Annotated in this window: 53 protein-coding genes and 8 tRNA genes (2 of these 61 cut by a window edge); 20 read left to right on the top strand and 41 right to left on the bottom strand. The window is 51.8% G+C overall.

Annotated features, from left to right (window positions below; all coding sequences use genetic code 11):
* The 7 genes from K2184_RS00580 to uvrY form a co-directional block, all read right to left on the bottom strand.
* Positions 1–475: the 5' portion of a dihydrodipicolinate synthase family protein gene (locus K2184_RS00580; RefSeq protein WP_163524830.1), read on the bottom strand. It extends 413 nt beyond the left edge of the window; the window shows 475 of its 888 coding nt (coding positions 1–475); it begins with the start codon at positions 473–475; the stop codon falls past the left edge of the window.
* Positions 476–674: 199 nt separating this feature from the next.
* A tRNA-Leu gene (locus K2184_RS00575) sits at positions 675–761 on the bottom strand.
* A gap of 13 nt (positions 762–774) precedes the next feature.
* Positions 775–848 (bottom strand) — tRNA-Cys (locus K2184_RS00570).
* 38 nt (positions 849–886) lie between these two features.
* Positions 887–962, bottom strand: a tRNA-Gly gene (locus K2184_RS00565).
* Between the two features lie 151 nt (positions 963–1113).
* On the bottom strand, positions 1114–1662 hold the full coding sequence (gene pgsA / locus K2184_RS00560) for a CDP-diacylglycerol--glycerol-3-phosphate 3-phosphatidyltransferase (RefSeq protein WP_004113831.1): 549 nt from the start codon (positions 1660–1662) through the stop codon (positions 1114–1116).
* A gap of 57 nt (positions 1663–1719) precedes the next feature.
* Complete coding sequence (gene uvrC, locus K2184_RS00555) at positions 1720–3552, bottom strand: excinuclease ABC subunit UvrC (protein ID WP_004103453.1); 1833 nt, start codon at positions 3550–3552, stop codon at positions 1720–1722.
* A complete protein-coding gene (gene uvrY, locus K2184_RS00550; protein WP_004122102.1) occupies positions 3549–4205 on the bottom strand; it encodes a UvrY/SirA/GacA family response regulator transcription factor in 657 nt (218 codons plus the stop codon). The genes uvrC and uvrY overlap by 4 nt, the downstream gene beginning before the upstream one ends.
* A 463-nt stretch (positions 4206–4668) precedes the next feature.
* On the opposite strand from uvrY, the gene K2184_RS00545 reads away from it, so the two are divergent.
* Positions 4669–4893 (top strand): DUF2594 family protein, encoded by a 225-nt coding sequence (locus K2184_RS00545; RefSeq protein ID WP_004103455.1) that lies wholly within the window; start codon positions 4669–4671, stop codon positions 4891–4893.
* A 67-nt stretch (positions 4894–4960) separates the two neighbouring features.
* Here K2184_RS00545 and sdiA read toward each other — a convergent pair whose 3' ends face one another.
* From sdiA to tcyJ, 5 genes are all read right to left on the bottom strand, one after another.
* Positions 4961–5683 (bottom strand): transcriptional regulator SdiA, encoded by a 723-nt coding sequence (gene sdiA / locus K2184_RS00540; protein ID WP_163524892.1) that lies wholly within the window; start codon positions 5681–5683, stop codon positions 4961–4963.
* Between the two features lie 292 nt (positions 5684–5975).
* Entirely contained in the window at positions 5976–6728 is a 753-nt protein-coding gene (tcyN, locus tag K2184_RS00535; protein ID WP_004113836.1) for an L-cystine ABC transporter ATP-binding protein TcyN, read from the bottom strand.
* Positions 6725–7393 carry a cystine ABC transporter permease gene (tcyL, locus tag K2184_RS00530; RefSeq protein ID WP_004103458.1) on the bottom strand — a complete coding sequence of 223 codons (669 nt, stop codon included), beginning with the start codon at positions 7391–7393 and terminating at the stop codon, positions 6725–6727. The genes tcyN and tcyL overlap by 4 nt, the downstream gene beginning before the upstream one ends.
* A 15-nt stretch (positions 7394–7408) precedes the next feature.
* Positions 7409–8395: a D-cysteine desulfhydrase gene (gene dcyD, locus K2184_RS00525; protein WP_017145623.1), complete on the bottom strand. Its 987-nt coding sequence runs from the start codon at positions 8393–8395 to the stop codon at positions 7409–7411.
* Positions 8396–8490: 95 nt separating this feature from the next.
* Positions 8491–9291: a cystine ABC transporter substrate-binding protein gene (gene tcyJ, locus K2184_RS00520; protein ID WP_017145622.1), complete on the bottom strand. Its 801-nt coding sequence runs from the start codon at positions 9289–9291 to the stop codon at positions 8491–8493.
* Between the two features lie 202 nt (positions 9292–9493).
* On the opposite strand from tcyJ, the gene amyA reads away from it, so the two are divergent.
* Positions 9494–10981: an alpha-amylase gene (amyA, locus tag K2184_RS00515; protein ID WP_004103463.1), complete on the top strand. Its 1488-nt coding sequence runs from the start codon at positions 9494–9496 to the stop codon at positions 10979–10981.
* Between the two features lie 38 nt (positions 10982–11019).
* On the opposite strand, the gene yedD is transcribed toward amyA, so the two are convergent.
* Positions 11020–11436, bottom strand: coding sequence for a lipoprotein YedD (gene yedD / locus K2184_RS00510; RefSeq protein WP_160885925.1), 417 nt, complete (start codon positions 11434–11436; stop codon positions 11020–11022).
* Between the two features lie 456 nt (positions 11437–11892).
* On the opposite strand from yedD, the gene rcsA reads away from it, so the two are divergent.
* The gene (gene rcsA / locus K2184_RS00505) at positions 11893–12516 is read left to right on the top strand and encodes a transcriptional regulator RcsA (protein WP_163524828.1); all 624 of its coding nucleotides are present in this window, start codon (positions 11893–11895) and stop codon (positions 12514–12516) included.
* Positions 12517–12557: 41 nt separating this feature from the next.
* On the opposite strand, the gene dsrB is transcribed toward rcsA, so the two are convergent.
* Positions 12558–12746 (bottom strand): protein DsrB, encoded by a 189-nt coding sequence (gene dsrB / locus K2184_RS00500; RefSeq protein ID WP_004103466.1) that lies wholly within the window; start codon positions 12744–12746, stop codon positions 12558–12560.
* Positions 12747–12878: 132 nt separating this feature from the next.
* Here dsrB and yodD point away from each other — a divergent pair, with 132 nt between their 5' ends.
* The gene (yodD, locus tag K2184_RS00495) at positions 12879–13094 is read left to right on the top strand and encodes a YodD family peroxide/acid resistance protein (RefSeq protein WP_004103467.1); all 216 of its coding nucleotides are present in this window, start codon (positions 12879–12881) and stop codon (positions 13092–13094) included.
* Positions 13095–13423: 329 nt separating this feature from the next.
* Here yodD and dgcQ read toward each other — a convergent pair whose 3' ends face one another.
* From dgcQ to K2184_RS00480, 3 genes are all read right to left on the bottom strand, one after another.
* Positions 13424–15091 (bottom strand): cellulose biosynthesis regulator diguanylate cyclase DgcQ, encoded by a 1668-nt coding sequence (gene dgcQ, locus K2184_RS00490; protein WP_064371987.1) that lies wholly within the window; start codon positions 15089–15091, stop codon positions 13424–13426.
* A 107-nt stretch (positions 15092–15198) separates the two neighbouring features.
* Positions 15199–15378, bottom strand: coding sequence for a YodC family protein (locus K2184_RS00485; RefSeq protein WP_017145619.1), 180 nt, complete (start codon positions 15376–15378; stop codon positions 15199–15201).
* Positions 15379–15453: 75 nt separating this feature from the next.
* Positions 15454–16365 carry a DUF808 domain-containing protein gene (locus tag K2184_RS00480; RefSeq protein WP_017145618.1) on the bottom strand — a complete coding sequence of 304 codons (912 nt, stop codon included), beginning with the start codon at positions 16363–16365 and terminating at the stop codon, positions 15454–15456.
* Positions 16366–16548: 183 nt separating this feature from the next.
* Between K2184_RS00480 and yedA the strand changes: the two genes are divergently transcribed.
* Complete coding sequence (gene yedA, locus K2184_RS00475; protein WP_004103473.1) at positions 16549–17460, top strand: drug/metabolite exporter YedA; 912 nt, start codon at positions 16549–16551, stop codon at positions 17458–17460.
* Here the strand turns inward: yedA and K2184_RS00470 are convergent.
* The 4 genes from K2184_RS00470 to drpB are packed head-to-tail and all read right to left on the bottom strand — an operon-like array spanning position 17435 to position 20419.
* Entirely contained in the window at positions 17435–17929 is a 495-nt protein-coding gene (locus K2184_RS00470) for a very short patch repair endonuclease (RefSeq protein ID WP_023321243.1), read from the bottom strand. The genes yedA and K2184_RS00470 overlap by 26 nt on opposite strands.
* Positions 17910–19343: a DNA cytosine methyltransferase gene (locus tag K2184_RS00465; RefSeq protein ID WP_163524825.1), complete on the bottom strand. Its 1434-nt coding sequence runs from the start codon at positions 19341–19343 to the stop codon at positions 17910–17912. The genes K2184_RS00470 and K2184_RS00465 overlap by 20 nt, the downstream gene beginning before the upstream one ends.
* A 56-nt stretch (positions 19344–19399) precedes the next feature.
* Positions 19400–20095: a phosphohydrolase gene (locus K2184_RS00460; protein ID WP_163524823.1), complete on the bottom strand. Its 696-nt coding sequence runs from the start codon at positions 20093–20095 to the stop codon at positions 19400–19402.
* Between the two features lie 42 nt (positions 20096–20137).
* Positions 20138–20419, bottom strand: coding sequence for a cell division protein DrpB (gene drpB / locus K2184_RS00455; protein ID WP_017145614.1), 282 nt, complete (start codon positions 20417–20419; stop codon positions 20138–20140).
* Between the two features lie 637 nt (positions 20420–21056).
* On the opposite strand from drpB, the gene K2184_RS00450 reads away from it, so the two are divergent.
* Positions 21057–22112 (top strand): porin, encoded by a 1056-nt coding sequence (locus K2184_RS00450; protein ID WP_024274419.1) that lies wholly within the window; start codon positions 21057–21059, stop codon positions 22110–22112.
* 229 nt (positions 22113–22341) lie between these two features.
* Here the strand turns inward: K2184_RS00450 and K2184_RS00445 are convergent.
* A tRNA-Ser gene (locus K2184_RS00445) sits at positions 22342–22431 on the bottom strand.
* A 90-nt stretch (positions 22432–22521) separates the two neighbouring features.
* On the opposite strand from K2184_RS00445, the gene mtfA reads away from it, so the two are divergent.
* Complete coding sequence (gene mtfA, locus K2184_RS00440) at positions 22522–23322, top strand: DgsA anti-repressor MtfA (RefSeq protein WP_160885917.1); 801 nt, start codon at positions 22522–22524, stop codon at positions 23320–23322.
* Between the two features lie 100 nt (positions 23323–23422).
* Positions 23423–23498 (top strand) — tRNA-Asn (locus K2184_RS00435).
* 57 nt (positions 23499–23555) lie between these two features.
* Here the strand turns inward: K2184_RS00435 and K2184_RS00430 are convergent.
* Entirely contained in the window at positions 23556–24482 is a 927-nt protein-coding gene (locus tag K2184_RS00430) for a LysR family transcriptional regulator (RefSeq protein ID WP_026055910.1), read from the bottom strand.
* A 127-nt stretch (positions 24483–24609) separates the two neighbouring features.
* On the opposite strand from K2184_RS00430, the gene K2184_RS00425 reads away from it, so the two are divergent.
* Positions 24610–25017, top strand: coding sequence for a cupin domain-containing protein (locus tag K2184_RS00425; RefSeq protein WP_032728417.1), 408 nt, complete (start codon positions 24610–24612; stop codon positions 25015–25017).
* A gap of 346 nt (positions 25018–25363) precedes the next feature.
* Here the strand turns inward: K2184_RS00425 and K2184_RS00420 are convergent, their stop codons facing one another.
* From K2184_RS00420 to K2184_RS00410, 3 genes are all read right to left on the bottom strand, one after another.
* A complete protein-coding gene (locus tag K2184_RS00420) occupies positions 25364–26326 on the bottom strand; it encodes an alpha/beta hydrolase (RefSeq protein WP_163524821.1) in 963 nt (320 codons plus the stop codon).
* Positions 26327–26566: 240 nt separating this feature from the next.
* Positions 26567–29254, bottom strand: coding sequence for a cation-transporting P-type ATPase (locus K2184_RS00415; protein ID WP_133497449.1), 2688 nt, complete (start codon positions 29252–29254; stop codon positions 26567–26569).
* Between the two features lie 50 nt (positions 29255–29304).
* Positions 29305–29736 carry a universal stress protein gene (locus K2184_RS00410; RefSeq protein ID WP_163470958.1) on the bottom strand — a complete coding sequence of 144 codons (432 nt, stop codon included), beginning with the start codon at positions 29734–29736 and terminating at the stop codon, positions 29305–29307.
* A gap of 538 nt (positions 29737–30274) precedes the next feature.
* On the opposite strand from K2184_RS00410, the gene K2184_RS00405 reads away from it, so the two are divergent.
* The 3 genes from K2184_RS00405 to K2184_RS00395 are packed head-to-tail and all read left to right on the top strand — an operon-like array spanning position 30275 to position 35384.
* Positions 30275–31360 carry an efflux RND transporter periplasmic adaptor subunit gene (locus tag K2184_RS00405; RefSeq protein WP_004113865.1) on the top strand — a complete coding sequence of 362 codons (1086 nt, stop codon included), beginning with the start codon at positions 30275–30277 and terminating at the stop codon, positions 31358–31360.
* Positions 31360–34422, top strand: coding sequence for an efflux RND transporter permease subunit (locus K2184_RS00400; RefSeq protein ID WP_163525800.1), 3063 nt, complete (start codon positions 31360–31362; stop codon positions 34420–34422). The genes K2184_RS00405 and K2184_RS00400 overlap by 1 nt, the downstream gene beginning before the upstream one ends.
* A 38-nt stretch (positions 34423–34460) precedes the next feature.
* On the top strand, positions 34461–35384 hold the full coding sequence (locus tag K2184_RS00395; protein ID WP_163525809.1) for an acyltransferase: 924 nt from the start codon (positions 34461–34463) through the stop codon (positions 35382–35384).
* Positions 35385–35418: 34 nt separating this feature from the next.
* On the opposite strand, the gene pagP is transcribed toward K2184_RS00395, so the two are convergent.
* Positions 35419–35994 carry a lipid IV(A) palmitoyltransferase PagP gene (pagP, locus tag K2184_RS00390; protein ID WP_163525801.1) on the bottom strand — a complete coding sequence of 192 codons (576 nt, stop codon included), beginning with the start codon at positions 35992–35994 and terminating at the stop codon, positions 35419–35421.
* Positions 35995–36220: 226 nt separating this feature from the next.
* Between pagP and K2184_RS00385 the strand changes: the two genes are divergently transcribed.
* Positions 36221–37153, top strand: coding sequence for a nucleoside recognition domain-containing protein (locus K2184_RS00385; RefSeq protein WP_004103538.1), 933 nt, complete (start codon positions 36221–36223; stop codon positions 37151–37153).
* Here the strand turns inward: K2184_RS00385 and K2184_RS00380 are convergent.
* Positions 37145–38680, bottom strand: a complete 1536-nt coding sequence (locus tag K2184_RS00380; protein ID WP_163525802.1) for an alpha/beta hydrolase — start codon at positions 38678–38680, stop codon at positions 37145–37147. The genes K2184_RS00385 and K2184_RS00380 overlap by 9 nt on opposite strands.
* A gap of 174 nt (positions 38681–38854) precedes the next feature.
* Here K2184_RS00380 and K2184_RS00375 point away from each other — a divergent pair, with 174 nt between their 5' ends.
* On the top strand, positions 38855–39112 hold the full coding sequence (locus K2184_RS00375; RefSeq protein WP_023321252.1) for a hypothetical protein: 258 nt from the start codon (positions 38855–38857) through the stop codon (positions 39110–39112).
* Between the two features lie 132 nt (positions 39113–39244).
* Positions 39245–40699, top strand: coding sequence for an AMP nucleosidase (locus K2184_RS00370; protein ID WP_064356493.1), 1455 nt, complete (start codon positions 39245–39247; stop codon positions 40697–40699).
* Between the two features lie 819 nt (positions 40700–41518).
* Here the strand turns inward: K2184_RS00370 and K2184_RS00365 are convergent.
* The 3 genes from K2184_RS00365 to K2184_RS00355 form a co-directional block, all read right to left on the bottom strand.
* Positions 41519–41594: transfer RNA gene (locus K2184_RS00365), tRNA-Asn, on the bottom strand.
* Between the two features lie 129 nt (positions 41595–41723).
* Positions 41724–43175 (bottom strand): EmmdR/YeeO family multidrug/toxin efflux MATE transporter, encoded by a 1452-nt coding sequence (locus tag K2184_RS00360; RefSeq protein ID WP_142472275.1) that lies wholly within the window; start codon positions 43173–43175, stop codon positions 41724–41726.
* Between the two features lie 8 nt (positions 43176–43183).
* A complete protein-coding gene (locus K2184_RS00355) occupies positions 43184–43363 on the bottom strand; it encodes a DUF5951 family protein (protein ID WP_219620557.1) in 180 nt (59 codons plus the stop codon).
* A gap of 6 nt (positions 43364–43369) precedes the next feature.
* Between K2184_RS00355 and K2184_RS00350 the strand changes: the two genes are divergently transcribed.
* Positions 43370–43445, top strand: a tRNA-Asn gene (locus tag K2184_RS00350).
* A 908-nt stretch (positions 43446–44353) separates the two neighbouring features.
* On the opposite strand, the gene K2184_RS00345 is transcribed toward K2184_RS00350, so the two are convergent.
* The 5 genes from K2184_RS00345 to K2184_RS00325 all read right to left on the bottom strand — a co-directional run bounded on the left by K2184_RS00345 (position 44354) and on the right by K2184_RS00325 (position 50584).
* Positions 44354–44851 (bottom strand): MarR family winged helix-turn-helix transcriptional regulator, encoded by a 498-nt coding sequence (locus K2184_RS00345; protein ID WP_004103545.1) that lies wholly within the window; start codon positions 44849–44851, stop codon positions 44354–44356.
* Between the two features lie 114 nt (positions 44852–44965).
* On the bottom strand, positions 44966–45358 hold the full coding sequence (locus tag K2184_RS00340; protein WP_163525803.1) for a nuclear transport factor 2 family protein: 393 nt from the start codon (positions 45356–45358) through the stop codon (positions 44966–44968).
* Positions 45359–45765: 407 nt separating this feature from the next.
* Complete coding sequence (locus K2184_RS00335) at positions 45766–48027, bottom strand: ATP-binding cassette domain-containing protein (RefSeq protein ID WP_163525804.1); 2262 nt, start codon at positions 48025–48027, stop codon at positions 45766–45768.
* Between the two features lie 4 nt (positions 48028–48031).
* Complete coding sequence (locus K2184_RS00330) at positions 48032–49264, bottom strand: multidrug effflux MFS transporter (protein WP_163525805.1); 1233 nt, start codon at positions 49262–49264, stop codon at positions 48032–48034.
* Between the two features lie 414 nt (positions 49265–49678).
* Positions 49679–50584 (bottom strand): LysR substrate-binding domain-containing protein, encoded by a 906-nt coding sequence (locus tag K2184_RS00325; protein WP_163525806.1) that lies wholly within the window; start codon positions 50582–50584, stop codon positions 49679–49681.
* Between the two features lie 176 nt (positions 50585–50760).
* Here K2184_RS00325 and K2184_RS00320 point away from each other — a divergent pair, with 176 nt between their 5' ends.
* Entirely contained in the window at positions 50761–51369 is a 609-nt protein-coding gene (locus tag K2184_RS00320; protein ID WP_004103565.1) for a glutathione S-transferase family protein, read from the top strand.
* 117 nt (positions 51370–51486) lie between these two features.
* On the opposite strand, the gene ldtA is transcribed toward K2184_RS00320, so the two are convergent.
* The 3 genes from ldtA to nac form a co-directional block, all read right to left on the bottom strand.
* Positions 51487–52410 carry a L,D-transpeptidase gene (gene ldtA / locus K2184_RS00315; protein WP_004103567.1) on the bottom strand — a complete coding sequence of 308 codons (924 nt, stop codon included), beginning with the start codon at positions 52408–52410 and terminating at the stop codon, positions 51487–51489.
* Between the two features lie 78 nt (positions 52411–52488).
* On the bottom strand, positions 52489–53439 hold the full coding sequence (cbl, locus tag K2184_RS00310) for an HTH-type transcriptional regulator Cbl (protein ID WP_016808354.1): 951 nt from the start codon (positions 53437–53439) through the stop codon (positions 52489–52491).
* Between the two features lie 106 nt (positions 53440–53545).
* The gene (gene nac, locus K2184_RS00305; RefSeq protein WP_004113879.1) at positions 53546–54463 is read right to left on the bottom strand and encodes a nitrogen assimilation transcriptional regulator NAC; all 918 of its coding nucleotides are present in this window, start codon (positions 54461–54463) and stop codon (positions 53546–53548) included.
* 330 nt (positions 54464–54793) lie between these two features.
* On the opposite strand from nac, the gene K2184_RS00300 reads away from it, so the two are divergent.
* Positions 54794–54869, top strand: a tRNA-Asn gene (locus K2184_RS00300).
* 156 nt (positions 54870–55025) lie between these two features.
* On the opposite strand, the gene K2184_RS00295 is transcribed toward K2184_RS00300, so the two are convergent.
* Positions 55026–55511 (bottom strand): hypothetical protein, encoded by a 486-nt coding sequence (locus tag K2184_RS00295; RefSeq protein ID WP_004103572.1) that lies wholly within the window; start codon positions 55509–55511, stop codon positions 55026–55028.
* Positions 55495–56316 (bottom strand): winged helix-turn-helix domain-containing protein, encoded by an 822-nt coding sequence (locus tag K2184_RS00290; protein ID WP_049128321.1) that lies wholly within the window; start codon positions 56314–56316, stop codon positions 55495–55497. Before K2184_RS00290 ends, K2184_RS00295 begins: the two co-directional genes overlap by 17 nt.
* Before the next feature lie 800 nt (positions 56317–57116).
* On the opposite strand from K2184_RS00290, the gene K2184_RS00285 reads away from it, so the two are divergent.
* Both K2184_RS00285 and fimA read left to right on the top strand, forming a co-directional pair.
* Positions 57117–57617: a helix-turn-helix transcriptional regulator gene (locus K2184_RS00285; protein ID WP_016808355.1), complete on the top strand. Its 501-nt coding sequence runs from the start codon at positions 57117–57119 to the stop codon at positions 57615–57617.
* Positions 57618–57656: 39 nt separating this feature from the next.
* Positions 57657–57671 carry the start of a type 1 fimbrial major subunit FimA gene (gene fimA / locus K2184_RS00280; protein ID WP_004103576.1) on the top strand. It continues 528 nt past the right edge of the window, so only the first 15 of its 543 coding nucleotides appear in the window; the start codon lies at positions 57657–57659; its stop codon lies beyond the right edge, outside the window.

Genomic DNA, 57671 nt, shown 5'->3' with positions numbered 1-57671 from the left:
TAATTGAGGCGATCCCGGGTAGCGCGGCGATCGCGCCTTTAAGTTCATCCGAAGTCGTCACATGCGTGGTAACGGGATTGTCGTAAACGCAGACGGGGACGGAGACCTGTTGGGTGACGGTCTGGTAAAAAGTCAAAATCTCCACGTCTGTCAGGGGTTGATAAGCCATTACTGGCAGAAGCAGCGCGCTGGCGCCTGCCATCTGCGCGTCTTCAGCCAGACGGAGAACCTGATCGGTCCCCAGCGCCCCTATGCCGACCATCAACGGAATGGGTCCTGCATGCGATTTTGCCTGGCGCACCACCTGCATTCTCTGCTCACGGCTAAGCCAGGCATAGCTTCCGGTGGAGCCGAGTACGCCGAGGGAATCGACCTCAGATTCGACGAGACGAGTGACTATTCGGGCAAATGCCGTTTCATCAACGCCATGTGGATGTAACGGAGTCAGAGGAAAAGCGCAGAGGCCAGTGAACATTTCATCCCCACTTATTGAGATAATGATTGAGTGCTGGCAGATAATAGCAACAGAAAAGTATTTTGTCCTATGACAAAATGTACCCGACGATCGCGAGGTAGCGCTGAAGCGGTTTTTCATAAGGGACAAAAACAAAAAAACCACCCGTAGGTGGTTTCACGACACTGCTTATTGCTTTGATTATTCTGCTTTATCCCAATGGTACCCGGAGCGGGACTTGAACCCGCACAGCGCGAACGCCGAGGGATTTTAAATCCCTTGTGTCTACCGATTCCACCATCCGGGCTCGGGATAGAAATTGGAGGCGCGTTCCGGAGTCGAACCGGACTAGACGGATTTGCAATCCGCTACATAACCGCTTTGCTAACGCGCCTTAATGCTTTAACACCCGCAACTGCCGATGTCTTAAACTGGAGCGGGAAACGAGACTCGAACTCGCGACCCCGACCTTGGCAAGGTCGTGCTCTACCAACTGAGCTATTCCCGCATCATCAAGCTAATTTGCTAATTAGTTGATTTTGTTATCGTCTGCCAGACTGTGCTGCCGTTCGATGCGATGCATTCTACTTACCTGGCGCAATGAGTCAACGATATTTTTCAAAACCTTGTGTTGTTTGCTGAAAATTGCGCCGAAACGATCACTGATCAAGCAAATCCCCGCGCGCGGCGTTCAGATATTGCAGCATCGACCACAGCGTCAGCACCGCCGCCACGAGGAATAGCCCAATCCCCGCCCATTCAACCCAGATATTTGGCCGCCACAGCATCCACACCAGCGCCGCCATCTGGGCCGTGGTTTTTACTTTACCAATCCATGATACCGCTACGCTGCTGCGCTTACCCAGTTCAGCCATCCACTCGCGCAGCGCGGAGATGATGATTTCGCGCGCGATCATCGTAGCGGCCGGTAACGTTACCCACCAGGTATGATAATGCTCGGCCACCAGCACCATCGCAATCGCCACCATGACTTTGTCCGCAACCGGATCAAGGAAAGCGCCGAAACGAGTGCTCTGATTCCAGCGACGCGCCAGGTAGCCATCAAACCAGTCGGTCACCGCCGCGATGAAGAAAATCAGCGCGCAGGCAAAAGGAGCCCAGCTAAACGGGAGATAAAACGCCAGTACAAAGAATGGAATAAGAATGACGCGAAACAGAGTAAGCAACGTAGGGATATTAAATTGCATGGTAACGGGTAACTATCTGTTGTAAGTAAAAATTAGCCCTATGTTGCTACAGAGCCCCTAATGTTTCAACGAGTAGAAGATCTTTTCTGCCAGACCGTGAGATATACCCGGTACTTTCGCAATCTCTTCGACGCTGGCCTTCTGCAGTCCCTGCAGACCACCCATATATTTCAGCAGCATCTGTCGGCGTTTTGGCCCCACCCCTTCGATGGTTTCCAGCGTGCTGGTGCTTTTTACTTTTGCCCGTTTTTTACGGTGGCCGGTAATGGCGTGATCGTGCGACTCGTCGCGAATATGCTGTATGACATGCAGCGCGGGGGAATCCGGCGGCAGGCTAAAGCCCTCGCCTTCCGGTTCGAAGAACAACGTCTCCAGGCCCGCTTTGCGATCGCTGCCTTTTGCCACGCCTAATAACAGCGGATGACTTTTATCCCACGGCACGTCCAGCTCGGCAAAGACCGTTTTCGCCTGGCCAAGCTGGCCTTTACCGCCGTCGATCAGGATGACATCGGGGATCTTACTCTCTTCTATTGCCTTGCCGTAGCGACGACGAAGCACCTGATTCATTGCCGCATAATCGTCCCCGGGCGTGATGCCAGTGATATTGTAGCGGCGATATTCCGCACGCAGCGGTCCGTTGCTATCGAAAACCACGCACGACGCGACGGTCTGTTCGCCCATCGTATGGCTGATATCAAAACATTCCATCCGATTAACGGCGGGGAGTTTGAGTAGCGTCGCGAGCGCCTGCAGGCGCTGAGTTATCGTTGAATGCTGAGAAAGCCTGGTGGTCAGCGCCGTCGCGGCGTTAGTCCGCGCCAGTTTCAGATAGCGGGCGCGATCGCCGCGAGGTTTGGTCTGTACGTTAACCCGGCGTCCGGCCAGTTCTGAGAGCGAATCCGCCAGCAGGGTTTTGTCGCCGAGGTTGAAATCCAGCAGGATCTCGCTCGGCAGCGTCCGCATCTGGCTGCCCTGTAAATAGAACTGCCCGACAAACGTTTCCACCACTTCACCCAGTTCGGTACCATTCGGCACTTTGGGGAAATAGCTGCGGCTGCCAAGGACTTTCCCCTGGCGTATAAACAGCACGTGGACGCAAGCCATTCCGGCATCAAACGACACGCCGATAACATCGAGATCGTCCCCGGTATTGGAGACAAACTGCTTCTCCGTTACCCGACGGACGGCTTGAATCTGGTCGCGGATCCGCGCAGCCTCTTCAAACTCCAGCGCCTGGCTGGCTTTTTCCATGCGGGTAATCAGCTGAGTCAGTACCTGATCGTCTTTACCCGCCAGGAACAGGCGTACGTAGTCGACCTGTTGGGCATACTCTTCCTCACTCACCAGCCCGGCAACGCATGGCCCGAGACAACGGCCAATTTGGTACTGCAGGCACGGCCGCGAGCGGTTGCGATAAACGCTGTTTTCGCACTGGCGGACAGGAAAGATCTTTTGCAGCAGCGCTAACGTCTCGCGAACGGCGTAGCCGTTGGGGAACGGACCGAAATATTCGCCTTTCGCATGCTTGGCTCCGCGATGCGTCGCCAGGCGGGGATGCGTATCGCCGCTAAGAAAAATAAAGGGGTAGGATTTATCATCGCGCAGCAGCACGTTGTAGCGCGGCTGATAAAGCTTAATATAGTTATGCTCAAGCAGCAGCGCTTCCGTTTCGGTGTGGGTCACGGTAACGTCAATCTGGGCAATAAGCGCCACCAGCGCTTCGGTTTTACGCGAAGCCAGGTTGCTGCGAAAATAGCTGCTAAGCCGCTTTTTCAGATCTTTTGCTTTGCCTACATAGATAACAGTACCGCCAGCATCATACATACGATAGACGCCCGGCTGGCTGGTTACGGTTTTCAGGAAAGCTTTTGCATCAAAAACATCACTCACTGACTTGCTAACGACTCCGCATTGCAAAGGCCATGGCGAATTGCCAGGTGCGTCAGCTCCACATCGCCGTGAATGTTCAATTTACTGAACATGCGATAGCGGTAGCTGTTCACGGTCTTGGGACTCAGATTTAACTGCTCTGAGATCTCGTTGACCTTCTGACCTTTAGTAATCATTAGCATAATCTGCAATTCTCGCTCAGACAAACTGGCAAACGGCGATTCGGCCTTTTCCGGTTCAATCTGGCTGAGCGCCATCTGCTGAGCGATATCGGATGCGATATAACGCTGACCCGAAGCCACGCAGCGAATCGCATTGACTACCTCTTGCGGCGCAGCGCCTTTACTGAGGTAGCCAGCGGCGCCGGCCTGCATGACTTTCGCCGGCAGCGGATTTTCCGTATGCACGGTCAGCATAATCACTTTGGCATCAGCAACGGAACGGGCAATTTTTCGCGTAGCCTCAAGGCCGCCGATTCCCGGCATGTTCATATCCATCAGGACTACATCAACGGGATTTGCGCGGCACCATTTCACGGCATCCTCACCGCAGCAGGCCTCGCCGGCAACTTTAATCCCTTTTATATCTTCCAGAATGCGTCGTATCCCTGCGCGCACTAGTTCGTGGTCATCAACAAGAAGGACGTTGATCAAAGGAATATTCTCCAGAATTAGGGATAACGCCACTGATAGCTTATCTCCTACATATTACCGGGTTTTAGCGTAACTTTAAAAGTCAAAAAATGTCCTGGAAAAGATTTCTTAGGCAATTATGGAAATCTGCCTGCACACCTGCTGGAAAGCCATACTTAACATAGAGTTGCGAAACGGTTGTTTTTTAACATTCATCACACAGATTACGTAAAAACACAACACTCTGCGTAGATGAGAAATACGCGCCTGAATATGTAACAAATATTAACAGTGAAACGGCGTCATGGAAAAAATTAAGCTGCTTACATCTCATGATTACGTATTATTCAGCCAATTAAAACATTCACCATTCAAATGAGAGAACGAAAACCAAGCACTCCTTTTTTTTCCTTTGCTTGTGGTATACTGCGCCGCCTTCACTTTTAGACATGCGCATTTGCGCAGAAAGCAAACGAGGATATCGATGAGCACACCAGATTTTTCCACTGCGGAAAATAATCAAGAACTGGCACAGGAAGTTTCGTGCCTGAAAGCGATGATGACGCTGATGCTGCAGGCCATGGGTCAGGCGGATGCAGGCCGAGTGATTATTAAAATGGAAAAGCAAATTGCGCAGATGGAAGATGTGGCTCAGGCTGCCGTATTCTCCAGCACCGTTAAGCAAATTAAGCAGGCATATCGTCAGTAATGATTCACCGGCTGAAGGTATGACTAACAGCCGGTCTTACGTCTGGCACGCAGAACAACCTATAAGATCAAATTAATCCCGTCGCTACCGCGTAGCAGGCAATTTGCGTTTTGTTTGGCGCATTGAATTTTCGCTGCATATTCTTCTGATGAAAATTGACGGTATTTTCTGAGATAGACAGAATCATTGCGACCTCAGCCGAGGTTTTGCCTTCCGCTGTCCATTTCAAAATCTCCAGTTCACGTCGACTAAATTTCATTTCCGGCGGCATAACCATTTCGTCCTCCAGCCGCAAGAGCGTCAGCAGACTCAGTTCGGTCAGGGTTCTTAAGCGCATCTCCAGTTCATCTTCCTCAAAGGGCCCCTGGCTGTGGCTGGTTCCTGAGACGGATAAGAATCCGTGTGCATGGTTAGGCAGCGTCAGGCACTGCGTTACCCCCTTGCGTAAGCCATGATCGCGCGCACCGTCCCATAATTCAGGGGTGTCGTGGAATAGCTTATCGTTCCAGGGTAGATGCCCGCGAAGGAAATTCTCCTTGCGCAGTACAGGGTCAATCGCGAAATAATTCTCGGCTTGATAATGCGACATCCAGGCCGGAGGATAGGTCGATTGCAGGGTTACCCTGGGGCGAGTGAAAGGCACGGGATGCCGTACGCAGAGCGCGAAGTAGTCATATTCCAGCGCTTGTGCCTGCTGCTGGAGTAGATGAAAAACTCCTTCGCCTGCAGAAGCTGACTGAAATTGTTGCAGCATTTCCCGCCGCCAGCTGAAAAAATCACTGTCCCTCATAACTGACCAAATAACTCCTGAGTGATAATCATTATTATAAATACATAAAACTAACACATAAATCCTGCTTATATGTATAAAATATGGTAGCCATCGCATTTATTAGATGGCGACTGGCAACAGCGCCTGATGCGTGAAAAGTATGCCCGCAGTTGTGGCACAAAACCTTGACAGATATATCGGCGTTGATTATGTCCTGAGGCTGGACTTTTAACTTTTACCGAAACTCGGTTAAGCGTCGTTTAGCAGGCCGCTCCCCTCAGCCTTAGCGGAAGCGGCCTGGGCACTAAGATTATTGCATCAGAAATTTTTCGAGGAACTGGCGGGTACGCGCCTGCTGAGGATTGGCAAAAAGAGATTTCGCGTCTCCCTGTTCAACGATACGCCCTTGATCCATAAAAATAGCGCGGTCCGCTACGTCGCGGGCAAAGCTCATCTCATGGGTAACGATAACCATCGTACGCTTCTCCTGCGCCAGCTGACGTATGGTGTTCAGCACCTCCCCCACCAGCTCGGGATCCAATGCCGAGGTTGGTTCATCAAACAGGATGACATCGGGGCGCATCGCCAGCGCGCGAGCAATTGCCACGCGCTGCTGCTGCCCGCCGGACAAACGACGCGGGTAGCTGTTTTCTTTACCGGTAAGCCCCACCTTGGCCAGCAGCTCACGCGCCCGGGCGATGGATTCATTTTTATCCTCCCCTTTGACGATCACCGGCCCTTCAATGATGTTCTCCATCACCGTACGGTGGGGAAAAAGATTAAAGTTCTGAAACACGAAGCCCACATGCTGACGCAGACGGCGGATGTCCGCTTTTTGCTGACCGAGGCTGCGCGCGGTATCGATGGTCACGTCGCCGACGCGAATGGTACCGTTTTCCGGCTGTTCCAGCAGATTAATACTGCGCAGCAGCGTGGTTTTCCCTGAACCACTGGGTCCGATAATCGCCACCACTTCGCCCTGTTGAACCTCAAGGTCGATACCGTGAAGCACCGTTTGGCCATGGAATTTTTTCACCAGGTTTTTTACTTCAATCGCACTCATTTTGGATCACGCTCCTGGCGGTTCAGCTGATTTTCAAAATAGTTTTGCAGCGTGGAAAGCACCGTCGCCATTACCCAGTAAATCAGCGAAGCAGCCAGGTACATGGTGAAAACTTCCAGCGTGCGCGAGGTGATTAGCTGAGCCTGGCGGAACAGCTCCGGCACCTGGATAGTCGCGGCCAAAGAGGTATCTTTGACCAGGCTGATAAAGCTGTTGGAAAGCGGCGGCAGCGCCACCCGCGCGGCCTGCGGAAGAATCGCGCGGCGCATCGCCTGCCAGCGCGTCATACCAATACTCGCCGCCGCCTCCCACTGCCCTTTATCAATGGAGGCGATCGCCGCGCGCAGCGTTTCTGCCGCGTAGGCCGCGGTATTTAAAGACAGGCCAATCATCGCTGCGGGAATAGGATCCAACTCAATACCGAACTGCGGCAAGCCGTAATAGATCATAAACAGCTGCGCAATCAGCGGCGTTCCGCGAAAGATGGAGATATACATCCGCGCCAGCCATTTAATCGGCCAGACGGGTGACATGCGCATCAGCGCCAGAATAAACCCCAGCACCAGGCCAAAAAACATGCCGCCGATGCTGAGCTGTAGCGTAAATACCGCGCCCTTCAGTAGAAAAGGCGCGGAATCGATAACCAGTTGGATACTCTCTTGCATTCTATGTGTTCTGCATCAGATATGAGGATGATAGGCGAACAGCGCAGGCGCGCCGCCGGTATGAACAAACAGGATTGGGCCTTCATCCTTAAAGCGCTTCTGGCTGATACCGTCAATCAGTCCGGCCATTGCCTTTCCGGTATAGACCGGATCCAGCAGGATACCTTCCAGCTGCGCCAGCAGCTTGACCGCCGCCATTCCTTCGTCGTTCGGTATCCCGTAACCCGGCGCAAAGTAATCATCCCATAGCTGGATACCGGCCTTTGCTTCCAGCTCCAGGCTATTTGCCACCGCCTGCTGCAGCGCGGCGACTTTTGGCAGCTGGTCGGCTACTTTGCGCGATACCGTTACGCCGATAAGCTCGACATTTGGCATCAGCTGTTCAAGTCCCACCGCAAGACCGGCATGCGTACCGGCGCTGCCGGATGCGACGACCACGGAGGAAAGCTCAACCGCCCCTTCGCACTGCTGAGCAATTTCCAGCGCGCTCTCCACATAGCCCAGCGCGCCCAGCGCGTTCGAACCGCCCACCGGAATCACGTAGGGACGATAGCCCTGAGCTTCAATGCGGGTCGCCAGCTCTTCCAGCTGAGCATCAGGATCGGTCAGCGCGTCGCACATTTCGACCTGGGTATTGAACAGATCAAGCAGCAATCGGTTACCGTTAGTCAGATAGTTCTCAGCCCGGGTACCCATTGGGTTTTCCAGCAGCGCCACGCAGTGCAGGCCAAGTTTTGCCGCCACCGCTGCCGTCTGACGGACATGGTTCGACTGGATGGCTCCGGCGGTAATCAGCGTATCCGCACCTTCCCGCAGCGCATCAGCCGCGAGAAACTCAAGCTTGCGCAGCTTATTACCACCCATTGCAAGCGGGGTGACGTCATCACGCTTGATGAAGATTTCACGACCGAGATAATCGGAAAGGCGCGGCAGATATTCAAGCGGCGTCGGCGCGCCGATCAGCTCCAGACGCGGGAAAAGGGTTAAATTTTGCAGTGACATAAAACCTCCTGACTGAATTATCCTTAATTATGCACGCTGTGAGGCGCGAAATAAAAAAAGGCGCTATCAGGAGCGCCTTTTTTCACCGCCGACCGTTACTTCGTGACGTCAGCGCCAAACCATTTTTCCGATAGCGCCTTCAGGCTGCCATCTTTTTGCATCTCTGCAATGGCGCCATCAACCGCTTTCAGCAGGTCTTCGTTACCTTTACGCAGCGCGACGCCGGATTCCTGGCGGGAGAAGGCTTCACCAGTGACGGCAAGGGTATTGCCGGTTTTCTTCACCAGATCCAGCGCCGCCAGGCGGTCAACCAGGATGGCGTCGATACGGCCCACGCGCAGATCCTGATATTTCGTCGGATCATCATCATAAGTACGAATGTCGACGCCCTGGACGTTCTGACGCAGCCACTCTTCATAGTTGGTGCCCAGACCCACGCCGACTTTCTTACCTTTCAGGTCAGCGGCGGTTTTAATCACGCCCTCGTTCCCTTTTTTCACCAGCGCCTGAATCCCTGAAACAGTATAGGGCGTCGAGAAATCATATTTTTTCTTACGTTGATCGGAAATGGTGACCTGGTTTATCACGACATCGATACGTTTAGAATCCAGCGAAGCCAGCATGCCGTCCCACTTGGTGGGCTTAAGGTCAGCCTTTACGCCCAGATGTTTCGCCAGTTCGTTGGCAAAATCCACCTCGAAACCGGTCAGCTTACCGTCATCTCCCTGATAGCTGAACGGCGGGTAAGTCCCTTCCAGACCCACGCGTAAAGTGCCACGCTCTTTGACCTGATTAAGCAGGTTTTCAGCCGCAAAGGTTTTTGCGCTGACGCCAGCCATTAAAACGACGGCCATTGCGCCCATCAGCGCCTGACGACCCAGAAGTGCTAATTTCATTAGATACCCCTAACAGAGTGATATTTTGCTGCAGTGTAAGGCGTTTAGCCTCAGTCACCAACATCGATATGCTACATCTTATTCCGAATTATTATATATGGTGCCGTTTAGGGCATAGCGAAAACGTATCGAAAACATCTCCGTTTTGCTGGATATCTCTCATACTGCAATGGTCAGCTTGATGACGTCTGGAGCAAGGAAGATGAAAAACCCCACGTTACTGCAGTGCTTTCACTGGTACTACCCAACCGGCGGCGAATTATGGCGTGAAGTCGAAGCCCTCGCGCCAAACCTTAACGAAATCGGCATCAACATGGTTTGGTTGCCTCCTGCCTACAAGGGCGCCTCCGGCGGCTACTCTGTCGGCTATGATTGCTACGACCTGTTTGACCTCGGCGAGTTTGACCAAAAAGGTTCAGTCGCCACCAAATATGGCGATAAAGACCAGCTCCTTGCCGCAATCTCCGCGCTGCGCCAGCACGATATCGCCGTGCTGCTTGACGTTGTGGTTAACCACAAAATGGGGGCCGATGAAAAAGAGCCGGTACGCATTCAGCGCGTTGATCAAAACGATCGTACGCAAATCTCTGATGAGATTATTGAGTGCGAGGCCTGGACGCGTTACACCTTCCCCGCCCGCGCCGGTAAATACTCTGAATTCATCTGGGACTATAAGTGCTTCAGCGGGATCGATCATATAGAGAATCCTGATGAAGATGGCGTGTTTAAACTCGTCAATGACTACACCGGCGACGGATGGAACGATCAGGTCGATGATGAAATGGGCAACTTCGACTATCTGATGGGCGAAAATATCGATTTTCGCAATCGGGCGGTTACCGAGGAGATTAAATACTGGGCGCGCTGGGTAATGGAGCAGACCGGGTGCGATGGCTTCCGCCTTGATGCGGTTAAACATATCCCCGCCTGGTTTTATAAAGAGTGGATCGAACACGTCCAGGAGGTGGCGACAAAACCGCTGTTTATCGTCGCGGAATACTGGTCGCACGAAGTTGATAAGCTTCAGCAGTATATCGCCATGGTTGACGGCAAGACGATGCTGTTCGACGCCCCTCTGCAGATGAAATTTCATGAAGCTTCGCGGCAGGGTCGCGATTACGACATGAGCCAGATTTTCAGCGGCACGCTGGTTGAAGCCGACCCATTCCACGCCGTCACCCTGGTGACCAACCATGATACTCAGCCGCTGCAGGCGCTCGAGGCGCCGGTTGAGGCCTGGTTCAAGCCGCTGGCGTATGCGCTGATTCTGCTGCGTGAAAACGGCGTTCCCTCGGTCTTTTATGCCGATCTCTTCGGCGCCAGCTATGAAGATACCGGTGGCGATGGCGAGAGCTACGCTATTGAGATGCCGGTAATCGAACAACTACACGAACTGATCGACGCCCGCCAGCGTTTTGCCCACGGTGTACAAACGCTCTGGTTCGATCATCCGAACTGTATTGCCTTCAGCCGGAGCGGCACCGAGGATGATCCGGGCTGCGTGGTCGTACTCTCCAACGGCGACGATGGGGAAAAAACGCTCCCTCTGGGCGAAAATTACCGCAATAAACGCTGGCGAGATTTTCTCGGCAACCGCGATGAGGTTATTGAAACCGACGATGAAGGAAACGGGACTTTCACCTGTAGTGGCGGCAGCGTAAGCGTGTGGGTGATTGAGGAAGCACTATAAAACTTCGCGGGCTGAGAAGGATTCAGCCCGCATCAAGCTTACCGTCCGCTTTTATCAGCCGACGCTTTTTTCCACGCCAGTTCACACTCCGGAGTAAGGCGATCCACCCGTTTAAGCGTCATACGATCGTAGCGCAGCGTATTGCCTTCACGCTCAAGCGGATAGACATCTAACGCGGAGGTAACGTTATAGATCACATCATCACGCTTCATTAATTTCCCCGGCAGGACGATCACCCGTTGCCACTGTCGACAGTCAAGCGTATCACCCTCTTTGGTCACGATAAGGCTCGCTATCGCGTCAGGACTCATCATTTCACTCTGCGGGCCTGCCGATTGCCAGTATCCCTCCAGCCCTGCAGGCGCCGGCGCTTTAACAACATCGCTGTAGCTATCAACCTGCACGCACCCGGTCAGGGCTAGCAGCGCGCCAGCCAGTACCATCTTTTTCATCATTCATCCCACAAACCGATAAAAAAAGCATTGTGGCATTAAAGCGGTAAGCCCGCCACTCTTCCGGGATCGAGTACAGGCTAAGCAGAGCGCCCGCCTGCACCGCGTTATATGGCAAAAAATAGCCATGGAATGTTAAGTTATTCTCATCCATCCCATTAATGCCATTAATTCGAAGACGTTATTTTAACCACTCAATATAAGGATAATCCTATTTTAAAAAAGCGTAAAAATGGCAAACTTATATATGACGGGTATTTAATGTTTTTATTTCCTCCACATAGCCTTTTGTAGTCTTTACTTTGAGAATATTCCTGGCAAATTAGGGGCATATTAAGGAATAGTTCAGGCTGCCTAATGGTTCCACGGCAGCGGTCGTTTTAATTGCTAACAAAATGGACTTCATCGCGCTTGTCGGCGAGGGATAAATTATCGTTACGTGTTGATTGAGGATGGGTCATGTCAACGATTATCATGGATTTATGCAGCTTCACCCGGCTGGGATTAACCGGGTACCTGACAAGCAGGGGGGTAATGAAGCGTGAGATCGCAGAAGTACAGAGTGCGTCAAACCTGAAGGCAATGTGTGAGGCCAGCCGCCCTGCCGTAGTATTTATCAATGAAGATTGTTTTATTCATCATGAAGAGAGCAACCAGCTTGTCCGACAAATCATCAGCCAGTATCCCGCCACGCTATTCATTATCTTTATGTCGCTGGCCAATATTCATTTCGACCATTACCTGCTGGTGCGCAAAAACTTACTCGTGTGCTCGAAATCGCTGACCGAAAAAGACCTTGATGACATTCTCGCCAACCGTCTTAAATATGAGAACTATCGTGCTGCCCGGATTAATATTCCCACGCTGACCTTAAGCCAGACCGAATCAAATATGCTTCAGATGTGGATGGCCGGACACGGAACCTCGCACATATCAGCGCAGATGAACATTAAGGCCAAGACCGTGTCCTCGCACAAGGGCAATATTAAAAAGAAGATTCAAACCCACAATAAACAGGTGATTTATCACATCGTCCGCCTGACCGAAAACATCACATCCGGAATTCACGTCAACCTGCGTTGAAAAACGCTGGCGGCCGCTGCCGCCAGTTCACTCGCGGCGAATCACTCTTCCCGCTCAACGAATATACCGTCAGGATGGCCGTGCTCGTTAAAAAACCAGATCCCCAGCGGATAATCCTCCAGCGAAACCAGATACATGACCCCTTCGCTAAACGACTCTATTGCCAGCACAACGCCCGACCGACGTGGGCCACCATCGGTCTTCACCGTGACACGATCGTTTACCTGCATAACTCATCTCCTCTATTTTTGAGCCAGTGTAGAACAAAACTGCCGATCGCGCAGTGTCCGGCCGGGCAACTGCTGTTTTTGTAGACCGTCTATACTTAAGGAGCCCTGTCTGAGTTAAGCGAGGTAGCCGAAATGAAAATCGCCAAAGAGCACAAAGGCACGGGAAGCGTTGATGTTGACGCCCTGCTGGCGGCGATTAATGAAATCAGCGAAAGTGAAGTCCAGCGAACGCAAGACGATCCTCATCACGTCAGCATTGATGGCCGGGGTTACCATACCTGGCGCGAGCTGGCCGAGGCCTTTGAACTCGATATCCATGACTTTAGCGTTACCGAAGCTAATCGCTGATCGTTGCGCGAAAAAAATCCCGACTCGCAGGAGTCGGGATGAAACTTGCTAATGCAAGAAGCACTTGAAAATTCGTTACACCAGGATATCCGATGCGCTACAAACATTACCCTCAATTATTTTGCATGACAACAAACATTCATGGAGTAAATTATTGAAAAATGGGGTCAAGAAAGCCGCCTGCGCTGGCAACGCTCGCCAGGCAAGGACTCTCGCTATTTATTCTTCCACGAACGTTTGCGCATCGCTCAATGTTTTTAAGAATAATCTCACTAAAATAGCCAAAACGGATGATTTAAATTCATTTTATTCACACGATAAATGATACATCACCCGTCCGCACATACCTGATTGCGCCCGTTTTGCTTGGCAAGATACAAACGATGATCGGCAACCGACTGCAGGTTCTCAAAGCTGTAGTCGCTGGAATCCTCACTGCAGCTCACTCCAAACGACGCGGTGATACGTAAAGAGGCGCTGTTGCCGAGTAAAATTTCACGACTATTGACCCGTATACGGATCCGTTCTGCAATGGCCGTCGCCTCTTTTAGTCTGGTATCAGGCAGGACGATGCAGAATTCTTCTCCGCCAACCCTCCCTGCAAAATCGCCTTCGCGAATATGGCTGGCGATAGTACTGGCCACCAGCGTCAGCACGCGATCCCCCGCATGATGCCCGTACCGATCGTTAACGCTTTTAAAGTAATCAAGATCGAGTTGAATCACCGCCACTGGACGCTTCAGGCGTTCGCTCTGGCGAGCAGCTGCCGTGGCGCGTTCAAATAACGCCCCCCGATTTAACAGGCGGGTCAACGCATCATGCCAGGCCTGCCATTCGAGGGAGGTCTGCAGCATACTCATATTGCGCACCATTCGCCGAATAACGAACCACGAGATCATCAACATCAGGGTGAACATTAACCACATCAGCATCAGGGCAATAGTGATGCTGCCAAAGTCGCCGCGTACCCCCTCCTGAATAGTGTGAATACGGATTAGCACCCCATCAAAATTGCGGATCTTCTCCCAGCTGATATAACGGGTAACCAGGCGAATCCCCCCCTGATTCTCACCAGCAAAAGCGCGCTTCAGCATCTCCTGTTCATGCGCAGACAGCAGCGTCAGCACGTTGCCCGGCGCAGAAGAAGCTATCAAATTAAGTTGATTATCATAAAGCTGATACTCGCCTTCCTCACCCGTCTTTATCGCATTGACCAGAAACGCCTTCATCTCCTGTACCGAGAAGTCCATCGCCAGGACACCGAGCCAGAAACGCTGGAAATCAAGCGGAATAGACGCCGTTATCACCGGTATTTCACGCGGCGATTCATCGCCGGGAACCGTTTGCCATACGATACCGCGAGCAGGGTTATTACGCTGCGTTTGGCGGGTAAACCAGGCATCGCTCGTAGCCTGAGAATAGAGCGCCAGCGCCTGCGTCGAATTTTTCAGCGGCTCAGTGGTGATAAAAAAGCCGCTGCGCGACACGTACAGCATACGCTTAGCGAAACCCCGGTTGTTATTGGCCAGGCGCAGCATATAACCGAGTTCAAGGGTAGCCATCAGCTCGTTCCCGGAAAAGGGAGTGTCGCGGGAAAGAAGTTCGTTGCCGTCGATAAAGGCATCGGCAACACCGTAGACCGGCAGCGTTCGTCGATTGTGAATCTCAACTGACCAGATCGGATCGTGTCGCTTCGCTAAATAACTCTCTTCGGCCTTGCGCAGCACGGCAAAATCTAACGGCGTCTCCAGCGCGGAATGCATGCCGTTACGAAAAAAAATCATTCTGTCGATATTAAATTGCAGCAGGCTGTCAAATTCATGTGCCACGTTTTCAAGGTTGTTGCGCTGGTTAGCGACGTAGGCTTCTTCCAGAACCTTGATCTCACGCCATATCAACAGCGTAGAGAAGCAGAAGACGATAAAAAAACAGAGGTTAACCACATATCCGGGGCTTAAAATCTGGCGCAGCTTTTTCACCCACATCAGCTTATCCATCGTTTTCTCGCAGCACGGTTAAAGAAGCAAACTTCATCCACGCTCCCTGTTGGTAAAATAATTCACAATATGAAAACGCCCGACGGATGCCGGGCGCTGATGGAGGGTCAGGTGCGGCTCAGCTTCCCTCCTCCTCCACGGATAAGTTCATCCTCACGAAATGCCTCGCGCTTTACGCCGTAACCGTCATACCAACGACATTCCACCATGCCGCTGGCGAATCCGGTAACGACCATGCGGGGGCCGCCGTTTTTGCGTCTCACTTCATCACTGACCAACAAGACCATTTTTGCCTCCGGTATCAGGAAGAAACAGATTTACCTTAGACGAAGGTGAACCACTTTGCATGATAGATAGCACATTTACTTCGTAGAACCGCGAAGAGCGGCTATCGCTTTCACCACGGCCAGCACGATGGCGCCAATAATGAATCCCAGCACCAGATTTGCAGCCGTTGGCAGCAGCGAGGCAATGACGCCATTCTGCCCCTGAGCCAGATTTTCAATGGCATGGTGCAGCGGCGTGAGACCGTGGACCACAATGCCGCCGCCGACCAGGAACATCGCCAGGGTGCCGACGATGGACAGCACCTTCATCAGACGAGGCGCAATCGCCAGTAAAGCTTTCCCCGTCCACTGCGCCAGCGCACTGCTTTTCTCCGCCAGCCAGTAGCCCATATCATCAAGCTTGACGATAATCCCCACCAGACCGTACACCCCCACCGTCACCAGCAGCGCAATGCCGGACAAAATCAGAATCTGATTTAATAACGGCGCTTCAGCTACAATCCCGAGGGTAATCGCGACAATTTCCGCAGACAGAATAAAATCTGTGCGCACCGCGCCTTTTACCTTATCTCGTTCAAACGCCATCGGGTCCTGATTGGCCAGGGCTTCAAGCCGCTGCTGGCGAACCTGCGGATCCTCTTTATGTTTACGCGCCTGCAGAGTGTGCACCACCTTCTCGACGCCTTCAAAGCACAAGAAGGCGCCACCCAGCATCAGCAGTGGCGTAATCGCCCACGGGATAAAAGCGCTAATCAACAGCGCCAGCGGCACCAGAATCACTTTATTGATCAATGAGCCTTTAGCTACGCCCCATACCACCGGCAATTCACGGTTGGCCCGCACGCCGGTTACCTGCTGAGCATTAAGCGATAAATCATCACCCAATACGCCTGCCGTTTTTTTTGCCGCCAGTTTCCCCATGACCGAAATATCATCGAGTAAAGTGGCAATATCATCCAATAAGGTTAATAGACTACTTCCCGCCAAAATTGCATTCCTTCATTTATGATTGTTCCTCATGAAGTATGAAGCAAAAGCGCTTTTTCGCCCACTGGCGTCCTTAGTCAACATAAATTTAACCGCGGCAGGCTAACTAAAGCGCTCGCCAGCACGATAGTTTTCACGTTTACTATACGTCTCCTTTCTATCTCTGCACCGTCGTGAGGAAGTATGTCTACCCGTCAGCTGTTGCCGCTCATCGGGGCGTTGTTTGCGCTGTATATCATCTGGGGTTCCACCTATTTCGCTATCGCCGTTGGCGTCGCCAGTTGGCCTCCGCTGATGATGGCTGGCGTGCGCTTTCTTTCCGCTGGCGCGGTGCTGCTCGCCTGGCTGCTGGCCACGGGCCATAAGCTCCCTTCGCGCAAACCACTGCTCAACGCGGCGCTGATCGGCGTTTTGCTGCTGGCCGTAGGCAATGGTTTTGTGACGCTTGCCGAACACCAGCACGTCCCCTCAGGTATTGCGGCAGTCATGGTCGCGACGGTACCGTTGTTTACCCTATGTTTTAGCCGTTTTTTTGGTATTGCGACCCGCAAGCTTGAGTGGTTAGGGATCGCGATAGGTCTGGCAGGTATTGTTCTGCTTAATAGCGGCGGCAACCTGAACGGTAACCCCTGGGGAGCGCTGCTGATTCTGATCGGCTCGATGAGCTGGGCCTTTGGTTCGGTCTACGGTTCGCGGATTGAGCTCCCCACCGGTATGATGGCGGGCGCGGTTGAAATGCTGGCGGCAGGGATTGTGCTGATGATTGCCTCCGCGCTGAGCGGTGAAAAGTTAACTCAGATACCCTCATGGTCCGGCATTTTTGCCGTCGCCTATCTGGCTATCTTCGGATCGCTTATCGCCATCAACGCCTATATGTATTTAATTCGTAACGTGACGCCAGCCGTGGCGACCAGCTATGCCTACGTCAACCCGGTAGTCGCCGTCCTGCTGGGCACCGGTTTTGCCGGGGAAAGCTTATCTCCCGTAGAGTGGCTGGCGCTCGGCATCATAATTTTTGCGGTCATTCTGGTGACGCTCGGCAAATACCTGTTCCCGGTTCGTCGCGAGATTACGTCCTGTAAGGCGCAGAAGTAACGTCTAACAGACCTATGCCTTGAGTATCGATCTGCGCGCACCGATCGCCGCCGCAGATCCACTCTTCCAGTCGTTCGCCCAGCGCTTCGTCGTTAAGCTTCTTTCGCCCGCGCAGCGCGCATTCCCAGACCACCAGCACCCGCCATCCCTGCTCCACCAGTCGCCCGATATCCCGGCGATCGCGCACCACGTTTTTGGCTATCTTGTCGAGCCAGAATTCGGTTCTCGTCGCGGGCACCTTAAACAGATAGCAGTCGTGATGGTGCCAAAAGCAGCCGTGAGTAAAGATTACGCACTGATAGTCTGATACCACAAAATCCGGGCGGCCGGGGAGCGCAGCGTCCTGTACGGTAAAGGAAAAACCGGCACGCGCCAGCAGCCCCGCCAGCCGTTTCTCAATTGCCGTATCGCGGGTGCCGATCGCGCGCATGTTTTTACTACGGGTGGCTTTATCGTGGACGTCGGCCATGGTTAATCTCTTGCTCACGCATGGCTACCGCTTTTTCGATTCGCGGTGCCAGCAGCTTCGCTACCGCAGCAAATACCGGCACCACGACCGAGTTGCCGAACTGGCGATAGGCCTGAGTGTCCGAGACCGGGATACGAAAACGATACCTCTGCGGCGTCTCAAAACCCATCAGACGCGCGCACTCCCGCGGCGTCAGCCTGCGCGGACGACGCAACTGATTCTCCGGGTCATCAAAATATTTTTCGCCTAATGGCCGATCCCAGCCGCGATCGATGAGGATTTCCGCGCCATCTTTGTAATAGCGGGCAGAGAGCGTGCGCGCCACGCTGTGCGGATTCGTTGGATCAACCAGCCCGTAGCCAAAACCGTTCCCTCGCTCCTGATGCTTACGCGCATAGCGATAGAGATACTTCCACAGCACCCTGGTGAGGATAAACTTGTCGTCAACCGTGGGTTCCAGCAGCTCGCCAAAAGTAGGTCTGCTGGCAGGATAGAGGTGGGCAATATCGCGCAGGGTAAAACCCTCATGGAGCTGGAGGTCGCGCCGGAAACCCACCAGCACAATCCGTTCCCGATGCTGAGGTAAAAAATGGCGTCCATCAATCACCTTAGGATCGTCCGCTCCGGTATGCGCCGCATCGGCAACCTCGTAACCCAGCTCATCGAGCGTTTGCATAATGATACGAAAGGTCCGCCCCTTGTCGTGGCTCTTCAGGTTTTTGACGTTCTCCAGCACAAAAATTGGCGGCTGGCGGGCGGTGATGATCCTTACCACGTCAAAGAACAGCGTTCCCTGGGTTTCACAGGCAAAACCATGAGCGCGTCCAAGGGCATTTTTCTTTGAGACGCCGGCCAGTGAAAAAGGCTGGCAGGGGAAGCCGGCCAGCAGTACGTCATGCTGCGGGATTGCCTGGCGTATATGCTGCGCGGCTTCTTCATCGCTCACCTCAGGGAGATGGCTCAGCGTGACGTCGCGGATATCTTCATTAAAGCGATGCTGCTCAGGATCGCAGTACCAGTTAGCTTTATAGGTGCGCACCGCATGTTTATTCCATTCGCTGGTAAACACGCATTGCCCGCCAATCGCCTCAAAACCGTGACGAATACCACCGATGCCGGCGAACAGGTCGACGAAGCGGAATCCATAGTGGGGATGATGCGCTGGAGGCTGCGGCAGGAGCGAACGAAGATGTGCCTGCTCCTGCGCGCTTATGCGCCCTGCCGCGCGCGATACCGTCGCAACGCGCTTGAGGATAGCCGGGCTCCAGTGCTGCTCACCGACGGCAACCAGTTGCGCCACCAGCGTTTTAACGTCATAAATTGCCATTAGCTGGCGCAATAACGTCTGCGCGTCTTCTTCGGTATGCTCAACCTTAAAAGACGGGGGATTTTCCTTGGATAAATTTTGCGCCATAACCTCAACCAGCCCGACTATTTTTGCAGAGGTTACCATAAATAGCGCGGGCAGTTTTATGCTAGTGGATCAAAGCGCTGCAAAACCTTGTCATCAAGGGACATCGGGTCTCCGCGAAGTTCGGCGCTGAGCTTAGCCATATACTGAACCAGAAAGCGCGCATTGTGCAGCGCCATCGCCCTACCCTTTTCTGTCTGCATCGTTTCCGGTAAACGCAGCAGCTTGCACTGGAAGTGATCCAGCGCGTATTTTTTATCATCCAGTTCACGCCGATCGGCAAAGGGATCGTCGGCATCAAACAAGATATTGTTCAGCGCACCGGATACCGCGAATACGCGCGCCAGGCCAATCGCCCCCAAAGCCTCCAGCCGATCGGCATCCTGGACAATTTTCGCTTCTTCACTGCGGGGAGCCATCCCCGCGCTAAAACTATGCGCTTCAATGGCGTGCAGAACCGCCGCATAGCGCTCCGGCGGAAAATCGGGAAAATCTGACTGCAGGATAGTCAGCGTTTGTTCCGCAGCCATCGCCGAAGAGCGGCTACGCTCAGGATGGTTCTTCGCCAGGCTGACAATATCGTGAAAATAGCAGGCGGTGAGGATCACCAGCCGGTCAGCATCACTCTCTTCGGCCAGCCGCTGCGCGGTGGCCCATACCCGGCGGAAGTGTGAAATATCGTGAGCGGCATCCCCTTGCGAGTGATGTCCACTTAGCCAGGCTTCAAATCGTTGCTGCCATTGATAAAGATCCATGCGCGCTCCTTTGAGATCAGGTCAGCAACGAGCATAGCAACTTTATTCGTGATGTTCATACATCTGCGGGTCAGGACGCGTATACCAGGCAATTGCGCCGAGAATAGCGCCGACAATGCCCAATACCAGAAATCCCAGCAGCGCGCCGATCCATTTCCCTGTCGTTGAACCGAGCTCACCGTCAATCGTCGCGCCGGGTACGCTTTGGATCTGCCCGACAACCCACCAGTAACGCGCCATCGCCCACAGGAAATAGCCGCAAAAAGCGTAAAACGCCCATAGTGCCAGCTTCCCGCCAGGGCTTCTTTTCGCTTTCTCTTCCATTAATCTGTTCTCCATATATTCAACAACCAACATCACGGACTCAGTGAAAAATAGTGACATTCATCACATTATATAATAAAAATTCTTGCAAGGTAGCAGATCTTGCTGACCGGGACGCTCGAGTGCGCGAGTTCTATTCAATATCAGGGGGCCGCTATATATACTTAATCAATTTGTTGCCTGTTGAAATAATACAAAATAATGATAAAAAATATATTCTCACGGCCATTTTTGCCGGCATCTGCATTGCATTTACCATATTTAATTTTATTAAACCGCGCACATGAAAACGCCTTCTCGTTGCACGAAATTGCTCCTTGCGAGTCATTTAAATAATACATTAAATATATAAATACAAAAAAAACAATCATAGCCCTCATGAAACCTATTTGTAACAAGAATAACCCAGATTAAACACATAACCTATTGTTATTGATAAGCATAAAAACAAAATATAAGTCATCACAAAATGATAGAATTTAAATATAATGAATATAACAGAAACATTTTGTAATATTAGATATAATTTACTTACATATTTCACTTAAAGAAAAATGAACTTAATCGCTAGTATCAAATAGTCAACCCGGAGGGAGTGACACAATTCATATTAATTATGATTAAAAGGGAATATATAATGAAAAGAAAAGTACTGGCAATTCTGGTTCCAGCTTTATTAGTCGCTGGCGCGGCTAATGCAGCAGAAATCTATAATAAGAACGGCAACAAACTCGATTTCTACGGCAAAATGGTTGGCGAGCACATCATGACCCATGATGGCGACAACAACAACTCCGACGATACCTCCTATGCGCGTTTCGGCATTAAAGGCGAAACTCAGATCAGCAGCGAACTGACCGGTTACGGCCAGTTTGAATACAATATCAAAGCAGACAAACCAGAAGGCCAGCAGGCTGATGATACCCGTCTGGCGTTTGCTGGTCTGAAATTCAGCGACTACGGCTCATTTGACTATGGTCGTAACTACGGCGTGGTTTATGACGCGGCAGGTTACACCGACATGCTGGTTGAATGGGGTGGCGATGGTCTGGTTTATACCGACAACTTTATGACCGGTCGTACCAACGGCGTAGCAACCTACCGCAACACCGATTTCTTCGGCATGGTAGATGGCCTGAACTTTGCTCTGCAGTATCAGGGTAAAAACAACGACACTGACCGCGCTAAAGCCAACGGCGACGGCTTCGGTTTCTCCGTTAACTATAACATCGACGGCTTCGGTTTCGTTGGCGCATACAGCAACTCTGACCGTACTGATGAACAGGCTGCGGACCGCAGAGGCGAAAACGCTGAAGTCTGGAGCCTCGCCACTAAATATGATGCTAATAACGTCTACGCATCTGTCATGTACGGTGAGTCCCATAACATGACTCACATGGAGTATGGTGGCTTTGCTAACAAGACTCAGAATATTGAAGCCGTTGTTCAGTATCAGTTTGACTTCGGCCTGCGTCCGTCCCTGGGCTACGTCTATGCCAAAGGCAAAGATCTGAACGGTAACCGTGATGCCGATATCATGAACTACGTTGAACTGGGTACCTGGTACTACTTCAACAAGAACTTCAACGTTTACACCGCATACAAATTCAACCTGGTGGATGACGAAGATTCTTATATCACTGGCGCATCAACTGACGATCAGTTCGCTGTAGGTATCACCTACCAGTTCTAAGATTGTTTAGTGCATTTATCTCAAGCCCGCCTCGTGCGGGTTTTTTGTTTTATAACGGCGAACCTCATCTGTAAACCGTTGGCATCGCGACGAGTCAAACACACAATGTTGCGATCTCTAACGATTGCCAGAGCAGTAAACCAGGAAGATGATGATTGTAGCCTTAAAAAGGCACGATACCATTTGTGACGGGAGTCGTTGAAAGGAAATCACGTAAGTGTTTGAATAGTGGCGGAGAGAGGGGGATTTGAACCCCCGGTAGAGTTGCCCCTACTCCGGTTTTCGAGACCGGTCCGTTCAGCCGCTCCGGCATCTCTCCGCTGTTGAGGTTGCTATAATGCCAGGTTCTTTGGCATTTTAATAGTTCCTGTCTCTTTAAATCAGTTCAAGTGACGACTTTGCGAGCAATATGATGTTTAAATGGCCCTGGAAAGTAGATGAAGAGTCCGGCAACGCGGAAATCCCCTGGGAAAAGGCGCTTGCCATCCCTGTGTTAGCCAACCTCTCCGACCATGAGCAGCAGCAGCTGGTGCAAATGGCTTCCCGCTTTTTGCAGCAAAAGCGTCTGGTTGCATTACAGGGGCTTGAGCTCACTCACCTGCAGAGCGCGCGTATTGCGCTACTGTTTTGCCTGCCGGTTCTCGAACTGGGGATCGAGTGGTTAGATGGTTTTCACGAGGTGCTCATCTACCCTGCTCCGTTCGTTGTCGACGACGAATGGGAAGATGATATCGGCCTGGTGCATAGCCAGCGAATCGTACAATCAGGGCAAAGCTGGCAACAAGGGCCGATCGTTCTCAACTGGTTGGATATTCAGGACTCCTTCGACGCTTCTGGCTTCAATCTGATTATCCATGAAGTGGCGCATAAGCTGGATACCCGCAATGGCGATCGCGCAAGCGGCGTCCCCTTCATTCCGCTACGCGAAGTCGCTGGCTGGGAACACGATCTCCATGCAGCAATGAACAATATTCAGGATGAGATCGATCTGGTCGGCGAAAGCGCCGCCAGTATTGACGCTTACGCGGCCAGCGACCCTGCCGAATGTTTTGCGGTGCTCTCTGAATACTTCTTCAGCGCCCCTGAGCTGTTTGCCCCACGCTTTCCCGCGCTTTGGCAGCGTTTCTGCCATTTCTATCGCCAGGATCCGCTGGAGAGATTACGCGAGAATAGCCCGCAGGAGGATGGCGATAGCCCGGCAGTACACTAAAACAACGACCTGCATTAAATTTAGCCAATTGAATCAGCAAGTTAAATTTAGTGTTGACACAAAAATACGAGACCAGTAGTATTCGCCTCGTTCACACGATTCCTCTGTAGTTCAGTCGGTAGAACGGCGGACTGTTAATCCGTATGTCACTGGTTCGAGTCCAGTCAGAGGAGCCAAATTCTAAAAAGCCTGCTTTCAAGCAGGCTTTTTGCTTTTCTGGCAATAACCCCGTCTTACTTCACCCTTTTGCTGCGCAATTTACCCTCTGCGTGCCAGCGCAGGGCGTCAACCACCAGCGTAAACGCCGTCGGAAGATGATTCCGGCCAGGATAATAAAGATAGTACCCCGGGAAAACCGGGCACCAGTCGGCCAGCAGCGGCACCAGTTGTCGGTTAGCGATATATTTCGCCGCCAGGTCGTGAGGAACATAGGCAATCCCTGCCCCGTCCAAAGCGGCCTGAATCATCAAAAAAGTATTATTAAAAACGGTTTGCCCTTCGACGCGAACGCTGGTTTTTTGGCTGCCCTTTGCAAACTCCCAGGCGTAAAGCGCGCCGTGGGTGGGCAAACGCAAATTGATGCAGTTGTGTGCCATCAGATCTTCAGGCCTTGCCACCGCCGCTTTGCCGGAAAGATAGCCGGGCGCGGCAACCACCGCCATCTGCACATCGGGCGTAATGCGCACCGCAATCATATCTTTGTCCACCTGATCGCCCATCCGCACGCCGGCATCGAAGCGCCCGGCGGCAATATCGGTCAGCTCATAGCCAACGCTGAACTCAATATGGATATCCGGATATCGATTTAATAATGGATGCAGGCGGGGCCACAGCACGGTGACAATGGCATGATCGTTGGCGGTGATGCGTACCGTGCCGGCGGGTTTATCCCGTGAAGCGCGCAGCGAAGCCAGTTCATTTTCTATTTCATTCAGCCGCGGCGCCAGTACGGCCAGCAGGCGATTTCCGGCATCGGTGGGCGACACGCTACGCGTGGTGCGGATTAACAACCGCACCCCCAGACGCTCTTCCAGACCCAGCAGCGTATGGCTCAATGCCGAGCGGGAAACCCCCAGCATTGCAGCCGCCCGGGTAAAACTTCGCTCCTGAGCTACGGTGACAAAGGCCTGCAGATCGTTGAGTTTTTCTTTGCTCATCATTGGTGAATTTTTTGCACCAGTGTATTCATATTTGACCATCTTATCATTTAATCAAACCTTCTCTACACTTTGTTCTGCCAGTCCAGATGGGCTGCTTAAACGCCCGAAACTGAAATGTGGAGACACCATGAACGAACAATTTGACGGTAACGGCATTTTTCCCAAAGGGGAGAAAAATGAGGCCTATGCGCAGTATTTTCAGGGCACCAGCTACCTGAATATGCTCTCCACGGAAGGGGTCAATATCGGTAACGTGGTCTTTGAGCCCGGCTGCCGTAACCACTGGCATATTCACCATAAAGGCGGGCAGATCCTGTTGGTGACGGGCGGACGCGGCTGGTATCAGGAGTGGAATCAACCGGCGCGAGAACTAACCGCGGGCGATGTTGTGAATATTCCCGCAGGCGTCAAGCATTGGCACGGCGCGGCCGCCGACAGCTGGTTTGCCCATATTGCCGTTGCCGTCCCTGCCGAAGGCGCATCTAACGAATGGCTGGAGCCGGTGACCGACGAAGCCTACCGCCAACTGCCTTAAGCAACGAAACTGTAGAGTTTGCCTATTCATGACTAAACTCTGCTGGTTCGCTCGGGTAAATTTCCTCCGCTAATTAAATAAAGCCTCAGCGCTATTCCAGGTTGGCGGCGCTACCACCGGCGTGGTAAGCGCGGCCAATAACAGCAGCAGTGGGATGCGCGCAAAGCTGGCGGCCTATCGTCACAACCCGGTAAGCCTAAAAAATCATAGTTGGCGATGTGAATCGACAGATGTTAGCGAATCTGCAGATTTGTAGGATTGAGCCCATGGTGAAATTGCCGGTTTTCGTAAGCCGGTTAAGTCGCCACCCGGCAGATGTGTGGCTTGAATAGATCAAACAGGTTTATCATCTCTGTTCAACAGCAGGCTGTTTTATCTGCAGTAACGCCTGGTTATTCTCGGTCCCGCTTATCGTCAGCAGCGCGCTTTGCAACGAGGCACTGAACATTGCCCCGTGCGACAGGCCGGGATAAGGCCACCAGCTGACCGCAACGCCATTTTTCCTGAGCCGGGAAACCATCTGCTGAACTTTACTGCGCGTATCCACTGCCCCGGCGGAAGAATCGCGCTGCGTCGCAACCGCGCCCTCCATCAGGAATAAGGCGTTCCGATTAAACGCCTCGCCTTTTGCCCCGGCCATTCTGTCTAACAGCACGGCTTGACCTCTTCCCAGAGAAGGACTGGCAGAGAAATAGAGCTGAAAGCGGGATGACGTCAGCCAGGCATCAATAACAAATAATCCACCGTAGGAGTGCCCCCAGATAGCCCGTCGCTGAGGGTTGATAGCGATCCCACGCTCAACTTTTTCCATAATGGTATCCTCTAAGAGGCGGCGAAACGCCCCGCTACCGCCGCTTTTCCGCCGATCCCAGCGGTTATCGGCGGGATCCTCTTCGACTTTCGGCCGATAGTCATAGGCTCGGGCAGTTTGATCGAAGGGCAAATTCGTTTGATAGCCAATGGCCACAATGACGGGCGGCGCTTTTTGCGTCAGCTTTTCGAGCAGCGTGTCGGACAACCGGTCCATCACCGCGTTGCCGTCCAGGGCGTACACAACCGGATACCCCTGCGCGGGCGGCGCCGTATTCGGTATCGCCGTCCAGACCTTATAATGTCGTTCACCATCGGAGGAATCGAAGGTCGTGACGTTGAAATGATAATACGCGGAACCGCGGTCGGCGATATTCGGCCCCAGCGGGCTCATATCGGGTTTGGCGTAAGCGTTAAGTGCATACAAGGTGGTAACCAGCGCGGCGATAAAAATCCGCCCTTTCGGCGGATAAGCGAAACAAGAGTTGCGAAGCGACATCGGTTGATTTTTCCGGCACATTATCGTTATTGATAATGATTGCTAATATTAATCTCAATTGCAAGCTACGCGATTAGCCTCGCAGGCGCAGCGTTGTGCCTGCCCGGGATAGCCAGTCATCACATCATCGGGCCCCCGGACAGTCTTGTCATCCTGCTAAGGCGATAGCCGCCATTCGGGAATATCCCGGCTCGCGCCGCACTGAGCCGGGATACTTAAAGTGCCGCTTTCTGGTCAATATCAGGCCGTACGCCATCTCCGGGTCAGCGGCTTCTCGACTTCCACAATCAGGAACATCACAAAACCGATAATAAAAGTGATAACCCAGTAGCGGAACGGCAGCGCTTCGGTGCCAAACAGCATCTGCATAAATGGCGCGTAGATAATCAGCAGCTGCAGCACCAGCAGCACGCCGCTGACAATCCAGATCCCCCGGTTCGCCAGCAATCCTTTACTCAGCGAGAAGCCATCCGCCACGCGACAGTTGAGCATATAGAACCACTGAGCAGTAACCAGCGTCTGTAACAGCACCGTACGAATAAACTCAGGCGAATAGCCGCGCGGCTGTAGCCAGGCTTCAAGCACAAAGGCGCTGACGGCAATCATCGACCCGACAAAAATAACCCGCCAGATAGCAAAGCCGTCCATCACGTGCAGCTTAGGGTCGCGCGGCGGCCGGCGCATGATGTTCTTCTCACCTGCCTCAAAAGCGAGACCAAACGACAGCGTGGCGGAGGTCGCCATGTTCATCCACAGGATCAGCACCGGCGTCAGCGGAATTAAATTTCCCGCCAGTAGCGCAATAATAATCAACAGCCCCTGCGCGAGGTTGGTCGGCATAATAAAGAGGATGGTTTTTTTCAGGTTATCGTACACCCGGCGGCCTTCCCTGACGGCGCTGGCAATGGTGGCGAAGTTATCATCGGTCAGCACCATATCTGCGGCCTCTTTGGTCACTTCGGTGCCCTTAATCCCCATCGCAATACCGACATCGGCCTGCTTCAGCGCCGGGGCGTCGTTCACCCCGTCGCCGGTCATCCCGACCACCTCTTTTTTGCTTTGCAGCGCCTGCACCAGGCGGAATTTATCCTCCGGGCTGGTACGCGCAAAGATATCGAATTTCTGCGCGGCTTCGCTGAGCTGAATATCGTCCATCACCTCCAGCTCTCTGCCGGTAATGGCGTTTTCCGCATTGCCAATCCCCAGCATCTTGCCGATACTCATCGCGGTTTGCGGATGGTCGCCGGTGATCATCTTCACGCGGATCCCCGCCTGCAGGCAGTCGCCGATGGCCGTAATCGCCTCCGGCCGCGGCGGATCCATCATCCCGGCAATCCCGAGCAGAATGACGCCCTGCTGCAAATCCTGATGGGTGAGTTCCGTTTGACCGTCGGCGGCGGGTTTCCACGCTGCCGCCACCATCCGCAGCCCTTCCCGCGCATACTCTTCGATTTTGCCTTCCCAGTAAGGCTGGTCGAGCGGCTCCAGGCCATGGTCGGTTTGCTGATGCTGGCACAGGCGGAACAGGACATCGGGCGCGCCGGTAATCAAAATCATCTCTTCATCGCCGATGCGGTACAGCGTCGACATATATTTATACTGTGAATCGAAGGGGATTTTGCTGCGCAGCTCAGTGTTGAGCGCCGGGAGCGGGACTTTCGCCGCCAGCACTTTCAACGCCCCTTCGGTCGGGCCGCCGGTAATTTTCCACAGCCCACTTTCATCTTTAATAAGCTGACTGTCATTACACAGATCGATAGTGCGCAGATAACGTTCCAGCAGCGTGCCCGGCGCAACGGTTACCGGCGCAGGCTCATCGATCGGGTGAATATTCCCTATCGGCTCGTAGCTGTCGCCCTCCACCCGATAAACTTTATCGGCGGTTATCACGGCTTTCACCGTCATCTCGTTCATGGTTAGCGTGCCGGTTTTATCCGAGCAGATCACCGTCATGGCCCCGAGGGTTTCCACCGTAGGCAGCTTGCGGATAATCGCCTTCTGACGGGCCATGGTCTGCACGCCGAGCGAGAGAATAATGGAGATAATTGCCGGTAAACCTTCCGGTACCGACGCCACCGCGAGGCTAATCAACGACAGCATCAGCTCAGAAACCGGCATATCGCGGAACAGCAGGCTAAAGACAAACAGCGCGGCCATCATCACCAGGATGATGATAAAAATGGCTTTACCGAGCTTATCCATCTGCACCAGCAGCGGCGTTCGGTGTTTTTCGATATCCGACATCATCTGGTTGATATGACCCAGCTCGGTATCGCCGCCGGTGGCCACCACCAGGCCTTTTCCGCCGCCCGAACTCACCGTGGTGCCGGAAAACAGCAGATTGGTACGATCGCCAAGCGGCAGCTCGCCGCTAAGCGCCTCGGTGCTTTTCTCCACCACCGTCGATTCGCCGGTCAGAATCGCCTCTTCCACCCGCAGGTTATGCGCTTCGATAACCCGCAGGTCAGCAGGGATGCGATCGCCGGCGCGGATCACGACGATATCGCCGGGTACCAGAGCGGTTGTCGGGATCGTTTCATGGTTGCCCTGACGAACGACCACCGCTTCGCTGGAAAGCATGTTGCGAATGCTCTGAAGCGATTTTTCCGCGTTGCTCTCCTGAATATGGCCGATCAGGGCGTTAATCACCGCCACGCCCAGGATCACCAGAGTATCCACCCAGTGCCCCATGACCGCCGTCAGCAGCGCCGCCGCCAGCAGCACATAGATCAGCACATCGTTAAAATGCGCCAGAAAGCGCAGCCATGCCGGCTTTCCCGCTTTTTGCGGTAGTGCATTCTCGCCGTACTGCTGCAAGCGCGCTGCCGCTTCAGCACCGCTGATGCCGTCCGGGGTACTGTTGGTGGTGGTCAGGGTTTCTTCGACGGAGAGCTGATAGAACGGGCCGCCCGGTTTTTCTGTATTCATAGTTATCTCCTCACTCCTGTATCGGAAATCAGGACAGCCTCAGGCCGTCCTTAGCGCACCACAAAAACCGGAACATGGGCATAGCGAACGATCCCTGCCGCCTCCGACCCCAGCAGATGCGTCTGAATATTCGGGTTACGCGAGCCGATTATCACCACATCCGCCTTCAGCTCATCGGCCAGTTTGGTCACTTCATCGCGAATGTTGCCGCTGCGAATGTGAATCTGCATATCGTTTTCCGCCAGCGTGAGTTTTTTAACCAGTTCAACCAGCTTTTCCTTAGAAGTATTCATCAGATAATCTTCCATTTTCCGTGCATCGGAAATAAAGCCGCGCGTCAGCACTGGAGAAAAAGCGGGAATCACGTGAAGAAGATGAATCTTTCCGGAGGAGCTTTGTGCAAGGAATTGGGCGTGGGACAATGCCTTGCCCGCCAGACCGATTTCAAACACATCAACCGGCACGAGGATATTTTTATACATAGAGACAATCCTTTTATTACCTATAAAAAAGGTGGTGAAAACAGCCCAGGCACTGGCGCTGGCACTGAGGAGGAAATCTCAAGAACAAAATTTGCTGGACGTGTAGGTATAATTAAACGTAGCACACCACGGTTAACATGATTAACCCGCCAATTAATATATTGAAAAATATCACAGAGTCAGGCACAGCCAGATAATTCAACTGCCAACCCGGTAAAATCGTCGCCATCACCGTAATTTTTGCTCTTTTTAACATTTCTGTTTTACTGCGACTATCCTCATTATCAGTGGCTTGTTCACTTTCTGCCGCCCCACAATAATTATTATGATAAGAATTTACTTAGCTAAGCATTAGAGCTAAAGGAGGAACAATGTTCGGTTACAGTCTGTTTCGCCTGAGCCTGTTTATTGCCCTGGCAATAATCGCCTGTACGGCTACCGGGTTAATTACTTATTGGGTTGTTTCGGCCCTCGCTGAATAAACACAGCGATTGTGAATAATATGTAAAAGATAGCCTTTTACTTCGAGGGGAATACAGTGAACCGTTATTTTTCTCTCATCCCGCTTGTTATTTTAATAACAACGGCTTGCGATCGGAAAGCGCCAGAAATTACGCCGTTACCGCGGATGGTTAAGGTCGCTGAGGTGGTGGCTATCGGCGAGTCACAGCAGCGCGTATTCCCCGCCCGCATTGAGTCCGGAGACTCCACTGACCTCTCTTTCAAACGCGGCGGCCAGATTGAATCTCTTGATGTGCGCCAGGGAGCTAATGTGACTCAGGGGCAGACACTTGCCCGGCTTAACGCCCGGGAAGCGCAGCAGCGGGTGAATGAGCGGCAAACCGCCGCCACCCTCGCCCAGCGGCAATTCGATCGATTCCAGACCCTGGCCGGTCGTCAGGCGATTTCAAAAGCGGAAATGGATATCCAGCGAGCCAACCGCGACTCCGCTAATGCCGCGCTAAAAATAGCCCGGGAAGAGCTGTCGCAAACGACGCTAACCGCACCGTTCAGCGGCGTAGCCGCCAACGTTCCGGTACGTAACCATCAGGTGGTCGCCGCCGGACAGCCGATTGTCACCCTGACGCGAACCGATCTGCTCGACGTGGTGTTTAGCGTTCCGGAAAACCTCTTTACTGCGCTGGATATTCGCAACGCGCAGTATCGTCCGGTGGTTAAAATTAACGCCATACCGGATCGCCAGTTTACCGCCGAATACAAAGAACATACCGGCAGCAGCGACAGCAGCACGCTCACCTGGCAAATCATACTGACCATGCCGCGACCTGCCGACTTTCCCTCGGTCGGCGGCGTGAGCGGAACGGTGACGGTTAATCTGGCGAACCTGCCCGCCAGCGCCGGCAAAAATGCGGTCGTGGTGCCTGTCGAAGCGGTGTTTAATCCGGATAATCGCCCGCGCAACGAACCCCACGTGTGGGTGGTTCAGGGCAGCGGCGATCGGCTCCATCTGGAAGAGCGCAAAGTTGGCGTGGGTCAGATCACCTCACAGGGCGTGGTGATTACCGAAGGGCTCAGCGTCGGCGAACGCGTGGTGGCGGCGGGCGTCAGCGAATTACATGCGCAACAACCGGTTCGAATCTGGACGCGTGAACGAGGTTTGTAATGGATATCTCCCGCCAGTTTATTAACAATCCAATCCGCGTCTGGCTGACTATTTTACTGCTGGGCATCGGCGGGATCTTCGCTCTGCTGAACATCGGCCGGCTGGAAGATCCGGCGTTTACCATCAAAACCGCGGTGGTGGTTACCCATTATCCCGGCGCTTCAGCGCAGCAGGTGGAAGAAGAAGTCACCCTGCCGCTGGAGAACGCGCTGCAGCAGCTGCCCTATCTCGAGAACGTCAGCTCCATTTCCTCTAACGGCCTGTCGCAAATTACCGTCAACATCGCCTCGCACTACCACTCCAACGAGCTGCCGCAAATCTGGGATGAACTGCGCCGCCGGGTTGGCGACGCCGCTCGCCAGTTTCCGCCCGGCGTCGCTTCTCCGTTCGTGAATGACGATTTTGGCGATGTCTTTGGCTTCTTCTTCGCCCTCTCCGGCGAGAGCTTTACCAACCCTGAGCTGGTTCGCTATGCCGAGCAGCTGCGCCGTGAACTGGTGCTGGTGCCCGGCGTCGGTAAAGTCGCCATCGGCGGGGCGATCCCCCAGCAAATCAACATTGATATCTCATTGGCGAAAATGGCCGCCCGCGGGATTACGCTCAACCAGCTGGCGGCGATCCTCAGCCGGTTGAACGTCGTCTCTAACGCCGGAGAAATTAAATCCGGCAGCGAATCGATCCGCCTGCATCCCACGGGCGAGTTTGCCAACCTTGACGAGCTGGGCGATCTGTTAATCAGCCCGCACGGTTCGGGAACGGCGACGCGGCTGCGCGATATTGCCACGCTCTCGCGCGGGCTGAGCGAAACGCCCTCCAGCATTTACCACGCCAACGGTCGCCAGGCGGTCACCATGGGGGTGTCGTTTATCCCCGGGGTTAACGTGATTGATGTTGGCCGTGCGCTGCAAAACAAACTGGCGCAGATGTCGGCGGAAAAACCGGCCGGGATCAACATTGACCTGTTCTACGATCAGGCGGCGGAAGTCGCCCATTCGGTCAACGGTTTTATCACCAACTTTCTGATGGCGCTGGCGATTGTCGTTGGCGTACTATTGATCTTTATGGGCGTACGCAGCGGTATTATTATCGCCCTGTCGCTGGCGCTCAACGTACTCGGCACGCTGCTGATTATGTATCTGTGGGGGATCGAGCTGCAGCGTATTTCGCTGGGGGCATTGATTATCGCCCTGAGCATGCTGGTCGATAACGCTATCGTTATCGTCGAAGGCGTGCTGATCGCCCGCCAGCAGGGATCGACGCGACTTACGGCAATTAATTATGTGATTCGCCGTTCGGCCCTGCCGCTGCTGGGGGCCACGGTGATTGCGATTCTTGCCTTTGCGCCGATTGGGCTGTCGCAGGACTCGACCGGGGAATATTGTAAATCGCTGTTCCAGGTACTGCTGATTTCGCTCATGCTGAGCTGGTTCTCGGCGCTGACCATTACCCCGGTGCTCATTAAATGGTGGCTGTTTAAGCCTCAATCGCAGCCGGTGGCGCAGGCCGATACCAACCCGTACGGCGGACGCTTTTACCGCCTGTATCAGCTGACTCTGCAGGCCCTTCTGCTGCGCAAAACCGTCACCCTGACCGTCATGGCGGCGCTGCTGGCCGCCGCTATCTGGGGGTTTGGTTCGGTGCGACAAAACTTTTTTCCCTCTTCAAACACGCCCATTTTCTTTGTCGATCTCTGGCTTCCCTACGGTACCGATATTGCGACCACTGAAAAGATGACCAGCGATATTGAGACTGCCATTAACGGCCAGCCCGGAGTCGTCACCACCGTGGCTACCGTCGGCCAGGGCAGTATGCGGTTTATCCTGACCTACAGCGGGCAACGGCAGTACAGCAACTATGCGCAGATCATGGTGCGCATGGACGACCAGCGCAGCATTGCCGCCCTGACGCAGCATGTAGATCGCTATATTGCGCGTAACTATCCGCAGGTGAACGCCAGCACAAAACGCGTGATGTTCGGCCCTTCCGGCGACAGCGCCATCGAGGTACGGATCAAAGGTCCCGACCCAGACAGACTGCGCCTGATCGCCAGCCAGGTTGGCGATATCCTCTCCGCAGACCCGGCCACCGATGGCGTTCGCAACGACTGGCAAAACCGCAGCAAAGTTATCCGTCCCCAGTACTCCACCGCCCTTGGGCGCGAACTGGGCGTTGATAAACAGGATATCGATAACGCGCTGGAGATGAACTTCTCCGGCAGCCGCGCGGGACTGTACCGTGAGGGGGCCGACCTGCTGCCGGTGATAGTCCGCCCTCCCGCCGCCGAGCGCCAGGATGCGAATCACTTAAATAACGTGCTGGTCTGGAGCCAAAGCCGCCAGCAGTATATTCCGCTCAGTAACGTGGTCAGCGGCTTTCACCTTGAATGGGAAGATCCGCTGATCCTGCGCCGCGACCGCAGCCGCGTGCTGACGGTGCAGACCGATCCCGACCCGCTCAGCAACCAGACCTCCGGGGATATCCTCTCCCGCGTGAAACCGCAGATCGATGCGCTGGTGCTGCCGCACGGCTACAGCATCGAGTGGGGCGGTGATGCGGAAAACTCCAGCGAGGCGCAGCAGGGACTGTTCACAACCCTGCCGCTGGGTTACCTGGTGATGTTTATCATCACCGTACTGATGTTCAGTTCGCTGAAAAATGCGATTGCCATCTGGTTGACCGTACCGCTGGCGCTGATTGGCGTAACGCCGGGCTTTTTAATCACCGGCATCCCCTTTGGTTTTATGGCGCTGATAGGTCTGCTCAGCCTGAGTGGAATGCTGATCCGTAACGGCATCGTGCTGGTTGAGGAGATTGAACAGCAGAAGCAGGAAAAAGAGCAGCAGGAGGCGATTATTTATGCCGCCACGTCGCGTTTGCGCCCTATCCTGCTGACGGCGTTTACCACCGTGCTTGGCCTGGCGCCTTTACTACTGGACGTTTTCTTCCAGAGCATGGCGGTTGTTATCATGTTTGGTCTGGGTTTTGCTACTATTCTGACGCTGCTGGTTCTGCCGGTAATTTACGCCTGTTTCCACAATAAGGACATGAAGCGACAACCATGAATAGTACCGGGTTAAATATTATCAAAACGCTGGGATGCATGACGGCGGTGACCTTCTTCACCATCTACAACACCTGGGATAGCTATGATTACGACTATCACTGGATCCTCGGGTTTTTGACGTTTATTTCGACTATCGCCACGCCGCTGTTTTTTGTGGTGGCCGGTTATCTCGACTCGCAGTCCCGCCACGATTCGCAGTGGCAAATGGGCAAAATCAAAAGCGTGGTTATCGTCTTTCTGTTCTGGATGACGGTGTACTATCTGTGGGAGCCTTATCAGCGCGGCTATCTTATCCAGCCGTGGTTTGTCTTTGCGTTTATCGTGATTTACACCTTTCACCCGGTCATCGAGTGGCTTAGCCAGCGGCGTAAACTGTTTTTTGCTGCAGTTTTCTCGCTGCTGCTGCTCTCGTATGGGTACGATCTTTTGTCCGCGCTGTACCCGGATATCCATGCGCTGAGCCTGGCGCCGCAGTATCGGCTATGGACATGGCTGCTGTTTTATCTGACCGGTCAGCTGTTCAGCGATCCGCTCGTCGCCGGCTGGCTCAGGCACGAAAAAGTGGTTAAAGGGGCGATGATCGCCATCCCGTTTATTTATCTTTTCACCTGGTTTTACGAGCGCCATTTCTTTTTCGCCCTGTTTAAGGCCGACAGAAATGCCTTCATTCTTACCGGTTCACAAATTTATATTCTGGTCGTCGCGCTGGTGATTGCGGCCAACGGCGTTCGGTTTCGTAAAAACAGCGAGTTTAAAGAGGCCGTTCTCGCCACCATCAGCAAAACGATGACCGGCGTCTATATTCTCCACTACTCCATTTTTCACCTGCTCACCGCCTTTATCCCGATTAACTCACTGGGCACCAAATTAATGCTGATTGTTCTCACGTTTATCACTTCGGTACTGATTTCAATGCTGGCGCTGTCAAATTCGGTGGTGAAAAAAGTGATTACTATTTGACGTTCGCCGATTCAGGCCATGACCGCCAGCGCATTTAAAAACCGTAGCGCAGCCAGGCAAACAGCACGTTGCCGTTATTATAGGTGCCGGGAATATAGGTGAACTGCACGCTCAGACAGCGATAGCTGGCGGAAAAAAGCGGCAAAATAATCGGCAGGGGTACGTAGTTGGCAAAGTCATCGCGGGCGGTGATCCCGGCGGTAACGCCAAGTCCCAGACGAAAATCGCGGCGACTATCAAGATACCACCCCTTCTCCCAGCCGTAGCCGATTATCGGCTGCCACTCGTTATGCGAATCCTTGAACATCATGGCGTAGAGAGAACTCCAGTTGCCCTCTGCGTTATATCTGGAAACGCCAAAACCCCCGCCCCACGGCATTTCATTATAGTTATCCGTTTTCTCTTTATCGTACATAAAGCGGTTATGCCAGCTGAGAAACGGAAGATACAGATCGTAGTTTTGCGGCTCATTCCAGGTCTGCGAGACATCGTTTTTTAACCAGCTCCACCAGCCGCTGATGCGCTGCTCGCCATATATCTTCGTTTCAGCCTGTACCGAAAAGGCGAAAATAAACACAATTCCCCACGCTACCCGTAGACAACGTTGCATAGTTTTATCCTTAAAGAAAACCGCCCGGTGTTAATTCAGTTTGAGAACAAAAAACAGGCTTTGCAAATATCGGCCAAGAAATTTTGTGCGCTGGCTGGCGATAATGGCAAGTCCAGTTGCGGCCCCATTTCAGGACAGAGAGAGCCGCTGCGGTGATTTCATTTCCTTGCTGGTGGGATTATGATGACGCTAACTATCCTTTCTGTCCGCAGTGATTGAGAAATAGATGGATTTCATCAGCATTATTATGTCGGCGGGAAAAACCTCCGTCGATGTGGCCCTTTATACGCTGCTGCCAATCATGGTTGTCATGCTCATCGTCATGAAATATCTGGAAGTACGCGGGGTGCTGGATGTCATCGTGCGCTGGCTCGCGCCGCTGCTTAAGCCGTTCGGCTTAACCGGAATGAGCGCATTTGCGCTGATTCAGATGAATTTTGTCAGCTTTGCCGCCCCGCTGGCGACCCTCGCCATTATGGATAAACGCGGCGCCTCGGACCGGCAAATGGCCGCTACGCTGGCAATGCTGTTTGCCATGGGGCAAGGCAACGTATTCTATCCATTAACGCCCTTTGGCCTGCACTGGCTGGCCTCTATCGTTATCTCCATTGTCGGCGGACTGTGCGCCGCCGCGGTGACCTGGCATATCACCGGCCGCAGGCTATCGATGGTTGAAAACGCGCGGGCCGAAGCGCTGCCCGAGGCGGAACAGAACAGCCAGGGGATTATCGCCGTGATTAACAGCGCCGGCTCTGACGCGATTCGCCTGGCGCTCGGCGCGGTGCCCATGCTGATCCTGTCGCTGGCTATCGTCGGGTTTATGCAGGCGGCGGGCCTGATTGAGATGCTCCAGCGTCTGCTCCTGCCGCTGCTGCTGTGGCTGAACATCCCGGTTAACTTCGTGCTCCCGGCGCTGGTCAAATGCGTGGCTGGTGGGACGGCCTATTTCGGCGTGATCTCTGAACTCGTGCAGCAGGGAAAAGTGACCATCAGCCAGATCAACGCCTCGGCAGGTCTGTTAGTACAGACGTTTGACCTCCCGGGTATCGGTATCTTTCTGGGCGTCAGCTCGCGCTTCGTGCGCCTGTTCCGCTTCGCCGCCGCCGGCGCTATCGCCGGGATCGCCATCCGCACCGTGATGCACCTGACGCTATTCTGATGCCACCGGCTCCGGACGGAGGCAGGCAGCGACATCAGCCTGCTCGCTGCAGGCAATATGATGGTCAATTCTCACCATCATCCAGGGGAAAAACGGGTTGGAGGTCACGCGCATCAGCGTATCCAGCCCGACGCTCAGCGTCGAGGTTTCCCCACGCAAAGAGATCGTGCCGATGCTGATCCCGTAGCGATTTTTCTCCGCCGGTTCCCGGCCATAGAGCGAATCGGTCAGCGGGAACGGCACCGCCACGTGCGACAGCGAATACATATCCTGCGGCCAGGCAAGATGCAGCGGCGTCACGGTTTCGCTTCGCGTTCCGGCAAGCGTGGTGCGGGCCACCGTCTCGTAGGTGTCGGGGGCAGCGTTAGTAATCACCGTGGTGGCATAGGGCCGCGGCGCCGGCGGCAATAACGTATTCACCGCCGAATAGAGCGAGGGACGGAATAGCGCGCGTAGATTCGCCGCCTGGTTAATATCGAAAATCACCAGCTCGCTTCCGTTATCCGGCAGATAGCGATACAGCGACTCTACCACCGCCCGGGTGCTCACCGTGGAGTCCATCACCGACTGAAACGTTAACACCGGCGCCAGTTCGGAAAGCCGATGATTTTGCGCCTCCTGCACGATTTGCTGCTGCAGCGCCTGCGACAACAGCCATGACTGCCTTGCGGCCTTAACCGGGAACGAATTGTATTTATAGGGATTGAATTCCGGGACGATATTCAGCCATGCCGCGCGGGCAAAAGCCGGAAATACCGAGGGTAAACCGGCCAGTCCGGCAAAACGCGCAAAGGCGGTGACGCCAATCATCGGCGACAGCAGGATTATCTGCTGCGGCCGGCGCAGCGCTTTATCCTCCAGGCTATCAAGAGCGTATTTTAGCGCCAGCGCCCCGCCGTTGGAGTAGCCAACCACGTGCAGCGGCACGTTATCCCCGGCCAGGCGCGTCGCTTCGCGCACCGCAAGACGGGTTGTCGCTATCCACGCCTCGCGGTCCACGGCGGTGAGCGCGCCCGGAGCCGTACCGTGCCCGGGCAGCCGCGGGGCGACGGCGACAAATCCCTGCTGCTGATAGCGCTGCGCCAGATAATGCACGCTATAGGGAGAGTCCGTCAGGCCGTGCAGCAGCACCACCGCGCCGCGCGGTTTGCCCTGCGGCAGCAAAATAAAGGAGCGATTCCAGTCCGGATGAAACTTATCCGGATAGACCAGGCTTTGTGCGTAAAAACGGTTAATCGCCGTTTTTTCATCGTCGCTCAGCGCATCGGTAATGTGGCTTTTCATATCGCGGAAAATCGTCGCTTCCCGCGTCTGGTAGTCAGCAAAAGTGGCGTGGTCAATCTCGCTGGCGGTCATTTCATTCGCCGTCCAGGTGTGCCAGCGGTGCAGCGACGGGCCGCGCTGCGATTCGTAAATGCGGCCAATAAAAAAGACCACCACCACCACCAGTAGACCAATGATGGCTTTTTTCGCCATCGAGACCATTCTTAAGCCCGACTTATTCAGCAGCCGGGTAAAACGCATCATTGCCATATTTCTGTCCGAATTATCTCTTTATCCACCGGGTGGGATTATTACCCAGAGCGCAGCAGATCCTGCGATTCTCTTTTTAAACATAGACTAAACCAACTGCCTGTTCTTATTGTCAGATGAGATGCAAACAGGAATTATCGCCGGGGGTAACCGGTCAGGAATTAACAAATGGAATGGTGGATTAAAAAACTACGCGAGGCCACAACGTCTACACATACCTGGGCGGTTCTGCAAAGCGGCCAGTTAACGATTGTGGCGGAACTGACTCCCTGCGCCCGGCGTCTACAGGAAGGCGATAAGCTGACGCCGTTGGCGGACGCGCTTTACTGCATTAATAACGATAAAACCCTCACCGTAAAGGTGCTCAACGCCACCCATTTTAGCGCCGATCGCTGGGCCGCTATCGTCAATGCCCCCACCGGTTAATGGATAGTATCCAGCTTCAACGGGTTCTAATCTCAGTACTTTCTTAGCTAAGCGGGGTAAATTGTCCGACGCCTGTTTCAGTCTGTGACATACTAAGCACAACGTCAGCAGAGCAGAAATAAGGAGTAGGTCATGAACCAGAAAGCCGCCAGGCTGACCCCAGAAGAAGCGCTCACGCAACTCGAAGCGCTCTATGAAAAATCGGTCAATGCGCTGCGTAAAGCTATCGGCGAATATATTCACCATAATACGCTTCCCGATAATAGCGCCCGTGCGGAAGGACTGTTCGTTTACCCGGAGCTGTCGGTATCGTGGGACGGCTCGGAGCATAAAGCCTTAAAAACCCGGGCCTGGGGCCGTTTTACCCATACCGGCTGCTATACCACCACCATTACCAACCCTAAACTGTTTCGCGCCTATTTGCTGGAACAGCTCACCATGCTGTATCAGGATTACGATGCCTGCATTACCGTCAGACTATCGCAGCATGAGATCCCCTATCCGTACGTGATTGATGGCTCCGAGCTCACGCTCGACCGTTCAATGAGCGCCGGCTTAACGCGTTTTTTCCCCACCACCGAGCTGTCGCAAATTGGCGATGAGACTGCCGATGGCCTGTTCCATTCCACGGAATACTATCCCCTGTCGCACTTCGACGCCCGCCGCGTCGATTTCTCGCTGGCGCGCCTGCGTCATTACACCGGCACGCCGGTTGAGCATTTCCAGCCGTATATGCTATTTACCAACTATACCCGCTACGTCGATGAGTTCGTGCGCTGGGGCTGTAGCCAAATTCTCGATCCCGATAGCCCCTATATCGCCCTCTCCTGCGCGGGCGGGATCTGGATAACGGCGGACACAGAGGCCCCGGAAGAGGCAATTTCCGATCTGGCGTGGAAAAAGCATCAGATGCCGGCCTGGCACCTGATCACTAAAGAGGGTCAGGGGATCACGCTGATTAACATTGGCGTAGGCCCGGCTAACGCTAAAAACATCTGCGACCATCTGGCGGTGCTGCGCCCGGACGTCTGGCTGATGATTGGCCACTGCGGCGGCCTGCGCGAAAGCCAGACGATTGGCGACTACGTGCTGGCTCACGCCTATTTGCGCGATGACCATGTGCTGGATGCGGTGCTACCGCCGGATATCCCTATTCCGAGCATCGCCGAAGTTCAGCGCGCGCTTTACGACGCCACCAAGCAGGTTAGCGGAATGCCCGGCGAAGAGGTTAAACAGCGGCTGCGTACCGGAACGGTGGTTACCACCGACGATCGTAACTGGGAACTGCGCTACTCGGCCTCGGCGCTGCGCTTTAACCTCAGCCGCGCGGTGGCTATCGATATGGAAAGCGCGACCATTGCCGCGCAGGGTTATCGCTTCCGCGTTCCCTACGGTACCCTGCTGTGCGTCTCCGATAAGCCGCTGCACGGTGAGATCAAGCTGCCGGGACAGGCTAACCGCTTCTATGAAGGGGCGATTTCCGAACATTTGCAGATTGGTATTCGGGCGATTGACCTGCTACGCGCCGAAGGCGACCATATGCATTCGCGCAAGCTGAGAACCTTCAACGAACCGCCGTTCCGTTAAGCGCATAGATAACACGAGCAGAATAAACTCAGTCCGGATGGCGTGACATATTTACGCGGCCACCCGCCGGACTGAGCGTTAGAGAAAGAGAGTCATTCGGACCAGGGGATAATCACCATTACCCTTTCGCTATAAATTAAAACATTTATTTCTTTAGTGCTAACTATTTCTCTGACCGTAGCCACACTGCTTGTCTGAAATATTATTGTGCTAACTTCCGCAATTAAAAACTGCCTCGCCGATTATAAAAGTAAATATTCCATTAACATATCTATATCAATTGCCGCATGGTCATAAAACGCACAATAGCAGACTGGGTAACACTTGAATTACGTCTCATAACCCCTTAAATTAATTAAAAAAATTTATGTGTAACAAAACTGCCATACAGAACAGGCAGCGCTCGAGAGAGATCAAAATAATCAAAGAGTTATCTATGGCCGCTACTCTGCTATCGAATCATCATTTAATAACGTCAGGTTACTTACAACAAATATCTTGTTACTCAACCACAACAGATAAAATTGCACATGTCGCCAATATGCAATCATGGATAAGCTTATCGGTCGCCATCAGCAATGTACTATTTTCGTAAAAGTATGGAAGACAGTTTTATGAAATTAACCATAGGGAATATCCGCCTGTTTATTTTAATAGCAACTATATTTTTCTGGACGGTCGCGATCGGGCTCGTTTCCCTTGTGGTATCCTGGTTTTAAAACCGTGTTCGAAGGCAAGGCCCTGGCGTTGCCACAATCGTGACTATGCAAGAGAAAGCAAAAAGCCCGCTTAAGTTTCCTTAAGCGGGCTTCTTAAATTTGGCTCCTCTGACTGGACTCGAACCAGTGACATACGGATTAACAGTCCGCCGTTCTACCGACTGAACTACAGAGGAATCGTTTGAACGAGGCGCATATTATCGATGACGCCCGATCTTGTCAAAGGCTGTTTGCACATTTCAAATCGTTTGCCGAAAAATCCTCCACTTTGCGCAAAAAGTAGCGTTTATCCGCTTATCACTCGCCTATTCAGGCTGCGCCTGATTCTCCTCTGCCTGCGCTTTGGTACGCGGATATTTCCACAGCCACCGCCCGCTGACCATTCGACAGTAAAACAAAACGCCGCGCACCGCCCAGTCAAGCACCATCCCCAACCAGACGCCAATCACCCCCATACCCAGCACAATCCCCAGCGTGTAGCCCGCCACGACGCGACAGCCCCACATGCCGAGCATGGATACCCACATGGTGTAGCGCACGTCACGTGCGCCTTTAAAGGCGCACGGCAACGTCCAGGCCATCGCCCAAATCGGCATAAAGAAGGCGTTGAGCCACAGCAGCTCTTTCACCACCACCTTGACATCCTCTTCGCTGGTATAGAACGAAGCGATCAGGCCGGCAAACGGCGCGGTTCCCCAGGCGATCAGCGTCAATACGATCGTCGATAGCCAGAAGACGTGCCACGCCTGACGTTCAGCCTGGCCGATCTGCCCTTTTCCGAGACGCCTGCCGGTAATAATTGTCGATGCGGAACCCAGGGCGTTCCCGGGCAGGTTAATCAGCGCAGCCACGGAGAAGGCGATAAAGTTGCCGGCAATCACGTTTGTCCCCATCCCAGCAACGAACATCTGAGTCAGCAGCTTGCCGCCGTTGAACAAAACCGATTCAATGCTGGCGGGAATACCAATGCCCATCACTTCCCAGATAATGGCGAAGTTGAACGGCTTAAAGTAGCTCTTCAGCGAAATGCGCAGCGCCGGGTTAAAGCCGATCATTAATACCCAGATAGTAGCCACCGCGCCAATATAGCGGGCGATGGTTAATCCCAGACCCGCGCCGACAAACCCCATGCCGGGCCACGAAAAAATGCCGTAAATCAGGATGCTGCTGATAATGATATTCAGAATATTCATCCCGCCGTTGATCAACAGCGGAATTTTAGTGGTTCCGGCTCCGCGCAGCGCACCGCTGCCGATCAGGGCGATTGCCGCTGCCGGATAGCTCAATACCGTTAGCTCAAGATAGGTCAGCGCCAGGCCTTTCACTTCTTCTGTCGCATCTCCGGCGACAAAATTAATAATTTCCGCGCCAAAAGCATGGATAACCGCCGCGAGAATAATCGAGAACAGGGTCATTATCGCCAGCGACTGTCGCGCTGCCGCCCTTGCCCGCCGCCGGTCACGCTTGCCCAGACTGAAGGCTACCACCACGGTCGTACCGAGATCGATGGCGGCAAAAAAAGACATGATCACCATGTTGAAGCTATCGGCCAGGCCAACGCCCGCCATCGCTTCTTTACCGAGCCAGCTGACCAAAAAAGTACTCAGCACGCCCATCAGCAACACGCAGGCGTTTTCCAGCAAAATCGGGACCGCAAGTGGACTGATTTCACGCCAGTAGAGGACGCGATAGGTCTTGCGTTTTTTAAACCAGGACGTGCGTTCGACGGACTGGCGTAATGCGGAGGTGACGTTCAAGGGAGACCTTAGTGAGAAAAGTTGAAACTACATTTCAAATGATGATAGAGAAAAGCTAATCCTGCAAAGCATTTTTCCCGATAGATTGTCGCTAATAACAACAATTTGTTGATGGATGCGCCAGTTGCGCGGCGGAAGGCGAATTGATGTTTGACAAAAGTTTTTTCGCCGCTAAGATACGACTCCACAACGATTCCTCTGTAGTTCAGTCGGTAGAACGGCGGACTGTTAATCCGTATGTCACTGGTTCGAGTCCAGTCAGAGGAGCCAAATTCTTGTTTTCAGCTATCCTTGCGAATCTTTTTCAGATATTGATTCAACAGGCTAGCATGGGAACACATCCCGGTGCATTTCTGGTTTTTTCTCCTCCGTGCCGGGAAATGCGGGCACTATCTTTGTTGCGCATAGCATGTCCCACTTCTCCCTTAACAACACGCCAATTGTCAGCCTGAAGCCTGCGAAGATTTTCACATAGCACGAACGTTATCTTCTGGTTAATCCTGACGGCAGATCTGCATCGAGTGGCCGTTCCGTGCTTGAGCACCTCAGATGCACCCGGTAGCGGGATCATTTCTCTGTACGCAAGAGCTGAATCGATCATTATCAGCAGGGGTAATCATTTACTCGGCTGTCTGTTTTGCGGGGGCAATGATGGAAGAGAACAAAATGCACCAGTTGCATACCTGCTACTTTCACATTTATTCATCGATATATTGAAAGTAAAGAAATATCTGCTACAGGTATTCGCCAAAACTCCTGTCCTCACCAGACGTAGTGCGAGAATACGCTAAACGAGAGGATACGATTGAAGGCTATTATGTGAAAAATAAAAACTGCGGCCATGATCCGAGCAATGGCCTGCTCCCATTATCGCCAGTATGCCAGACAGCTTTGATTTTATATTGACAGAAAACTATCCGCTCAAGCCTGTTTCGGGCACATCAACGCACGTTGCAATGAGACAAGGTTTTAGCAAACAAAATATTAACGATACGAATCAGCATTTTTTTACCATCTGCGGTAAAATCTTTTCTTAGTATCGGAGTATCGGGTCCACTTTCACCATCGTCGCATAGCAACATTTTAGCAAAATTCCAATGCCATATATTCGATTCCATATTCGGCAAAGAGAATACCACGCCAGCGCTCCGTTTAACGCTTCATCACCATAAACTTTATTAATTTTCACTGGTATCTTCGAGTTTACCTTTAATATTCTCGTGTAATATATTGGCAGCCCTTGTACAAAGCTCAGCGAAAATAGCAATCTCTCCCTGCGACATACAGGATGCCACCTGCTCAGCCATTATGCGCCTGCTGGACTCTGCAGAATTCAGGAATTCAATACCCTTTTCCGTAATCCTCGTCAGCATTTCTCGCTTGTCGCTTTCTGCCGACTCCTGCTCAACAAAGTGCTTATCTTTCAACATCCGCAGGATCTTGGACATTTTACTACGCGCAAATCCGAGCTTTTCACCAATTGCGCTTGGAGTCATCGGCTGGAACTGACGTAAAATATACAACGTATCGTATTGCGGCCAGTTAATACCATCAGGATTAATCAGCGATCGACGTGCAACAAGTACGCATTGCAAATTCCCTAAGGCATCTTCAAATTGACGATTCAATGATATTTCGCGCTCGGAACCACTAGCCACTTTTTTATTCATTTCCATACATTCTCCTGATGCCGTATACAATAAGTTAAGCTTACCATTTTACCATAACCCTTTAAGGAAGGAAAAGTTATCCTAACCTTCGCCCCCATTGATAACATAAGAATCATCCTGTTAATCCTGAAAGATATATTCTCTGTTCAAAACATCCTCATAATCTATTAATTCAGTTATCTTGCCATCATTTATTTCAATCACATTAACATATAACAAAGAGAACTGTTTCCCATCTGGCAGAGTATTCCCATGTAGTTTATATTCAACAATGACGACATCGGGATTATTCGTATAGTGGAATCGTTCATCCTCTATAGAGTTAAAGCGTAAGGGCGCAACGCCAAAGCCATTAGCATAGTGTAAGCGAATATTTTCACGGCCAACAATCACCTCTCTATTGCGACGGAAAGGCAACGACAAACGTCCATTAACAGAGAAAAGGGATGCCAGCTTATCCGATGACTTCTCCATCACTGCCGAAATATATTTATCAAATAGTGCTGGAACCATTGTATTATCCTCTTGATGAAATTGATAAACGGTTTGCTAGACAATTTCTTTCTGCCGCTGGAAATAAACAATCATACGTTTGAAAGTCTCCTCCGACAGTTCAGGAAAGCGCAAGCCCAGTTGTGTAATACGCTTAGTCGTCTCTGGATTACCATAGGCGTTATCGCCAGTATCCAACAAATTCTCTTTAAAGAGATGAATGACTCGCCGCACAGATGTCGGGGCAGGTACAAGAATATAAAGGTTTCGCCGAACAATGTATGATGGATTATGACCTGGATGGCTGGCTGGATCGCGATTACCACTGGCCTTTAGACGAATAAGATTAACGGGACAATACATCAGTATAATAATGGGCATGCATCACATTATTGCCAGTCTCTACTGGCTGTCCCGACCACCATTTCTCACTCCATCCGGCAATGTTTGCGCAACCACTCTGCGGTTAATGAATGGCGACAGGCCAGCATCGATTCGGGTGTACCGCTAAACAATAATTTCCCCCCTGCTTGCCCGGCATAAGGTCCAATATCAATAATCCAGTCAGCCTGAGCGATCAACTCCATATTATGTTCAATAATAATGACGGTGTTTCCGCGCGCTACCAGTCGGTTAAATAGTTTCAACAGCGAGGCCACATCACTGGGATGAAGACCCGTGGTTGGCTCATCGAAAATATACATGTCACTATCATGATTTAATTGTGACGCTAACTTCAGCCGCTGGCATTCACCGCCTGAAAGATGATTTAACGATTCACCCAAGCGTAAATATCCCAACCCGACTTCGACCAGGCTACGAAAAATTGGCCTGAGCTGTGGCTCATTCAGGAAAAATTCGCCGGCATCATTAATCGACAGGGATAATACCTCAGCAATATTTTTTCCCTGATAACGATATTTCAGCGCTTGTGGGTTATAGCGCTGCCCCTGGCAGGCCTCACATGGCAACGTAACCGTATCCATAAATGCCAGATCGGTTTGTATTACCCCTAGCCCATTACATTCCGGACAGGCCCCTTTGGCATTAGCGCTAAACCACGACGCTGACACCTGGTTTTTTTCGGCAAACAGCGAACGGATCGTATCAAATGCACCGCACCAGGAAGCAATATGCGATCGAATTGAGGTATGTATCGGTTTTTGATCGATAACGATCGCCTCCGGACATTGTGGCGCCAGGGCCCCCATAACGAATGAACTTTTGCCCGATCCGGCAACTCCCGTCACAGCGACCATAACGCTTAAAGGCACGTCTACCGATAAGTTATGCAGATTATGCAATGTGGCGTTTCTTACCGATATATAACCCTTGGCACATCTCGGTTTCTTATTTATCTCTGCCCGTGAAGAGAAATATCGACCCGTCAAGGTTTGGGATTGCTTAAGTGCCGACAGGTCGCCCTCAAAGACAATATTCCCGCCTTGCTTACCCGCTCCTGGCCCTAAATCAATAATATGCTCGGCTATCGCTATCATGTCCGGGTCGTGCTCCACCATCAGAATGGTATTGCCTTTGTCGCGTAGTTTTCCAATTAAAACATTCAATTTCACTATATCTGCTGGATGCAGGCCGGTACTGGGTTCATCAATTATATAAACGATCCCGGTCAGACTACTTCCCAGATGTCGGACCATTTTCAACCGCTGGGATTCACCGCCCGATAAGCTAGGGGTCGTACGGTTCAAATCCAGATATCCCAAGCCTACTGCACACATGGCATCCAACCTTTCCAGCAATGCTTCGATCAGCGGCCTGACTTCAGGGTAATCGAGCTTTTCTACAAACAGCTTTAACTCTGTGACAGGCAGCGTTGCGCATTCGCCAATATTTTTCCCTCTAATCCGGCAGGAAAGTATTTCCTCGTTAAGCCTCATACCCTGACAAGAAGGGCAAACCTGCAAACTAACGACGCGCTGAAATTCCTCAGTTTTAGTATCTTTAGTTTCTTGTTTTAAATAACTTCGCGTAAAGCGCGTAATGACGCCTTCAAACTTTGCACTCTTAGGCCAACCGGCTAACGGCGCTTCAGGAGTGAGATTATCCGCATAAAGTAATAATTCTCGCTCCTCTTTTGAATAATCCGCGATTTTTTTATCGGCATCAAAAAGTCCTGAATAAACATAACGTTTCCAACGCCATGAGCCTGGCGCAAAAGAAGGATAACGAATAGCACCTTCATTTAACGACAGATTTGAATCAATCAGATGGTTGATATCAATAGTACTGGCAATGCCCAACCCGTCGCATGTCGCACACATCCCCGCAGGATGATTGAATGAAAAAACATTCGAATAACCTACGAAAGGTTCGCCGACACGAGAAAAGAGTAGCCGTAGCAGGGTATAAATATCTGATGCGGTGCCCACCGTCGAACGTGCGTTGCCACCAATACGTTTTTGGTCAATAATAATGGCCACCGACAGGTTTTCAATTTCATCGACTTCAGGATTACCATAATGTGGTAAGCGATGGCGAATAAAAGGTGGAAACGTGTCATTTAACTGTCGCTGAGATTCCGCCGCTATAGTTCCGAATACTAAAGAACTTTTTCCCGATCCGGAAACACCGGTAAAAATTGCTATTTTATTTTTAGGGACCTCTACATCAATATCTTGCAAATTATTTTGCCTTGCACCAATGATTTTTATAGCGTCATGGGTTTTCATCACACTATCCTTTTTTACCTGTCAATAACAATGCCATGATGGCAATTAAACAACATCCCGCGATAATCAGCGACATCGGCAGTAGTGACAACGGGTCTCCAAATCCAAGCAGTGACGGGGTTATCGCAGCGATACCAAACTGAAAAGCCCCTAAAATAGCAGAACCCGTTCCCTTTAAGTGAGAGGATGCCGCCATGGCCATACTCGCGGCATTGCCAAATGTCAAAGCCATAGTAAACATCATCATTAACAGTAGTACCGCCGCGATCTCAAACTGGAAATGAGAAATATTGTCAACGATACAAAGCAATATAGATATCACCAGCGTGCTTATCACCCCCATGGTTATGAGGTTATCTTCACCAAATTTCATAACATAGCGAGCGCTGACTATACTACCAAACATCATGGCTCCGGCGTTGATAGAGAATATTACAGCGAACTTTCCTGAGGATAAATCGAACGTCGATTGATAGATAAATGGTGATGCTGATATATAAGCAAATAGCGCCCCAAACTGGATTGAAAAAATTAGAGTATAACTAATATATTTCTTATTGCTTAGCAACTCGATAAACTGACTGATAAACTCATTCAGATTGAAAGGTAATCGCTGATGACGGGGTAAGGTTTCGCTAATAAAATGACTACTGAGCAGAGTGGAAACTAATGATATTGTAGCCATAAAAACAAAAACTACCGGCCAGATAAACCATGCAGCCACTCCTCCAAGTAATGGTGCAATAACAGGGGCGATCCCCTGTATCGCTAGCACCAGATTAAAATATCGAGCGGCTTTAGTCCCCGGGCACAGATCAGAAATAATTGCTCGGGAAAGAACGATACCAGCAGCTCCTCCCAGTCCCTGAAAGAACCGTGTAACAATGAGCAGCTGAATGTTCGTAGATATAGCGCCAGCTAATGAAGCGATGGTTAATAGGGCCATCCCGCCCAGCAATAATTTACGTCTGCCGTAATGATCGGATAATGGTCCAATAAACAGCTGCCCAATACCTAAGCCCACCATAAAAGCGGTGATGCTAAGCTGAACTTTGTCAGGCGTCGTATGCAGATCGCTGGCGATAGCTGGAAATAAAGGCAAGTACATATCAGTGGATAATGCAGCAACGGCGCTAAGTAAACCGAGAACAATAACGACTTTACTGGAAAGCAAACCTCTACTTTCATCTCTGAACATCGTACTGACTGCCGATGCCTGAACTTCTTTCGGTCGCATGATGAGCGTAGTCCTTTTACCATCTGTGGTCTGTAATAACTATACCACCAGCAAAAGTAATTGCAAAAAAGAAATCAAAATGCATAGATTGAAAACTTAAATCGATAAAAAACAACAAGATAAACAAATGATGTTTGTCTGTTTTCAAATTTAATTACCAAAAAGACATATAATGCATGCTACACTCACTCAGATGTAAATTATTGAAAGTCGCGATATCAATAACTTTTTTCGTTATCAGGAGTGCTCTTGAGCGAGGAACAGATAACCATGACATAGTTCATAATGACCGAGGTCCTGGAGTGTCATACATCCGGAAGGGTAGCGCTGAAGATGAATGCTCACTTAGGCGGAATAATGGTCCGGGAGCCGTCAGAAAAACACTCACCTTCACTGTTTACCAAAAAACGTCTCTTATCTCTCTTCTCCCTTTGCCGTTTGCTGACGCCAGGCGACAACCTCCTCACTAAGCCAGTCCTTAAAAAGCACAGCTTCGTTTTTCTTTTCTGCAACTTGCGATGAGACCAGCCAATAAGGCCACGGATAAGGCGCGGTGAAAGAGGTAAGCTGTTCCAGCTCTCCTCGGGCAATAGCATCCTGGACTAAAGAGCGGCGTTCCAGCGCAACACCTTTACCGAGCCGGACGGCCTCCAGCACCAGATTTGAGTCGTTTATGCATAGCCCGCCGGGCACAATCTCTCTTTCAAGCCCTGCCTTGATACACCAGGTTTTCCACGATTCCATGGAAAAGATAATCTTGCTCTGCGCTATCTCTGACGGCGTACGGGGTAGCTCACCGCCGTTATAAGATGGAGCAGCCACAACGATAAGCTCATCGGAGAAAAGATAATGACTCTCCGTGCCTTCCCAGTCCCCTTTTCCCATGCGGATGGCCAAATCTGCCCTTTCCTGCTGCAGATGAGTGACCGCCAGGTTTGCCTGTATTCGCAGCGTGATTTGAGGGTATTTCGCCCGAAAACGCTCAAGACGAGGCAAAAGCCAGTGGCCTCCAAAAGAGGGTACCACCGCTATCGTCAGCTCCTGTCTGCGGGGCTTTACCTGCACCAGTCGGGTGGCGTCCGCGATATGGTTCAGGGCCTCGCGTACCTGCAAGGCGTAGAGTCGTCCCTCTTCATTAATCTGCAGGCCGCGACCGTGACGAATAAACAGCTTTAAGCCGACCCTCTCCTCCAGCACTTTAATCTGCTGACTGATAGCTGAGTGCGTAACGTGTAGTTCTTTCGCCGCCAGCGTAACGCTGCCAAGACGAGCCACGGCTTCAAAACTACGTAAACTCGCAATCGGGGGAAAATCCGCCATGTTACTACTCCCTCACCGTGACGCTTAAAAGGTGACCCATAACCTGTCAGTAATACTAACCTAACCCGTAAGATACTGAAGATATTCGCCTGAATGAATTTACTGTACTGTCTTTTCATCGTCAGTAACGAAGCGTTAACCCCAGCATATTTCACCAGCACAGGAAAACAGGAATCATGAATAAGCTTATTGGCATGATGGACTCGCCTTATGTAAGGCGCGTGGCGATTTCTCTTGAACTTTACGGCGTCGAGTTTGAAAGCCATCCGCTGTCGGTATTCAGCAGCTTTGACGCGTTTTCGCAGATCAACCCTGCGGTCAAAGCGCCGACGTTGGTGCTGGATAACGGAATACGTCTGATGGATTCATCGCTGATACTGGACTATTTCGAAGCACAGGCTGCCAGGGAGCGAAAACTCCTGCCGATCGCTGCGGATGCGCTGGCAAGAGACCTGCAGGTACTGGGCTTTATGCTCGCCGCGGGTGAGAAGGCGGTGCAAAATGTGTATGAACATCATCTTCGCCCGACGGAAAAGCAGCATCATCCGTGGATAGAGCGCATTACCCGTCAACTGCTAGCGGCCTGCAGGGAATGGAATACGCTACTGGAAGATCGTCCGATTGCTACGGACCCCGATCAGGTTGCCGTGACAAGTACGGTTATCTGGACCTTTATTCAGGCCAGGATCCCCGATATTGTTGATGCGCAAGAGTTTCGTCACATTCAGTCGCTTGCCGAATTATTTGAAAATCATGCTGCGTTTAAAAAACATCCCTATCGCTGAGATGAGTTAAAGCGGAATAATAAAGAGCGCTATTCACGACAACCGATGGCGCCCGAAAACCACGGGCGCGTTCTGTTGCTGCGAGTTTGCAGGAAAAGGCGACCAGCCGCTGCCGGCTTACAACGCTGAACGGCCAATCTCCACCGGCATACCGGAGCGGCGTTCAAGCGCTTGCCCGGCGCGATTCACATCAACGCCCTCGCCCTTCACAAAAGCCTGCATCGCCGGCGTGACGGGAAGCGGTACCTTGCGGTCCGATTCATACTCCGCGCGGTTTCGCGACAGCGGCTCATGAACTTCAACCCAGCGGCTACCGTCCGGCTCGGCGGTATATTTCACCGGCTGATCGATAATCTGCACCCGCGTGCCTACCGGAACGGTATCAAACAGGTACTTGATGTCGTCATTGCGCAAGCGAATGCAGCCCTGGCTCACCCGCAGGCCAATGCCGAAATTGGCGTTGGTGCCATGAATGGCGTACAGCCTGCCGATATAAATGGCGTACAGTCCCATCGGGTTATCCGGCCCGGCCGGCACAAATGCCGGCAGACTTTCGCCCCGGCTGGCATATTCCCGGCGAGTATTGGCGGTTGGCGTCCAGGTTGGCGCCTCCTGCTTACGCTCAACGGCGGTCACCCAGTTACGCGGGGTTTCGCGCCCTGCCTGGCCAATACCAATCGGCAGAACCTCGACCGTTGTGCCTTCAGGCGGATAGTAGTAAAGGCGCATTTCAGCAACGTTGATCACAATGCCGTTGCGAACCGTGGCGGGCAGGATAAGCTGCTGCGGCACCACCAGCGTGGTGCCCGATTTCGGCAGGAACACATCGACGCCCGGGTTGGCCTCCAGCATATTGCTCAGGCCCTGGCCGTACTGAGCGGCAAAGGCCTCAAGCGGCTGGGTATTGTTCTGCGGAATCGTGATGGTCAACGGGCTGCCTACCAGACGGCTTCCTTCCGGCGGCAGCGGGTAGCTCACCGCCAGAGCGCTCTGGCTGGTGAGAAGCATAATAAAAGAACAAAGCAGTTTCACGCGCCGCACAATTTCCCTTCCTCTGTGGCGATTATCGTGAATGAATTATAGCTTCGTTTGCTATGTCATATCTGATTTATCATCCTGCTAAATTTGATAATCGATCGCCGCCTCTTCCGGCTCCATCGCCTGGCGTTTAATCTCCTCCAGCGACAGGCCTGCATTACAGAGTTCAATAAAACGCCAGACGTAATTTCGCTGCAGCTGTCCGCGCTTCAGGCCCAGCCAGACGGTATTGGCATCGAACAGATGGCGGGTATCAAGACGCGTAAAGGTATCAGACTCCCGCTCATCTCCCGACTGTTCCGCCACCAGCCCCACGCCCAGCCCCAGCTCAACGTAGGTTTTGATGACGTCTGAGTCCTGTGCGCTCAATACGATATCCGGCATCAACCCTTTACGGTTAAAGGCTTCATCGATGCGTGAACGGCCGGTTATGCCCTGGCGATAGGTGATGAGCGGCCAACGGGCAATCGCCTCGAGGGTCAACGGCGTCACCTGGGTCAGCGGATGATCTTTAGGAACCAGCAGACTGTGGTGCCAGCGGAACCAGGGAAAAGCCACCAGCGTCGGATCGTTGCTCAGACGCTCGCTGGCGATACCAATATCCGCGCCGCCGTTATGCAGCAGCGTTTCAATTTCCTGCGGCGTTCCCTGCACCAGTTCAAGACGGACATCAGAAAAGAGTTCACGGAAGGCTTTAATCACCGGCGGCAGACTATAGCGCGCCTGGGTATGCGTAGTGGCGATGGTTAAGACGCCGGAGGCATCGTTGGTAAACAGGTCCGCCAGACGACGAACGTTGCTGGCTTCATTGAGGATACGCTCGGCAATCGACAGCAACGCTTTGCCCGGCTCGGTCATCCCCAGCAGACGTTTGCCGCGGCGGATAAAAATCTCGATCCCCAGCTCTTCTTCCAGTTCACGAATATGGCGGCTAACGCCCGACTGCGATGTATAGAGCATATTGGCGACTTCCGTCAGGTTGTAATCCTGACGGGCCGCTTCACGAATAATTTTGAGCTGCTGGAAGTTCACCCTTTCCTCCGGGCTATCAGACATAACATATGCTCTATTGTTAAAGTCTGTTGTCCTTGCTAACAAATAATAAAAACCAGCAACTTATTCCATTCAGGAATATAGCTCAACTGACTAACTGTAATTCACGATTCTCCAGCGACGGGCGACTCACCAGCGACATCAGGATCTCCTTCACCGCCTGCGCCTGAGGCGACAGACTGCCGCGAGCCGACATATTGAGCGACAGCGACAGGCTCATTGACGGCGTGCTGATGCGCGCCATCCAGCCGTTGGCCGCGCTGCACAACGAACGGGCGGCGGACTCCGGCAGAACGGTGACGCCCATGCCGCTGGCAATGGCTGCCGTCAGGGTGGTAATGGATTCAATTTCACCGATAATTTTGGCCGATAAGCGACGCAGGGTGAAGGCTTCGGTCACCCTTGCGCGAACGGCGCTGTAATCGCGCGGCAAGAACAGATTCATCTCCGCGACCGCCGTCAGATCCACGCTCTGCCCCGGACAATCCCGGGTACCGACCAGGTAGAGATCTTCTTTTAGCAGCGGCTGGCTGATGATCCCGGCAACCGGGGAACGTTCATAAAGTACGGCCATATCCAGCTGACCGTCGATAAGCTTATCGTTGAGGAGGGTTCCGCTACTTTCCTGGAGATAGACCATCACTTCCGGCAGCTCGTTACGCACCGTTTGCAGCAGCGGCATAGTGATGGCCGAAGCCGCCGTGCCAGGCGCCAGGCCAATCGATACCTGGCCACTTAGCGTTTGACCGACATTATTTACCGCCAGCTGCGCCTGCTCGCACTGGCGCAGAATAGTACGGGCGTGGGTATACAAGATCTTGCCCGCTTCGGTCGGCGTGACGCCGCGTTTGGTGCGAATCAACAACTGCTGGTCCAGCTCGCCTTCCAGGGTCGCAACCTGCTGGCTCAGCGCCGGTTGTGCGATGTGCAAGACTTCAGCGGCCTGGGTCAGACTGCCGATATCGACGATTTTTACGAAATACTTCAGTCGTCTTAAGTTCATTTTGCCTCCTGTAAGGAACACCAGTACCAACACTGGCCGTTTAGATGCAGAAGGTTTTGCAATTTGCTTGCCAGCTTTTGGCCGGAGAGCTAAACGCCGCTGTAAGCCGCGTAATAAGGGATAGTGATAGCAAAGCGCGATTTTTTTGCCCGGTCAGCGGATTGCGGTATGCCCCATTAGGGGTATAAATGCACTGCAACGGTGCACGACGCGGCATGATGCAGAAAAAACGGGCACTCTGTTGAAATTGTCAGCAAACAAACGACCTTAGCCGATTCACCCTTTGACAAGGCGGAAGGGCATCGTTAATATGCGCCCCGTTCACACGATTCCTCTGTAGTTCAGTCGGTAGAACGGCGGACTGTTAATCCGTATGTCACTGGTTCGAGTCCAGTCAGAGGAGCCAGATTTAAGAAGCCTGCTTTTGAAGCAGGCTTTTTGCTTTCTGAGATATCTGACAGAGAAACGGCCTTCTTTAATATAAAAGCGCCTTAGCGCGGATCGCATACGAGGAGAGCGTCACTCCCCTGGCAACAACACCATGATCTAAAAACCTTTATCTTCAATTGGTTACACAGATAAACGAAGGGGAATACAGACTTTGAACGATCCAGGCGTTTTTCATTCTTTGTATCTTGATATAGCGTCCTGAATCCGGATCGGGACTAAAAAAGACTTTTTGCATCATACCCTCGATCATGGTGTCGGCCTTTCTCTTAGAGACTGTGGTATTGGTTAGGTGATAAATATTATTCGCTTTCTTTTCATAGTTGAAATGGTACGCCCTTTCGACGTTGTACTTCACGTCATCGACTAGCACCTTCCCGGATACATCAAAATAGCCGGTATTATTTTCCCGCATAAGCAAGAAGGTTTTAAATTTTGCATCAAAGGCAAATGAAGTTGATTCAATTCTCAGGTTGGCTGAGCAATCAAAGTCGTCTTTGCGATAAAGATGCCCTACCAGCCAGAGAAAAATCAACCCTATCACCAACACCAGAAAGAGTATGTAAATGCTTTTGGTCCTGATTTTATCCTGGTATTTCATAATCTGGCCTGTAATAATTTTCACATGAATACCAATCATCTTTCTTAACTTTTGAGTTAATGCAGTGGGCTAAAAATACTCTTGCTTCAGAGGCTTTTAATACAGATTCTGATACATTAAAGTAAAAAACGCTATTGCCTGAGCACAGCATTCCTTGTTTCTTAATAAGCTTCTGAGCCAGGGCCATCATCTTTGGCTTCTGCTCTTGAGGTATTACGTTAAAAGTTCTGACCGGGCATGAATCGACGCTCCCCAGAGAATAGATTTCATCCTCGTCTGCGGCAAAGAGTGGGCGATACAGTTCGCCTTGAATGCTCAGAAAAAGCATGACTAACGCGCACAGCGCAAGTAGTGCATAGCGGGCCTTTTTAACCCTCCCCGCAGAATATGTCTCGCTCTCCTCATTTGAACCGATGCCCCGACCGACAACCGCCCCTTCTCCTTCGCTTTCGTCATTTACCGCGAGAGCAGGATAATCCATTCTTTCAATAACAATGGCTGCAGATATCATAAAACCCACCCGCGGAACGGTAACGATAATCTCCTCGGTGCAGCCCAGGTTTCTGAAAACGGCTCTCAGATCTGAAATATACTTATTGAGGCTATGACTGGACGTCCGCAGCCCATGTGCGTCCCAGACTTTTTCAAGTATCTCATTCCTGTAAATCACATGCTCTCTGTGGTCTAAAAGGAACTTAAGCAGGCGACCGGTGGTTGCTGTTAGCGTGACGGATGCATCCTCATCCAGCCACATCAGGCCGTCATCACTTCTGAAATAGATCGTCCCTTGAATTTTGTACATCATAAACTAGCCTTACAAATTATCCTCAGCCGCACACCGTCCGCAAAACATCTGCACACATAGCATTTTATGCTGTATATAACGGTATTTTACTTGTAAATTAAATTATAGCTCCTAAAAATCGATAAAACAGAATACATATAACTAAAATAAATCACAATGGTACTATAGCTCTCATCGAAACCAGCGACGCGCCTGGCTTATCAGTATTAACTGAACGCAGAAATAACCGTATCGAGTGAGTGGGGTTTCGTGAAATCTGAGCTGAAAATGCTCCGGAGGTGTAGAAAAGAGAAATTTAAAGGCTAATGGAATGATAACTCCGCGTAATTAATTTCATGACGTATGAAATTATCTACGATGATATTATCACCCTCATGATTAACGTTCTGAATTTAGCGGGAGTGGTCACTTCCCGAGTCTCTTGTCGGGATATTTTCAGTAATTAAAAAAAACCGGATACGCTAAAGATAAAAATCATCGCGTTTACTCAAGGAATATTCCCTAAGAAAATTCCAATACAAAGAGTGTGACTATTGTTCATGGTTTAACGATAAGTACACCCTATCATTTTTAATTTATAAAAATCTATTTTGTATGCAACACATAAAATTAAACACCAAAAAAACAGCAAAAACCCGAATAATAAAACACAGAAAACCTATACCTACAGCCTTTATCTCTTTTAGAGCATCGACCACATGCCTCATTGAGGTGGGCAATGTTAGATTACTCTTAATTCGCTGAATGGTTTTATTAACGTTGAGTTAAAGGTCAACCCAAGGATGAGATCGCGTTCAGATATGACTCTATCAACTAATATTTTATCTAAGGATAAATATTTTACTCTGGGCCTGATTGAACTGCTTGGAGAAGAATTTATTGACAATTTCTTTTTGATTATAGATCTCGACTCCAACGATCTTACGGGTTCGGAGTGGATTTACTTCTCGAATAAGAACATTGTCGCCTTTGCATCCAGCGACCTGGCTTTTTATAAGTCCGAACTATTTGAAAAAATAACCGTACTTGATAAGAAAAGTAATACCCGAAGTATCCTGAATTTCTTTTTAAAGAAAGAGACCTCAGGAAATTACCATACTAAATTCCGGCTAAGTCTGCGTGAAAAGCAGATGTTAAGCATGTTAAGCAGAGGGGAAAGCAACCAGGAGATCGCAGAAGAGTTTGGCGTGAAACTTAAGACTATTTATACGCATCGCCGCAACCTGATGAATAAATTAGGCTGTAAAAACAGGATTACGTTTCAAAAATTATTTTTCAACAATAAATGTCTTTTCAAGTGAAGCATAGCTTCAGGATTATTCATAAACAGGAGTTTTACCATGAACAAATTAGCA

This window comes from Klebsiella sp. K5-306, from assembly GCF_051835185.1.
Classification (GTDB): Bacteria; Pseudomonadota; Gammaproteobacteria; order Enterobacterales; family Enterobacteriaceae; genus Klebsiella; species Klebsiella oxytoca.
The sequence above is the reverse complement of the archived record's forward strand: the minus strand, read 5'-3'. Positions and strand labels throughout refer to the sequence as shown.

Bases quoted from the DNA above. Each gene is read 5' to 3' on its own strand.
- pgsA (WP_004113831.1), bottom strand. From the start codon at position 1,662: ATGCAATTTAATATCCCTACGTTGCTTACTCTGTTTCGCGTCATTCTT.
- K2184_RS00545 (WP_004103455.1), top strand. From the start codon at position 4,669: ATGAGCACACCAGATTTTTCCACTGCGGAAAATAATCAAGAACTGGCA.
- sdiA (WP_163524892.1), bottom strand. From the start codon at position 5,683: ATGAGGGACAGTGATTTTTTCAGCTGGCGGCGGGAAATGCTGCAACAA.
- tcyN (WP_004113836.1), bottom strand. From the start codon at position 6,728: ATGAGTGCGATTGAAGTAAAAAACCTGGTGAAAAAATTCCATGGCCAA.
- tcyL (WP_004103458.1), bottom strand. From the start codon at position 7,393: ATGCAAGAGAGTATCCAACTGGTTATCGATTCCGCGCCTTTTCTACTG.
- dcyD (WP_017145623.1), bottom strand. From the start codon at position 8,395: ATGTCACTGCAAAATTTAACCCTTTTCCCGCGTCTGGAGCTGATCGGC.
- tcyJ (WP_017145622.1), bottom strand. From the start codon at position 9,291: ATGAAATTAGCACTTCTGGGTCGTCAGGCGCTGATGGGCGCAATGGCC.
- amyA (WP_004103463.1), top strand. From the start codon at position 9,494: ATGAAAAACCCCACGTTACTGCAGTGCTTTCACTGGTACTACCCAACC.
- yedD (WP_160885925.1), bottom strand. From the start codon at position 11,436: ATGATGAAAAAGATGGTACTGGCTGGCGCGCTGCTAGCCCTGACCGGG.
- rcsA (WP_163524828.1), top strand. From the start codon at position 11,893: ATGTCAACGATTATCATGGATTTATGCAGCTTCACCCGGCTGGGATTA.
- dsrB (WP_004103466.1), bottom strand. From the start codon at position 12,746: ATGCAGGTAAACGATCGTGTCACGGTGAAGACCGATGGTGGCCCACGT.
- yodD (WP_004103467.1), top strand. From the start codon at position 12,879: ATGAAAATCGCCAAAGAGCACAAAGGCACGGGAAGCGTTGATGTTGAC.
- dgcQ (WP_064371987.1), bottom strand. From the start codon at position 15,091: ATGGATAAGCTGATGTGGGTGAAAAAGCTGCGCCAGATTTTAAGCCCC.
- K2184_RS00485 (WP_017145619.1), bottom strand. From the start codon at position 15,378: ATGGTCTTGTTGGTCAGTGATGAAGTGAGACGCAAAAACGGCGGCCCC.
- yedA (WP_004103473.1), top strand. From the start codon at position 16,549: ATGTCTACCCGTCAGCTGTTGCCGCTCATCGGGGCGTTGTTTGCGCTG.
- K2184_RS00470 (WP_023321243.1), bottom strand. From the start codon at position 17,929: ATGGCCGACGTCCACGATAAAGCCACCCGTAGTAAAAACATGCGCGCG.
- K2184_RS00465 (WP_163524825.1), bottom strand. From the start codon at position 19,343: ATGGCGCAAAATTTATCCAAGGAAAATCCCCCGTCTTTTAAGGTTGAG.
- K2184_RS00460 (WP_163524823.1), bottom strand. From the start codon at position 20,095: ATGGATCTTTATCAATGGCAGCAACGATTTGAAGCCTGGCTAAGTGGA.
- drpB (WP_017145614.1), bottom strand. From the start codon at position 20,419: ATGGAAGAGAAAGCGAAAAGAAGCCCTGGCGGGAAGCTGGCACTATGG.
- K2184_RS00450 (WP_024274419.1), top strand. From the start codon at position 21,057: ATGAAAAGAAAAGTACTGGCAATTCTGGTTCCAGCTTTATTAGTCGCT.
- mtfA (WP_160885917.1), top strand. From the start codon at position 22,522: ATGATGTTTAAATGGCCCTGGAAAGTAGATGAAGAGTCCGGCAACGCG.
- K2184_RS00430 (WP_026055910.1), bottom strand. From the start codon at position 24,482: ATGATGAGCAAAGAAAAACTCAACGATCTGCAGGCCTTTGTCACCGTA.
- K2184_RS00425 (WP_032728417.1), top strand. From the start codon at position 24,610: ATGAACGAACAATTTGACGGTAACGGCATTTTTCCCAAAGGGGAGAAA.
- K2184_RS00420 (WP_163524821.1), bottom strand. From the start codon at position 26,326: ATGTCGCTTCGCAACTCTTGTTTCGCTTATCCGCCGAAAGGGCGGATT.
- K2184_RS00415 (WP_133497449.1), bottom strand. From the start codon at position 29,254: ATGAATACAGAAAAACCGGGCGGCCCGTTCTATCAGCTCTCCGTCGAA.
- K2184_RS00410 (WP_163470958.1), bottom strand. From the start codon at position 29,736: ATGTATAAAAATATCCTCGTGCCGGTTGATGTGTTTGAAATCGGTCTG.
- K2184_RS00400 (WP_163525800.1), top strand. From the start codon at position 31,360: ATGGATATCTCCCGCCAGTTTATTAACAATCCAATCCGCGTCTGGCTG.
- K2184_RS00395 (WP_163525809.1), top strand. From the start codon at position 34,461: ATGACGGCGGTGACCTTCTTCACCATCTACAACACCTGGGATAGCTAT.
- pagP (WP_163525801.1), bottom strand. From the start codon at position 35,994: ATGCAACGTTGTCTACGGGTAGCGTGGGGAATTGTGTTTATTTTCGCC.
- K2184_RS00385 (WP_004103538.1), top strand. From the start codon at position 36,221: ATGGATTTCATCAGCATTATTATGTCGGCGGGAAAAACCTCCGTCGAT.
- K2184_RS00380 (WP_163525802.1), bottom strand. From the start codon at position 38,680: ATGATGCGTTTTACCCGGCTGCTGAATAAGTCGGGCTTAAGAATGGTC.
- K2184_RS00375 (WP_023321252.1), top strand. From the start codon at position 38,855: ATGGAATGGTGGATTAAAAAACTACGCGAGGCCACAACGTCTACACAT.
- K2184_RS00370 (WP_064356493.1), top strand. From the start codon at position 39,245: ATGAACCAGAAAGCCGCCAGGCTGACCCCAGAAGAAGCGCTCACGCAA.
- K2184_RS00345 (WP_004103545.1), bottom strand. From the start codon at position 44,851: ATGGAAATGAATAAAAAAGTGGCTAGTGGTTCCGAGCGCGAAATATCA.
- K2184_RS00340 (WP_163525803.1), bottom strand. From the start codon at position 45,358: ATGGTTCCAGCACTATTTGATAAATATATTTCGGCAGTGATGGAGAAG.
- K2184_RS00335 (WP_163525804.1), bottom strand. From the start codon at position 48,027: ATGAAAACCCATGACGCTATAAAAATCATTGGTGCAAGGCAAAATAAT.
- K2184_RS00330 (WP_163525805.1), bottom strand. From the start codon at position 49,264: ATGCGACCGAAAGAAGTTCAGGCATCGGCAGTCAGTACGATGTTCAGA.
- K2184_RS00325 (WP_163525806.1), bottom strand. From the start codon at position 50,584: ATGGCGGATTTTCCCCCGATTGCGAGTTTACGTAGTTTTGAAGCCGTG.
- K2184_RS00320 (WP_004103565.1), top strand. From the start codon at position 50,761: ATGAATAAGCTTATTGGCATGATGGACTCGCCTTATGTAAGGCGCGTG.
- nac (WP_004113879.1), bottom strand. From the start codon at position 54,463: ATGAACTTAAGACGACTGAAGTATTTCGTAAAAATCGTCGATATCGGC.
- K2184_RS00295 (WP_004103572.1), bottom strand. From the start codon at position 55,511: ATGAAATACCAGGATAAAATCAGGACCAAAAGCATTTACATACTCTTT.
- K2184_RS00290 (WP_049128321.1), bottom strand. From the start codon at position 56,316: ATGATGTACAAAATTCAAGGGACGATCTATTTCAGAAGTGATGACGGC.
- K2184_RS00285 (WP_016808355.1), top strand. From the start codon at position 57,117: ATGACTCTATCAACTAATATTTTATCTAAGGATAAATATTTTACTCTG.